The 54,453-nt window shown below is 62.0% G+C and carries 59 protein-coding genes, 2 tRNA genes and 1 pseudogene (1 of these 62 only partly in view); 32 read left to right on the top strand and 30 right to left on the bottom strand.

Translation table 11 applies throughout. The features are described 5' to 3' along the window. The 8 genes from IB263_RS23865 to IB263_RS23830 form a co-directional block, all read right to left on the bottom strand. Window positions 1-387: the 5' portion of an HAD-IA family hydrolase gene (locus tag IB263_RS23865; RefSeq protein WP_034795628.1), read on the bottom strand. It extends 279 nt beyond the left edge of the window; the window shows 387 of its 666 coding nt (coding positions 1-387); its start codon is at window positions 385-387; its stop codon lies beyond the left edge, outside the window. Continuing rightward, on the bottom strand, window positions 387-1,379 hold the full coding sequence (locus tag IB263_RS23860; RefSeq protein ID WP_192439114.1) for an RluA family pseudouridine synthase: 993 nt from the start codon (window positions 1,377-1,379) through the stop codon (window positions 387-389). Before IB263_RS23860 ends, IB263_RS23865 begins: the two co-directional genes overlap by 1 nt. A 213-nt stretch (window positions 1,380-1,592) precedes the next feature. Continuing rightward, the gene (gene crcB / locus IB263_RS23855; RefSeq protein WP_060520939.1) at window positions 1,593-1,970 is read right to left on the bottom strand and encodes a fluoride efflux transporter CrcB; all 378 of its coding nucleotides are present in this window, start codon (window positions 1,968-1,970) and stop codon (window positions 1,593-1,595) included. A gap of 72 nt (window positions 1,971-2,042) precedes the next feature. Next, a complete protein-coding gene (gene fghA, locus IB263_RS23850; RefSeq protein ID WP_089045748.1) occupies window positions 2,043-2,876 on the bottom strand; it encodes an S-formylglutathione hydrolase in 834 nt (277 codons plus the stop codon). 24 nt (window positions 2,877-2,900) lie between these two features. Further along, on the bottom strand, window positions 2,901-3,548 hold the full coding sequence (locus tag IB263_RS23845; RefSeq protein WP_192439113.1) for a DUF1345 domain-containing protein: 648 nt from the start codon (window positions 3,546-3,548) through the stop codon (window positions 2,901-2,903). 44 nt (window positions 3,549-3,592) lie between these two features. Then, window positions 3,593-4,033: a YaiI/YqxD family protein gene (locus IB263_RS23840; protein WP_060585482.1), complete on the bottom strand. Its 441-nt coding sequence runs from the start codon at window positions 4,031-4,033 to the stop codon at window positions 3,593-3,595. A gap of 81 nt (window positions 4,034-4,114) precedes the next feature. Further along, window positions 4,115-5,242, bottom strand: coding sequence for an S-(hydroxymethyl)glutathione dehydrogenase/class III alcohol dehydrogenase (locus IB263_RS23835; RefSeq protein WP_064816987.1), 1,128 nt, complete (start codon window positions 5,240-5,242; stop codon window positions 4,115-4,117). Window positions 5,243-5,311: 69 nt separating this feature from the next. Continuing rightward, entirely contained in the window at window positions 5,312-5,707 is a 396-nt protein-coding gene (locus tag IB263_RS23830) for a helix-turn-helix domain-containing protein (protein ID WP_034804375.1), read from the bottom strand. Between the two features lie 246 nt (window positions 5,708-5,953). Between IB263_RS23830 and IB263_RS23825 the strand changes: the two genes are divergently transcribed. Next, window positions 5,954-6,892, top strand: a complete 939-nt coding sequence (locus IB263_RS23825) for a DMT family transporter (RefSeq protein WP_060516826.1) — start codon at window positions 5,954-5,956, stop codon at window positions 6,890-6,892. Window positions 6,893-6,910: 18 nt separating this feature from the next. Here the strand turns inward: IB263_RS23825 and lipB are convergent, their stop codons facing one another. After that, window positions 6,911-7,630 carry a lipoyl(octanoyl) transferase LipB gene (lipB, locus tag IB263_RS23820; protein ID WP_192439112.1) on the bottom strand — a complete coding sequence of 240 codons (720 nt, stop codon included), beginning with the start codon at window positions 7,628-7,630 and terminating at the stop codon, window positions 6,911-6,913. Between the two features lie 193 nt (window positions 7,631-7,823). Between lipB and IB263_RS23815 the strand changes: the two genes are divergently transcribed. The 3 genes from IB263_RS23815 (at window position 7,824) to IB263_RS23805 (ending at window position 9,827) form a co-directional block, all read left to right on the top strand. After that, window positions 7,824-7,908, top strand: a tRNA-Leu gene (locus IB263_RS23815). Window positions 7,909-8,292: 384 nt separating this feature from the next. Next, window positions 8,293-8,377 (top strand) — tRNA-Leu (locus IB263_RS23810). Between the two features lie 265 nt (window positions 8,378-8,642). Continuing rightward, window positions 8,643-9,827: a serine hydrolase gene (locus IB263_RS23805; RefSeq protein WP_192439111.1), complete on the top strand. Its 1,185-nt coding sequence runs from the start codon at window positions 8,643-8,645 to the stop codon at window positions 9,825-9,827. Window positions 9,828-9,874: 47 nt separating this feature from the next. Here the strand turns inward: IB263_RS23805 and IB263_RS23800 are convergent, their stop codons facing one another. Together IB263_RS23800 and IB263_RS23795 are read right to left on the bottom strand one after the other, a co-directional pair. Then, window positions 9,875-10,144 carry a hypothetical protein gene (locus IB263_RS23800; RefSeq protein WP_060607338.1) on the bottom strand — a complete coding sequence of 90 codons (270 nt, stop codon included), beginning with the start codon at window positions 10,142-10,144 and terminating at the stop codon, window positions 9,875-9,877. A gap of 52 nt (window positions 10,145-10,196) precedes the next feature. Next, a complete protein-coding gene (locus IB263_RS23795) occupies window positions 10,197-10,706 on the bottom strand; it encodes a peptide deformylase (RefSeq protein ID WP_089044565.1) in 510 nt (169 codons plus the stop codon). 322 nt (window positions 10,707-11,028) lie between these two features. Between IB263_RS23795 and mgtE the strand changes: the two genes are divergently transcribed. Further along, entirely contained in the window at window positions 11,029-12,450 is a 1,422-nt protein-coding gene (mgtE, locus tag IB263_RS23790) for a magnesium transporter (RefSeq protein ID WP_192439110.1), read from the top strand. A gap of 71 nt (window positions 12,451-12,521) precedes the next feature. Next, on the top strand, window positions 12,522-12,908 hold the full coding sequence (locus tag IB263_RS23785) for a MerR family DNA-binding transcriptional regulator (protein ID WP_089044566.1): 387 nt from the start codon (window positions 12,522-12,524) through the stop codon (window positions 12,906-12,908). A gap of 80 nt (window positions 12,909-12,988) precedes the next feature. Here IB263_RS23785 and IB263_RS23780 read toward each other — a convergent pair whose 3' ends face one another. The 3 genes from IB263_RS23780 to IB263_RS23770 form a co-directional block, all read right to left on the bottom strand. Continuing rightward, window positions 12,989-13,462 (bottom strand): isoprenylcysteine carboxylmethyltransferase family protein, encoded by a 474-nt coding sequence (locus IB263_RS23780; RefSeq protein WP_192439109.1) that lies wholly within the window; start codon window positions 13,460-13,462, stop codon window positions 12,989-12,991. Window positions 13,463-13,465: 3 nt separating this feature from the next. Further along, complete coding sequence (locus tag IB263_RS23775; RefSeq protein WP_192439124.1) at window positions 13,466-14,473, bottom strand: DUF1624 domain-containing protein; 1,008 nt, start codon at window positions 14,471-14,473, stop codon at window positions 13,466-13,468. Window positions 14,474-14,603: 130 nt separating this feature from the next. Beyond that, on the bottom strand, window positions 14,604-15,296 hold the full coding sequence (locus IB263_RS23770) for a DUF599 domain-containing protein (RefSeq protein WP_034795992.1): 693 nt from the start codon (window positions 15,294-15,296) through the stop codon (window positions 14,604-14,606). Window positions 15,297-16,042: 746 nt separating this feature from the next. Between IB263_RS23770 and IB263_RS23765 the strand changes: the two genes are divergently transcribed. Together IB263_RS23765 and IB263_RS23760 are read left to right on the top strand one after the other, a co-directional pair. Then, window positions 16,043-17,443: an L-serine ammonia-lyase gene (locus tag IB263_RS23765; RefSeq protein WP_192439108.1), complete on the top strand. Its 1,401-nt coding sequence runs from the start codon at window positions 16,043-16,045 to the stop codon at window positions 17,441-17,443. Window positions 17,444-17,563: 120 nt separating this feature from the next. Continuing rightward, complete coding sequence (locus IB263_RS23760) at window positions 17,564-18,001, top strand: DUF1489 family protein (protein WP_034795986.1); 438 nt, start codon at window positions 17,564-17,566, stop codon at window positions 17,999-18,001. A 182-nt stretch (window positions 18,002-18,183) separates the two neighbouring features. On the opposite strand, the gene IB263_RS23755 is transcribed toward IB263_RS23760, so the two are convergent. From IB263_RS23755 to IB263_RS23725, 7 genes are all read right to left on the bottom strand, one after another. Then, window positions 18,184-18,453 (bottom strand): hypothetical protein, encoded by a 270-nt coding sequence (locus IB263_RS23755; protein ID WP_034795983.1) that lies wholly within the window; start codon window positions 18,451-18,453, stop codon window positions 18,184-18,186. A gap of 76 nt (window positions 18,454-18,529) precedes the next feature. Further along, complete coding sequence (locus IB263_RS23750) at window positions 18,530-20,062, bottom strand: SPOR domain-containing protein (protein ID WP_192439107.1); 1,533 nt, start codon at window positions 20,060-20,062, stop codon at window positions 18,530-18,532. 181 nt (window positions 20,063-20,243) lie between these two features. Beyond that, window positions 20,244-20,978, bottom strand: coding sequence for a hypothetical protein (locus IB263_RS23745; RefSeq protein WP_089044569.1), 735 nt, complete (start codon window positions 20,976-20,978; stop codon window positions 20,244-20,246). A gap of 286 nt (window positions 20,979-21,264) precedes the next feature. Beyond that, the gene (locus IB263_RS23740; RefSeq protein WP_034795974.1) at window positions 21,265-21,873 is read right to left on the bottom strand and encodes a transglutaminase-like cysteine peptidase; all 609 of its coding nucleotides are present in this window, start codon (window positions 21,871-21,873) and stop codon (window positions 21,265-21,267) included. A 219-nt stretch (window positions 21,874-22,092) separates the two neighbouring features. Next, window positions 22,093-22,350 carry a hypothetical protein gene (locus IB263_RS23735; RefSeq protein ID WP_156400714.1) on the bottom strand — a complete coding sequence of 86 codons (258 nt, stop codon included), beginning with the start codon at window positions 22,348-22,350 and terminating at the stop codon, window positions 22,093-22,095. A gap of 219 nt (window positions 22,351-22,569) precedes the next feature. Next, on the bottom strand, window positions 22,570-23,178 hold the full coding sequence (locus tag IB263_RS23730) for a PilZ domain-containing protein (protein WP_034795971.1): 609 nt from the start codon (window positions 23,176-23,178) through the stop codon (window positions 22,570-22,572). A gap of 109 nt (window positions 23,179-23,287) precedes the next feature. Continuing rightward, a complete protein-coding gene (locus tag IB263_RS23725) occupies window positions 23,288-23,929 on the bottom strand; it encodes a PAS domain-containing protein (protein ID WP_234798738.1) in 642 nt (213 codons plus the stop codon). Between the two features lie 355 nt (window positions 23,930-24,284). Between IB263_RS23725 and IB263_RS23720 the strand changes: the two genes are divergently transcribed. Continuing rightward, window positions 24,285-25,016: a rhomboid family intramembrane serine protease gene (locus tag IB263_RS23720; protein ID WP_034795968.1), complete on the top strand. Its 732-nt coding sequence runs from the start codon at window positions 24,285-24,287 to the stop codon at window positions 25,014-25,016. Between the two features lie 261 nt (window positions 25,017-25,277). Then, the gene (locus IB263_RS23715; protein WP_034795965.1) at window positions 25,278-25,706 is read left to right on the top strand and encodes a CBS domain-containing protein; all 429 of its coding nucleotides are present in this window, start codon (window positions 25,278-25,280) and stop codon (window positions 25,704-25,706) included. A gap of 133 nt (window positions 25,707-25,839) precedes the next feature. Here IB263_RS23715 and IB263_RS23710 read toward each other — a convergent pair whose 3' ends face one another. The 3 genes from IB263_RS23710 to folE all read right to left on the bottom strand — a co-directional run bounded on the left by IB263_RS23710 (window position 25,840) and on the right by folE (window position 28,292). After that, window positions 25,840-26,799, bottom strand: coding sequence for a patatin-like phospholipase family protein (locus tag IB263_RS23710; protein WP_034795962.1), 960 nt, complete (start codon window positions 26,797-26,799; stop codon window positions 25,840-25,842). A gap of 398 nt (window positions 26,800-27,197) precedes the next feature. Beyond that, a complete protein-coding gene (gene hisI, locus IB263_RS23705) occupies window positions 27,198-27,650 on the bottom strand; it encodes a phosphoribosyl-AMP cyclohydrolase (protein WP_060516845.1) in 453 nt (150 codons plus the stop codon). A 24-nt stretch (window positions 27,651-27,674) separates the two neighbouring features. After that, window positions 27,675-28,292 (bottom strand): GTP cyclohydrolase I FolE, encoded by a 618-nt coding sequence (gene folE / locus IB263_RS23700; protein ID WP_034795957.1) that lies wholly within the window; start codon window positions 28,290-28,292, stop codon window positions 27,675-27,677. A 340-nt stretch (window positions 28,293-28,632) separates the two neighbouring features. Between folE and IB263_RS23695 the strand changes: the two genes are divergently transcribed. The 6 genes from IB263_RS23695 (at window position 28,633) to IB263_RS23670 (ending at window position 33,557) form a co-directional block, all read left to right on the top strand. Continuing rightward, entirely contained in the window at window positions 28,633-29,079 is a 447-nt protein-coding gene (locus IB263_RS23695; RefSeq protein ID WP_034795955.1) for an iron-sulfur cluster assembly scaffold protein, read from the top strand. Window position 29,080: 1 nt separating this feature from the next. Continuing rightward, entirely contained in the window at window positions 29,081-29,455 is a 375-nt protein-coding gene (gene yidD / locus IB263_RS23690; protein ID WP_089044573.1) for a membrane protein insertion efficiency factor YidD, read from the top strand. Continuing rightward, window positions 29,452-29,880 carry a DUF2267 domain-containing protein gene (locus tag IB263_RS23685; protein ID WP_060516848.1) on the top strand — a complete coding sequence of 143 codons (429 nt, stop codon included), beginning with the start codon at window positions 29,452-29,454 and terminating at the stop codon, window positions 29,878-29,880. Before yidD ends, IB263_RS23685 begins: the two co-directional genes overlap by 4 nt. A gap of 11 nt (window positions 29,881-29,891) precedes the next feature. Further along, complete coding sequence (locus tag IB263_RS23680; RefSeq protein WP_192439106.1) at window positions 29,892-30,431, top strand: DUF1697 domain-containing protein; 540 nt, start codon at window positions 29,892-29,894, stop codon at window positions 30,429-30,431. 224 nt (window positions 30,432-30,655) lie between these two features. Continuing rightward, the gene (gene thrS, locus IB263_RS23675) at window positions 30,656-32,638 is read left to right on the top strand and encodes a threonine--tRNA ligase (protein ID WP_060516849.1); all 1,983 of its coding nucleotides are present in this window, start codon (window positions 30,656-30,658) and stop codon (window positions 32,636-32,638) included. Between the two features lie 79 nt (window positions 32,639-32,717). Beyond that, on the top strand, window positions 32,718-33,557 hold the full coding sequence (locus tag IB263_RS23670) for a lysophospholipid acyltransferase family protein (RefSeq protein WP_192439105.1): 840 nt from the start codon (window positions 32,718-32,720) through the stop codon (window positions 33,555-33,557). Window positions 33,558-33,590: 33 nt separating this feature from the next. On the opposite strand, the gene IB263_RS23665 is transcribed toward IB263_RS23670, so the two are convergent. Then, window positions 33,591-34,604 (bottom strand): hypothetical protein, encoded by a 1,014-nt coding sequence (locus IB263_RS23665; RefSeq protein ID WP_060516851.1) that lies wholly within the window; start codon window positions 34,602-34,604, stop codon window positions 33,591-33,593. Between the two features lie 100 nt (window positions 34,605-34,704). Here IB263_RS23665 and IB263_RS23660 point away from each other — a divergent pair, with 100 nt between their 5' ends. Then, window positions 34,705-35,289 carry a nitroreductase gene (locus IB263_RS23660; RefSeq protein ID WP_192439104.1) on the top strand — a complete coding sequence of 195 codons (585 nt, stop codon included), beginning with the start codon at window positions 34,705-34,707 and terminating at the stop codon, window positions 35,287-35,289. Further along, window positions 35,289-35,891, top strand: a complete 603-nt coding sequence (locus IB263_RS23655) for a flavin reductase family protein (protein ID WP_192439103.1) — start codon at window positions 35,289-35,291, stop codon at window positions 35,889-35,891. The genes IB263_RS23660 and IB263_RS23655 overlap by 1 nt, the downstream gene beginning before the upstream one ends. A gap of 22 nt (window positions 35,892-35,913) precedes the next feature. On the opposite strand, the gene IB263_RS23650 is transcribed toward IB263_RS23655, so the two are convergent. Next, entirely contained in the window at window positions 35,914-36,612 is a 699-nt protein-coding gene (locus IB263_RS23650) for an aldolase (RefSeq protein ID WP_192439102.1), read from the bottom strand. A gap of 74 nt (window positions 36,613-36,686) precedes the next feature. Between IB263_RS23650 and IB263_RS23645 the strand changes: the two genes are divergently transcribed. Then, on the top strand, window positions 36,687-37,823 hold the full coding sequence (locus IB263_RS23645; RefSeq protein WP_060516859.1) for a DUF2336 domain-containing protein: 1,137 nt from the start codon (window positions 36,687-36,689) through the stop codon (window positions 37,821-37,823). 30 nt (window positions 37,824-37,853) lie between these two features. Continuing rightward, window positions 37,854-38,873, top strand: a complete 1,020-nt coding sequence (locus IB263_RS23640; RefSeq protein ID WP_192439101.1) for an aldehyde reductase — start codon at window positions 37,854-37,856, stop codon at window positions 38,871-38,873. Window positions 38,874-38,887: 14 nt separating this feature from the next. Here IB263_RS23640 and IB263_RS23635 read toward each other — a convergent pair whose 3' ends face one another. After that, the gene (locus IB263_RS23635; RefSeq protein WP_192439100.1) at window positions 38,888-39,301 is read right to left on the bottom strand and encodes a hypothetical protein; all 414 of its coding nucleotides are present in this window, start codon (window positions 39,299-39,301) and stop codon (window positions 38,888-38,890) included. Between the two features lie 221 nt (window positions 39,302-39,522). On the opposite strand from IB263_RS23635, the pseudogene IB263_RS23630 reads away from it, so the two are divergent. Next, window positions 39,523-39,989 (top strand): annotated as a pseudogene (locus tag IB263_RS23630) (GNAT family N-acetyltransferase). A 99-nt stretch (window positions 39,990-40,088) separates the two neighbouring features. Here the strand turns inward: IB263_RS23630 and parE are convergent. Further along, window positions 40,089-42,152, bottom strand: a complete 2,064-nt coding sequence (gene parE, locus IB263_RS23625) for a DNA topoisomerase IV subunit B (RefSeq protein ID WP_192439099.1) — start codon at window positions 42,150-42,152, stop codon at window positions 40,089-40,091. A 212-nt stretch (window positions 42,153-42,364) separates the two neighbouring features. Here parE and IB263_RS23620 point away from each other — a divergent pair, with 212 nt between their 5' ends. From IB263_RS23620 to IB263_RS23595, 6 genes are all read left to right on the top strand, one after another. Then, window positions 42,365-43,285 carry an alpha/beta hydrolase gene (locus IB263_RS23620; RefSeq protein WP_192439098.1) on the top strand — a complete coding sequence of 307 codons (921 nt, stop codon included), beginning with the start codon at window positions 42,365-42,367 and terminating at the stop codon, window positions 43,283-43,285. Window positions 43,286-43,515: 230 nt separating this feature from the next. Then, entirely contained in the window at window positions 43,516-44,958 is a 1,443-nt protein-coding gene (locus tag IB263_RS23615) for a UbiA family prenyltransferase (RefSeq protein ID WP_113187856.1), read from the top strand. Next, on the top strand, window positions 44,955-46,277 hold the full coding sequence (locus IB263_RS23610; RefSeq protein ID WP_112976209.1) for an FAD-binding oxidoreductase: 1,323 nt from the start codon (window positions 44,955-44,957) through the stop codon (window positions 46,275-46,277). The genes IB263_RS23615 and IB263_RS23610 overlap by 4 nt, the downstream gene beginning before the upstream one ends. 93 nt (window positions 46,278-46,370) lie before the next feature. Further along, window positions 46,371-46,811, top strand: a complete 441-nt coding sequence (locus IB263_RS23605; protein WP_034795905.1) for an EamA family transporter — start codon at window positions 46,371-46,373, stop codon at window positions 46,809-46,811. Continuing rightward, window positions 46,808-47,818 carry an NAD(P)-dependent oxidoreductase gene (locus tag IB263_RS23600; protein ID WP_192439097.1) on the top strand — a complete coding sequence of 337 codons (1,011 nt, stop codon included), beginning with the start codon at window positions 46,808-46,810 and terminating at the stop codon, window positions 47,816-47,818. The genes IB263_RS23605 and IB263_RS23600 overlap by 4 nt, the downstream gene beginning before the upstream one ends. An 11-nt stretch (window positions 47,819-47,829) precedes the next feature. Further along, the gene (locus IB263_RS23595) at window positions 47,830-49,281 is read left to right on the top strand and encodes an aspartate aminotransferase family protein (protein WP_060582487.1); all 1,452 of its coding nucleotides are present in this window, start codon (window positions 47,830-47,832) and stop codon (window positions 49,279-49,281) included. A gap of 36 nt (window positions 49,282-49,317) precedes the next feature. Here IB263_RS23595 and IB263_RS23590 read toward each other — a convergent pair whose 3' ends face one another. Beyond that, window positions 49,318-49,917 carry a YceI family protein gene (locus tag IB263_RS23590; RefSeq protein WP_060516885.1) on the bottom strand — a complete coding sequence of 200 codons (600 nt, stop codon included), beginning with the start codon at window positions 49,915-49,917 and terminating at the stop codon, window positions 49,318-49,320. Continuing rightward, window positions 49,914-50,534 (bottom strand): cytochrome b, encoded by a 621-nt coding sequence (locus tag IB263_RS23585; protein WP_192439123.1) that lies wholly within the window; start codon window positions 50,532-50,534, stop codon window positions 49,914-49,916. The genes IB263_RS23590 and IB263_RS23585 overlap by 4 nt, the downstream gene beginning before the upstream one ends. Window positions 50,535-50,727: 193 nt before the next feature. Here IB263_RS23585 and IB263_RS23580 point away from each other — a divergent pair, with 193 nt between their 5' ends. The 5 genes from IB263_RS23580 (at window position 50,728) to secG (ending at window position 54,362) form a co-directional block, all read left to right on the top strand. Then, on the top strand, window positions 50,728-51,207 hold the full coding sequence (locus IB263_RS23580; protein ID WP_113187839.1) for a hypothetical protein: 480 nt from the start codon (window positions 50,728-50,730) through the stop codon (window positions 51,205-51,207). Window positions 51,208-51,391: 184 nt separating this feature from the next. After that, on the top strand, window positions 51,392-51,877 hold the full coding sequence (locus IB263_RS23575) for an N-acetyltransferase (RefSeq protein ID WP_060582485.1): 486 nt from the start codon (window positions 51,392-51,394) through the stop codon (window positions 51,875-51,877). 61 nt (window positions 51,878-51,938) lie between these two features. Next, window positions 51,939-52,832: a bifunctional 2-polyprenyl-6-hydroxyphenol methylase/3-demethylubiquinol 3-O-methyltransferase UbiG gene (locus tag IB263_RS23570; protein WP_192439096.1), complete on the top strand. Its 894-nt coding sequence runs from the start codon at window positions 51,939-51,941 to the stop codon at window positions 52,830-52,832. Window positions 52,833-52,968: 136 nt separating this feature from the next. After that, window positions 52,969-53,739, top strand: coding sequence for a triose-phosphate isomerase (gene tpiA, locus IB263_RS23565; RefSeq protein WP_192439095.1), 771 nt, complete (start codon window positions 52,969-52,971; stop codon window positions 53,737-53,739). Between the two features lie 131 nt (window positions 53,740-53,870). Continuing rightward, window positions 53,871-54,362: a preprotein translocase subunit SecG gene (gene secG / locus IB263_RS23560; protein WP_034795875.1), complete on the top strand. Its 492-nt coding sequence runs from the start codon at window positions 53,871-53,873 to the stop codon at window positions 54,360-54,362. The last annotated feature ends 91 nt before the right edge of the window (window positions 54,363-54,453 follow it).

Raw genomic sequence — 54,453 nt, 5'->3', positions numbered from 1 at the left:
GTCGAAGCCGTGAGTCTCGGAAATATGCGTCAGGCCGCGACGCGACTTGCCGGTTACGGCCCCGATCAACAGTGCGTCGCGTGACGACAGCGTCTGCATCATGTCGGCGATACCCGGAAATAGAAGCTCCTGGAAGCCTGCCTCTGCGCGAACGCCGGCGAAGATCGACTTGTAGTGCGCCGTCATCGCCAGCGCCTGATCGTCGACATGTTCGCGGCCGAGCAGGCGCGCGATGGCAATGTCGAGGGTCAAGCCGATAATGCTCTTGGTTGCCGAGAGGGGCGGGCGCTCGAGATCGAAGGCCTCGAAGGTGCGCGCCATCACTTCATGGATCAGGCCTCCGCTATCGACCAGCGTACCGTCACAATCAAAAAGCGCCAGTTTCATCAGTCGTCCTCGCCAGGCTCGTTCTCTTCGAAGCCCAGCAGGTTCCAGCTCTGGACCATGTGCGGTGGCAGCGGTGCGGTCACGCGCAGGCGGCCACCGTCCGGGTGAGGAATATCGATATGGCGCGCGTGCAGATGCAGACGGTTCTGCATGCCGCCGGGCAGGCTCCAATTGATGTCGGCGTCGAAATATTTGGGGTCGCCGAGGATCGGGTGTCCAATGTGCAGTGCATGGACGCGAAGCTGATGGGTGCGGCCGGTATAGGGCTCCATCTCCAGCCAGGCGAGGTTCTGTGCGGCCTGTTCGCGAATACGGTAGTAGGAGATGGCGTGGTCGGCACCGTCTTCGCCGTGTTTGGCGATGCGCATACGGTCGCCATCCGGCGTCTGCTCCTTGACGAGCCAGGTGGAGATGCGGTCTTCGCGCTTGCGCGGCACGCCCTTGACCAGCGCCCAGTAGGTCTTTTTGGTGTCGCGCTCGCGGAAGGCGGCGGTCAGCTTCTGCGCTGCACCCCGGGTGCGGGCAATCACCAGGACGCCTGACGTGTCGCGGTCGAGCCGGTGGACGAGACGCGGCTTTTCGCCCTTCTGGTTGGTCCAGGCTTCAAGCATCTTGTCGATATGTCGGTTGACGCCCGAGCCGCCCTGAACGGCAAGGCCGGCAGGCTTGTTGAGCACGATAACCTTGGCGTCCTCGTGCAGCACCATGCGCGACAGCAGTTCGCCGTCGGGTGAGTTCCTGAGGTCGCGTCCGGCGATCGGCCCGGTCTTGGTTTCCTTGGGATCGACTCCGAGCGGCGGAATGCGGATCGTCTGGCCGAGCTGGATCCGCGTGTCGGATTTGGCGCGGGCACCGTCGACGCGGATCTGGCCGGAGCGCAAAAGCTTCTGCAGCGGGCCGAAGCCCAGTCCCGGAAAATGCACCTTGAACCAGCGATCCAGGCGCATGCCCGCCTCGTCACCGTCCACCTGCCTGTGTTCTATGCCTGCCATTTGAGCGAACCTGCCTTCTGTTTGGTCGCAGCGTCGCGCGTCGGTTCGAAGCCCCTGCGTTGGGATGACGCAAAGAGGAAGCTTCAGGCGCGCAAAGGCTGCCGCAATATTTTCGTTGCTGCATGACAATGCCCTCGAAGCGACAACGGTTGAAGGACAATGCAGCAATGCGCCGCGTGTCCCCTGGATACGCAGCGCCTGTAAGACGAGCCTTTAGACTATTGCGCGCATCAGAGCCAGCCCGCTGAAGACCGCGAGGATCGAAAGCGCGACACTGGCGATGACATAGACGGCCGACAGCATGACATCGCCGCGCTCGAAGAGCGTGATTGCGTCCAGCGAGAAGGCGGAAAAGGTGGTGTAACCGCCGAGAATGCCGGTGATGAGGAAGACACGCATGTCCGGCGAGGCGCCGAACTTGCGCATGATCACCTCGGCGAGCACGCCGATCAGGAACGACCCCGTTATGTTGACGCCAAACGTGCCCCAGGGAAAGCCGGACCCGAAGCGATGAACGGCCCAGAGACCGACGAGATAACGCAGCATCGAGCCGATCGCGCCGCCGGCGCCAACAAGGAGAAGGTGGGTCATCAGTCGCTCCGGGTAGATTGACGGCGCAATTCCGCGAAAGCGGCTTTCATACGGAATTGCGCCATTCGGTGGCTAGATCAGCCGCTCGGCATGCCAGCGCAGATGATCGTCCATGAAAGTCGAGATGAAGTAGTAGGAATGGTCGTAGCGTTCATGCATGCGCAGCGTCAAATCGATGCCGGTGCCCTTCACCGCTTCCTCGAACAGCCAGGGACGCAGGCCGTTTTCAAGGAAGCTGTCGGCCTTGCCCTGATCGATCAGGAACTCGGGGAAGCGCGCACCATCCTTGACGAGCGCGCAGGCATCATATTGGCGCCAGGCGGCGCGGTCCGCGCCCAGATATTTCTCGAAGGCGCCGATCGACCAGTCGGCGGTCGAAGGCTCGACGATCGGGGCGAAGGCCGAGCAGCTCTTGAAGCGGCCCGGGTTCTTGAGCGCGATGGTCATGGCGCCGTGACCGCCCATCGAATGGCCGAAGATGCCCTGGCGGCTCATGTCCATGCGGAAGTGCTGGCTGACGAAGGCGGGCAGCTCCTCGGTGATGTAGCTATACATCTGGTAGTGCTCGGCCCAGGGCGTTTCGGTGGCATCGAGATAGAAGCCTGCACCCTTGCCCATCTGCCAGTTCGTCAGTTCGTCGGGAACATCAGTGCCGCGCGGGCTCGTATCCGGGCAGACGACGATCAAGCCGAGCTCGGCGGCCATGCGACGGTACTCGCCTTTCTCCATGACGTTCGCATGTGTGCAGGTGAGGCCGGAGAGATACCAGAGCACCGGCCGCGGCTCGTTGATTGCCTGTGGCGGTACGAAGACGGCGAAGGTCATCTCGCCCTTGCAGGCCCTGGAATCGTGCGAAAAGACGCCCTGCATGCCGCCGAAGGCGGTGTTTTGCGAAAGGACTTTCATGGGATGCTCCTTGGATAAAGATGCTCAGCCGGCAAGCTGCACGGCCGCATTGACGGCGGCGGCGACGAGCACGGTGTTGAAGAAAAACGATACGATGGCGTGTATCAGGTTGATGCGCCGCATGGCCGTCTTGGTCATGGCGACATCGGAGGTTTGCGCCGTCATGCCGATGACGAAGGAGAAATAGAGGAAGTCAAAGCCGCCGGGCTCGGGCGTTTCGGGAAAATCGAGTCCGCGTGCCGGTTCGGTGGTCGGACCATCGGGCGCTGGGACCCAATAGACATGGGCGTAGTGCATGGCCGCCATCATGTGGATCGTTGCCCAGCCGAGCACGACGGAGGCAAAGGCGAGGCCGAGCGCCAGCGCCGAGCCGGACTTCTCGCCGTTGAGCGCGAAAAACAGGGATACGAGCGAACTCGCGGCTGCCCCGAACGTCACGAGCAGGATCACGACCTCGGGCTCGTCGGTGTTCCTGGCATGGGTCTTCAGATGCCGGCCGGTCATCATCCGCAAGCGCCGCCAGGATAGGACGAGATAGACGCAGAAGAAGGTGATCGCTGCCCCTTCAAGGGCGAAACGTTGCGCCACGAACCAGAGGACAGGCACGCTTGCGAGCGCGCACAGAATGGCGGTGTAAAACGGCCAGTGCCTGAGCTTCGTCGTCGCTGCCATGCTAGTGCCCCTGCGATTGCGGGCCCCATGGTCCCGCCCGTTGATCATTTTTTTGACTGGCGCGCGAGTCGGTCAAGGGTCTCGAGGAAGGCGGATCGATCGCGCGGTGTGAAGGCGGCGTTGTAGCCCTTGCTCTCGCCGGTCTCGCGCAGGTGCTGTCCGAGATCGCGCATCGCAGACGCCATGCCGATATTGCCCTTGTCGAAGATCCGGCCGGAGGGGCCGGTGACAAGTGCGCCGGCGGCAACGCAGCGAACGGCAAGCGGCACGTCGGCGGTAACGACGATATCGCCTTCGTGCGCCCGTTCGGCGATCCAGTTGTCGGCCGCGTCGAAGCCTGCCGAGACGATGACATTGTGCACCATCGGGTCGCGCGAAGGGCGCAGGCCCGAATTGGCGACCAAGGTCACCTCGATCCCGTGGCGCTCGGCCACTTTCAGGATTTCGGCTTTCACCGGGCAGGCGTCTGCGTCGACATAGATCATCTTGAATCAACTTCTCAACGGGACTGAAAAAGGCGCCGGAAATCAATCGTCTCCGGCGCCTCCTTGAATCAAAATAGCAGCTTAGTAGAGAACGACCGAGCGAATGCTCTCGCCCGAATGCATCAGTTCGAAACCCTTGTTGATGTCTTCGAGCGGCATCGTGTGGGTGATCATCGGGTCGATCTCGATCTTGCCTTCCATGTACCAGTCGACGATCTTCGGCACGTCGGTGCGGCCGCGCGCGCCGCCAAAGGCGGTGCCCATCCAGGTGCGACCGGTGACGAGCTGGAACGGCCGGGTCGAGATCTCCTGGCCGGCGCCGGCAACGCCGATGACGACCGACTTGCCCCAGCCGCGATGCGAGGCCTCGAGCGCCTGGCGCATGACCTTGGTGTTGCCGGTGCAGTCGAAGGTGTAGTCGGCGCCGCCGATCTGGTCGGCTCCGCGCTTGGTCATGTTGACGAGGTAAGGCACGATGTCGTCGCCGACCTCCTTCGGGTTGACGAAGTGGGTCATGCCGAAGCGTTCGCCCCAGGCCTTCTTGTCGTTGTTGAGGTCGACACCGATGATCATGTCGGCACCGGCAAGGCGCAGGCCCTGAATGACGTTGAGGCCGATGCCGCCGAGACCGAAGACGATCGCAGTCGCACCCATTTCCACCTGTGCCGTGTTGATGACGGCGCCGATGCCGGTCGTCACGCCGCAGCCGATGTAGCAGATCTTGTCGAACGGCGCGTCCGGGTTGACCTTGGCAACCGCGATCTCCGGCAGCACCGTGTAGTTGGCGAAGGTCGAGCAGCCCATGTAGTGGTGGATCGTGTCCTTGCCGATCGAGAAGCGCGAGGTGCCGTCGGGCATCAGGCCTTGGCCTTGTGTCGAGCGGATCGCGGTGCACAGATTGGTCTTGCGCGACAGACACGACGGGCAGGAGCGGCACTCGGGCGTGTAGAGCGGGATGACGTGGTCGCCCTTCTTCACCGAGGTCACGCCCGGGCCGACGTCGACGACGATGCCGGCGCCTTCATGGCCGAGGATCGCCGGGAACAGGCCTTCCGGATCGGCGCCGGACAGGGTGAAATCGTCGGTGTGGCAGATGCCTGTGGCCTTGACCTCGATCAGCACTTCGCCGGCCCGCGGGCCTTCGAGCTGAACCGTCATGACCTCGAGCGGCTTGCCTGCCTGAACGGCAACGGCGGCGCGTACATCCATCTATTTTCTCCTTGGACTGAAATGACGTCGGGCCGCCAGAACGGCGGCCCTAAGTGGAATCGCAATAGGTTATCGAATGTTCTGTTGAACGCGATTGAGTTCCATCTCAAGAGCGGCAATCGCCTTGCCGGTCTGTTCGTGCAGCTTCTTGACGAGGGCGAGCTGCTCGCGCAGGCCGTCCTTCTCGTCGATTGCGTCGGCATCCGGCGCGCGGCCGAGCCCGGCGATCAGCCAGGCCGGGGTGACGCCGAGTACGCCTGCAAGCATGAACAGCCGGTTTGTGCGGGGTTCGGCCCGATCCCGTTCCCAGGCCGCGATCGTCTCCGTGCGCACGCCGAGTTGATCGGCCAGTTCCTTGGCGCTGAGATTTGCGGCGTCGCGCGCCCTCCAGATGCGTCCTCCCAGCGTATCACCGTCGCTGGTGTCGCGCAGGCGGGCAATCATCGTTTCGGTGGACAAGCGCATGGACATCTCCTTTGCCACGGTCACGTTCAAAGGTCCCGAACCATGGGGGCCGACGGCCGACCTTTGGATCCGGGGCGGAAGATTGTCCTGAGCTTATAGGCATTTGGGCGGCGAGGGACCACCCCGAAGCGCCAAAAACACCGTCAATTGCGGCTAGGGCGTGGATAGTTCCTTGCCCGTCGCATCCTCGGCCGTTGAAAACCAACGCGTAGGCTCTAATGTGCGGCGGCCACAGGAGCTTGCCCCATGACAGACGCCCGAACTGCGACCACCGACCACACCGACACGGTGATGCAGGGCGTCGCCATCATGCTCTTTGCCATGGTCATCCTGCCGGGCATGGACGTGATTGCGAAATACATGGCCGTCTATGAGGGCATGTCGCCGGGGCAGGTGACCTTTTACCGCTTCTTCTTCCAACTGGTAGCGACGCTACCGATGCTGCTTGGCGCCGGTGGCCTGCGGGCGCTGAGGCCAAAGCGGCCCTGGGCCAATCTGCTGCGCGGTGTACTGCTGGCGACCGCGGCCTTGTTCTTCTTCATATCGGTGAAGTACATGCCGCTTGCCGACACCTTCGCCATCTATTTCGTCGAGCCCTTCATCCTGACCTGTCTTTCGGCGGTGTTCCTCAAGGAAAGAGTGGGCTGGCGGCGCTGGCTCGCCATTGTCGTCGGTTTCGGTGGAGCGATGATCGTCATCCAGCCGAGCTTTGCCGCTTTCGGCCTGACCGCGCTGTTGCCGGTTGCCTGCGCCTTCGTCTTTGCCTGCTACCTGCTCCTCAACCGTGCTGTCGGTACCGGCGACTCGCCGCTGACGATGCAGACAATAGCCGGCATCGGCGGAACATTGACGATGGCGCTGGTGATCCTGATCGGCAACGGCATGGGCAGCGCCGATTTCGTGCCGTCGCTGCCGAAGTCGCCGCTTGGCTGGATGCTCGTGATCGTGCTTGGCGCGCTGTCCGGCTACGGCCATCTGCTGGTGGTCAAGGCGTTCCGGGCGGCACCCGTCTCGCTGCTCGCGCCGTTTCATTATTTCGAGATCGTCACGGCGACGGCGCTCGGTTATCTCATCTTCGGAGACTTTCCGTCGCTCTCCAAATGGCTTGGTATCGCCATCATCGTTGGCTCGGGCCTCTTCATCATCTGGCGTGAGCGGCAGGCTGGACGTCGAACGGCAAGTTGAACGGCAAGTTGAACGGGCTTACGGCGCGTCGTTCCGCGTCGGACCGAACACGGTCTCGAAGGCCTCGCGCAAGCGGATGTCCACGTCCGGCATCATCACGGGCAGGCCGAGATCGACGAGGCTGGTGACGCCATAACCGCGAATGCCGCAGGGCACGATGCCGCCGAAATGGTCGAGATCCGGGTCGACGTTGAGCGCAAAGCCATGGAAACTCACCCATTTGCGCAGGCGGATGCCGATCGCGGCGATCTTGTCTTCCGACATGGAGCCGTCGGGCAGGGCAGGCTTTTCCGGGCGCCGCACCCAGACACCGACCCGGTCTTCACGCCGCTCGCCCCGAACGTTCATCGAATCGAGCGTGGAGATGACGACGCTTTCGAGTGCCGCGACGAAAGCGCGTACGTCCTGCTTCCTGCGCTTGAGGTCGAGCATGACGTAAACGACGCGCTGGCCCGGGCCGTGATAGGTGTATTCGCCGCCGCGGCCGGTGGCAAAGACCGGAAAACGGTCGGGCATGACGAGATCGGCGGCGTCGGCACTGGTGCCGGCCGTATAGAGCGGCGGATGCTCGACGAGCCAGACCAGTTCATCTGCGGTGCCGGCGGCAATCGCCGCGGCTTCCCGCTCCATCAGCTCGACGGCCTGCGGATAATCGACCAGTTCGGAGGCAATCCGCCAGCGAACCGGGGGTGATTCCGGAGGGGCAAACATGTCCTGGCTCAGATTTTCACGCTGCATTCGCTCGGCATTCCTGTTTTTTAGAGCCTGTACATGGGATGGTGCGAGGCAAGAGTCCAGCGTTTCCGGGGCTCCTTGGGCGGGCTGTTGAAATAGTTTCATTTCCCGTCAAAATTCTGTCGTGATCCCCTTGTGCCCCCCAGGGGCTTTTGCTACATGCAGCCCCGTCGACGCAAGTCGGCCCTACCACGATGCGGTCGTGGCGGAATTGGTAGACGCGCAGCGTTGAGGTCGCTGTGGGGCAACCCGTGGAAGTTCGAGTCTTCTCGACCGCACCAAAAAAACCCGGCTTCGGCCGGGTTTTTTGTTTTTAATCCTGGTGTTAGCCAATTAGGCCTTCTGCCCGGGCGCAACCGGCGCATCCCTTTGTCTTCCAGTCCATATCATGCGTTCGAATAGGGGTGGCGGCCGTCGCTCATCTTGCGCGCGAATGCCGAACGAATTGCCGACGATCCCGTCGTGGCGAGAGCGAGCCTCGAAAGGCGTCGGGGAGGTTCGTTCGCTGGTCTGAAACGCGCGCGCTGAACGCCGTCTTTTCGCGCCGCGCTGTGAATGCCCTCCCGTCCGTCGCCATCGTTTAATTTGTCCACAGCCATCCCTTGTGCACTCAAGGGGCTTTTGCTACATGCAGCCGCGCCGACGCAAGTCGGCCCTACCACGATGCGGTCGTGGCGGAATTGGTAGACGCGCAGCGTTGAGGTCGCTGTGGGGCAACCCGTGGAAGTTCGAGTCTTCTCGACCGCACCAAATACCCGGCTTCGGCCGGGTTTTTTGTTTCAAATCCATGTTTAGCTTCCTCGTTCTGGCGCGCCCTGATCGGCAGCATCGTGATGCCTTCCGGCAATCCAGGTCTCGCTCGTTTCGCGCTGAGTTGGCCGACGGCACTCTTTTTCCACAGCCGTTAGAAAATGGCTTGGGCCGCCCTTTGATGTTAAGATTTGCGCGGCGGTTCAACGTGAAGGGTGGCACGACCGCCACGCGTGTCGAAGCCTTGGCTGTGCGGGAGGTTCCTTTGTCCGGCGATCTCAAGACTGCTGCCGACGCAATCCTAAACGCCGCGGTCGCTTCCGCCGATGGCGTGCCAGGCGTTGTCGCGATCGCCTCGGATCGCCACGGCAATTTTTACGCGGGCGCCACCGGAAAGCGCTCTTTGGCTGACGCGACGGATATGACCATCGACAGCGTCTTTGCGATCTTCTCGATGACGAAGGCGATCACGGCGACGGCCTGCCTGCAATTGGTCGAGGAGGGCAAGCTCGATCTCGACGCTCCCGCCAGGCAGTACGCGCCCGAAATCGGCTCGCTGCAGGTGATCGAAGGTTTTGACCTCGCCGGGAATCCGAAACTCCGCCCGCCCAAACGGGACATCACCACGCGCATGCTGCTCCTGCACACGGCCGGTTTTGGCTACGATTTTTTCAACGAGACCTATGCCCGGTTGGCGCGGCAACATGGACAGCCGAGCGTGATCACCGCCTCCCATGCATCCATCCGGACGCCTTTGCTCTTCGATCCCGGCGACGACTGGGAATATGGGAGCAGCCTGGACTGGGCCGGGCAGGTCGTGGAGGGCATCACCGGCAAGCGGCTTGGCGCTGTGATGGCGGAACGCATCCTCCAGCCGCTTGGTATGGAGGACACCGGCTTTGCAATGACCGCATCCATGACATCCCGCGTGGTTACCTTGCACCAAAGGGACGATGCCGGACGTTTGTCGCCGTTGCCTGATTTCAGGCTCCCGCAGGCCCCGGAGGTCCAGATGGGCGGGCACGGTCTCTATTCGACGGCCGTCGACTACGCCAAATTTATCCGCATGTGGCTCAACGACGGGATGTCACCCGGCGGTCGGGTGCTGAAGGCCGAAACCGTCGAAATGGCGGCAAGGAACGGCCTCGGAGAAAGGAAGATCAAGAAGCTCCCGGGGGTAATAAGAAGCCTGTCGCACGACGCCGAATTTTTCCCCGGCATGCCGAAGTCCTGGGGGATAAGCTTCATGATCAACGATGAAGCAGCACCGACGGGGCGGCCAGCCGGTGCGTTAGCCTGGGCGGGGCTTGCGAACCTCTACTACTGGATAGACCGCCAAAACGGTCTCGGTGGCCTGTGGGCGACACAAATACTGCCCTTTGCCGATCCCGCTTCGTTCGGGAGCTATCTCGATTTCGAAACGGCGGTATACGCGGCTCGAAATACATAGCGGCGACGGGCGACAGAGGTCGCTGCGCCCGTACGCCCTGATCCGTGTCAGTTGTTGCCGGCAGGTCCGCTCTGGTCCATGCGGCGGCGGACGAGCTTGTAGGTGCGGTCGGGCTGAACCTCGTAGGTCTCGTAGACCATCTGGCCTTCATACATGAAGCGGTTCTGGATCATGGCGCCCGGTGCGGCCTGTGTCTTCCTGTTGGCCGCGTTCTCGCCATAGGTCAGGCTCTGGGGCAGGGGCTCGAGATCTTGCTGGGCGCTGTTGCAGCCGGCGAGCGCGAGGAGGCCGATGAGGGCGAGATAGGTCGGTTTCATGGTTCGGTCCTTGGTGACTATGACGTGATGTTGCGAGCAGGGAATCGGTGCGCTAGCCGCGCGCCTGCTCCCTGGTCAGCTTTTCGAACTTCTTGATGGCGCGGTCGCGCTTCAGGCGCGAGAGCCGTTGTGTCCAGAAGATGCCGTCGAGCTGGTCGATTTCGTGCTGCAGGCAGGTGGCCATGAAGCCGTCGGCTTCCTCGTCGATCGTCTCGCCGCCAAGCGTCTGGTAGCGGACGCGAACGGCGCGGGGGCGCTCGACCTCTTCCAGGATGCCCGGCATCGAGACGCTGCCTTCCGTATGGGTCGCCTTCTCGTCGCTATACCAGATGACCTCCGGATTGACGAAGGTCCTGGCGCCGCTTTCGCGGTCGAGCTCGATCACCGTCACGCGCTCCAGGATGCCGATATGCGGCGCGGTGATACCGACGCCGGGGGCGCCCCGCATCGTGACGAGAAGGTCCGCGGCCAGCGCCTCTAATGCCGCGTCGAAGCGGGTGATCGTCTCCGCCTTCCGCGTCAGCAGCGGGTTGGGAAAGCGGACAATGGGGCGAATGGCCATCAGATCTTCCTTGGCGGCGCCAAATGGGTGTTGCGCCTCCGATATCTCGACTGAAGTGCTAGCCGATCGCGCGGTCGATGTCGACTGTGTCGAGAAGCAGCCGGTTTTTCATGTATTTGCAACAGCTTGAATAAATCTGTTGTTGCGGCGCGCCCGGTGGTATCTGTGCTGTGGACCTCGGCAGGGCTTTGCGCTAGCAGGCTCTAAGGCCAGAATTCCCGCCCATGGCGGCGGATGAGGGTGAGGCAAACGTCAGTGGACGCATTCTTTCCGGCTCGCGAGGCGGACGGCCGGGAAGCAGCAAATCGTTTCGAGGGCGCGCATGAGCAATACTGGCGACGAAGACCGCGGCTCAGAAGACGTCAAGGCCTTTGACGGCTCGGACATTTATGCCGACGACGGTTCTATCCGCTCTGATTTTCTCGTGCATGTCGGCGCGGCAATCGCCGACCGCGATACGATCTATCTGCGCCAGCACGTTGCCGGCCTGCACTCGTCGGAAATGGGTGACCTGCTCGAGGCGATCCAGCCCGATCAGCGCCTGGCGCTGGTTTCGCTGCTCGGCAAGGAATTCGACCTTTCGGCACTGACGGAGGTCGACGAAGCGATCCGTCTCGATATCGTCGAGCACATGCCGAACGAACAGATCGCCGAGGCCATCGGCGAGATGGATTCGGACGATGCGGTCTACATTCTGGAAGACCTGGACCAGGAAGACCAGGACGAGATCCTGGCGAAGCTGCCGTTTACCGAACGGGTTCGCCTGCGCCGCTCGCTGGATTACCCCGAAAGCACGGCCGGCCGGCGCATGCAGACCGAGTTCGTGGCGGTGCCGCCATTCTGGACTGTCGGCCAGACGATCGACTATATGCGCGAAGACGAGGACCTGCCGGAGAGTTTCACGCAGATCTTCGTGATCGACCCGACCTTCAAGCTGCTCGGCGCCATGGACCTCGACCGCATCCTCCGAACCAAGCGTTCGGTCAAGGTCGATGCGATCATGCACGACACCAGCCATGCCATTCCGGCCGAGATGGACCAGGAAGAGGCGGCCCAGCTATTCGAGCAATACGACCTTCTTTCTGCGGCCGTCGTCGATGACAATGGCAGGCTTGTGGGCGTGCTCACCATCGATGACGTCGTCGACGTCATTCAGGAAGAAGCCGAGGAAGACTTGCTGCGCCTGAGCGGCGTCGGCGACGAAGAGCTTTCGGACTCCGTCGGGGAGGCATCGCGCTCGCGCGTGCCCTGGCTGTTCATCAATTCGATGACCGCCTGCATCTCCGCTTCGGTCATCGGCCTCTTCGACGCGACGATCCAGCAGATCGTGGCTCTCGCCATCCTGATGCCGATCGTTGCGGGCATGGGCGGCAATGCCGGTTCGCAGACGATGACCGTTACCGTGCGCGCGCTCGCAACACGGGGTCTCGACATTCACAACGCGCCGCGCATCATCCGGCGTGAAGCCGGCGTTGGACTGCTCAACGGCATGATCTTCGGCACGCTGATCGGGCTTCTTGCCGGTCTCTGGTTTCAGGACCCGAACATCGGCGGCATCATCGCAACTGCGATGCTGATCAACATGATGGCTGCGGCCCTTGGCGGCATCCTCGTGCCGCTCTGCCTCGATCGCTTCGGCGCCGACCCGGCGGTCTCTTCCGCCGTCTTCGTGACGGCCATTACCGATATCACCGGCTTCTTCAGCTTTCTCGGCATCGCCACCTGGTGGTTCCACGTCACGTAACGTGGCGCGTTGTTTGACTTTTACGTCAAGGTCAACGATAGTGCATGCCCAGGAACACATGGAATGGCAGCGTGGATAAATACTATAGCATCACCGAATTGACGCGGGAATTCGGCATTTCCACGCGAACGCTGCGTTTCTATGAGGACGAGGGCCTCATCCATCCGGAGCGCCGTGGTCGCACGCGCCTGTTCCGACCGGCCGACCGGCGGCTCATTCAGGAGATTCTGCGAGGGCGCCGCATCGGCTTCACCATCGCCGAGATCCGTGAAATCATTCAGGTCTACAAGGACCCTCCCGGCGAGCTCGGCCAGCTTCAGCTGCTGATGTCGCGCGTCGAGGAAAAGCGCGAAGAGCTGCGCCAGAAGCGCAAGGACATCGACGATACGCTGACGGAACTCGACAATGTCGAGGAAGCGTGCCTGACGCGTTTGGCCGAAATCGGCGTCGGCACCTGAAGGGTCGCTGGTTTATGTCTGGAAATTTCGAAGGGTAGCGTTCGCGCTGCCCTTTTTGCTGCGTGTATCCCTACCGGCGCTCAGATCCAACGGCTCGTATGCCGGCAGTAGCGCTCGAATTCGAAACCGAAGCGCGACAGCAGGTGCCGCTCTTCACTGCGGATGGCAAAGAGCGTGGTCAGCATCACGGCTGCGATCGCCATGATGAAGAACCACGGATTGAGCGTCGCCAACCCAAAGCCGATCATCATCAAGGTGTAACCGAGATAGATCGGATTGCGCGTGAAGCGGAACGGACCGTAGGTGACCAGGCATGTGGCCGATCGGTAGGGCATGACCGCCGTATGCCGATCGAGCAGCGTTTTGACGGCCCAGAGGGCCAGCCAGATCGCGACGATAATCAGGGCGCCGCCGCTGATCCAGGGAAACCAGCCGTGGCCATGTGCCAGCGGAATGGGAAAATGTCGCGCCAGTAGAAGCGCCGCAAGAGTGGCGACCCCGTAGAGAACGGCCGGCCATGGGAAGTTCAGCGGCTTGGCACGATAGGCATTCATGTCCTAGTCCCCTGATTGCACGTTCATTGTGCATTGCTGCGCGATTCGCGCAATGCGTTCATCGCTGCTGACGTTGATCTCTCCCCTGTTCAGGCTGTCGAACAGGTTCTGTTCCACCAGACGGTCGAGGGTACAGCCGCAGAAGCTGTCGCACGGCACGGCAGGATTTCCCTGGTTGCAGGCCGCAACGCAATTGCTGCGGTAGGCTTCCTTGGGGTCCGGCAGTGTCGGCGGAGAGATCAGCGAGAAGAGATAGACCAGTCCGATGAGCACGGGCTGGTGAATGAGGTATATGGCCAGACTGTGACGGCTGCCGAAGACGAGGGGCGTCATCCACAGCCACCCCTTGCCATCTGTGGAGGGCCGGCTTGCAAGCGCGGATACCAGCCGCGCGTGGAAGAGCTTGGCGGCACCAAGGCCGAGCAGAAACGGCCCGAGCCACGGCAAAAGCGGCACGTAGTCGTTGGACCGTGGCAGCGTCTCGGACAGACCGACCCACCAGAGCCAGGGCGCATCGAAGATCGGCGAGCGCAGATAGAAGGGTGCCGCGATGGCCGCGGCGGCTGCGGCGAAGGAAACGACGGCAGGAAGCCTGAGGAATATCAGGCCGATCAGGCTTGCCGCGGCGATCGCGTGCAGGATGCCGAAGAAGATGAAGGTGTCCGGGAAGGCAAAATAGGTGGCAATCGTGATCAGCGCTGCGGCGCCGGCGATCTTGGCGAAACGGCGCAGGAACGCGTTGATGCGGATCGTCGGCCATTGTCCGAGCACGAGGCTGTAGCCGGCAAGAAACAGGAAGCTGCTGGCAATCAGCCGCGCAAAAATCTTCCAGCCGCCGGTGCCGGCCGTGCCTGCTGCGACATAGCCGAAGAACTCGAGGTCCCAGACGAAGTGATAGGTCGCCATGGCAAGCAGCGCCACGCCGCGCGCGACATCGATGAAGGCGAGCCGCCTGCCTGTCGGTTTCGCTGGGGTCTCTGCTGCCGGTGCGGTCACATGGATATCGGACATGGGCATTCGCCATCCTGTTGGCGTGAAGAAGAGTGGCAGGCCTGGCTTGCGCCAGGCACGCGTCCTTGATTGCTGAGGGAACGCCGCGGCTGCGATCCGCAGCCGTCCGGCGCGCCGGTTGCGCGGATTGTCAGGGTGTTGCGTCCTTGAGGAGCGCGGAACGCGCCTCCGAGAAGAACTGTCTGCGGGTCAAAACGAAGATGACGAAGACGGTGAGCGCCACGAACACATAGGGGCTGATGAACCAGCCGAGATAGCCGATCGAAAGAAAGATCGCCCGGAGACCGGCGTTGAAGTGCTTGGCGGCAAGCACGTTCATGCGGATCGCCCGTTCGGCCGCCTTCTCCGCCGCATGTCGATCCCGCTGCATGTCGGCGGTCATCGGGATGCCACCCATCAGGATCGAGCAATAGTTGAACAGCCGGTAGGACCAGCCGAACTTGAAGAAGGAGTAGCCGAAGAGGCAGGTGAGGCCGCCGACCTTCAGCTCGAACGCCGTGCGCCCGCCATGGAAGACATAGGGCATGTCGGCAAAGATCATCTGCGCCTGTTCGGTCGCGCCGAGCAGTGCGAAGCAGCCGCCGAGCGCGAATATGGTCGTTGAAGCGAAGAAAGCGGTGCCGGCCTGGAGCCCCGCGATGATCTGCGTATCGATCATCTTCAGGTCGCGGTTGAGCGAATTGCGGATCCAGCGGCCGCGATGCTCGTTCATGAGGCGCGTAAGACTCACGCGTTTGAAGCCGCGCGTGCCATCGGTCGCCCAGCTGAAACCCGCCCAAAGCAGGATAAACACGACAAGCGCTATGTAATCTTCGAAGGTCATACACGTGTTTTTGGCATGGCTTTTGGAAATTGCAAGGTGGCCGGGGTGGCGTCGGAATCCGCGACGCGTCAACTACTGTGATGAAATTGCGGCGGAATTTCTTCCCGGCCGTACCGACCATTTGTGCGGTTTTCACCAGGATCCTGTGTTCGGTCGCACGGGCTTGACACCTTTCCGCCACATTCCCCCATTGCGCATTTACGCTTTCTTCAATATGCATGGCCCCAGACGCGGGCGCCCACTGTGCTGCCCGCGGCCGTTGAGAGTGTTTTCGGAGACATCATGGACAATACAATTCAGAAGTCTTGCTGGGGCGTAACTGCACGCGCCGTGGCTGGTTTCGCTGGCGTTCTTGTTCTTGCTTATCTTTTCGGCGGCCTTTGATATCTAGTATCTAGAAAAGTCCACTGATTGACGGCGCGGCTTCCCAAAAGCCGCGCCGTTCTTGATTCCAGGCAACCAGTGGCGCTACCCGGAGCCCTTGCGGGAGGTCAATGTCGCACGGACGGGATCGAATGTCGGTTGACCGCCTGACGGCCTGCTATGGGATCGCTTAGGCTTCGTTCCTATATCTGCTTGCGGATCTCCTTAAATCGGCACCGATCAAGGCGTAAAATCCACCAGCAAATAAGAGGGTATCACGCCGGTTCGCATAGACTTCGAAGCGTGGTATCGAGGCAATCGTGAATGCGGTGCCGGGTGATCATGCCCGTGCGTCGCGGGTCAGTCTCCGGGGCAGGCAGCTTATGTTTCTTTCCGTCTTCGACGTGTTCAAGATTGGTATCGGGCCTTCGAGCTCGCATACGATGGGGCCGATGTCGGCCGCCAATCGCTTTCTCGATCTCATCCTTTCCGACGACTGGCCCCGTCCGTCCCATGCCTCCGTTGCGGCGATCAAGGTGAGCCTGCACGGTTCACTCGCCCACACTGGCATCGGCCACGGAACGGGCAGGGCGGTGATCCTCGGACTCGTTGGCGAACGCCCGGATCTCGTCGATCCGGATCGTATGGATGCCCTCATCGATGAGGTCGAACGCACGGGCCGCATTACACCGCCGGGCCATCCGTCCTACGAATTCCAGCCGAAGACAGATCTGGTCTTCGACAAGAAGGTGCCGTTGCCAGGCCATGCCAACGGCATGTCGTTTTCTGCCTTCGACCGCGACGGCCGGCTGCTGTTGAAGCGGATCTACTATTCTATCGGCGGCGGCTTCGTCGTGACCGACACGGAACTTGAGGCCATGCGCGCCTCGAAGAACAAAGCGACGGGCGTCAAGGTGCCGTTCCCGTTCTCCTCGGCCCAGGAAATGCTGGACATGTCTGCGCGCTCCGGCTTGACGATTGCGCAGATGAAGCGGGCGAACGAAGAGGCGACGATGTCGCCGGACGAACTGAACGCCGGGCTCGACCGCATCTGGGGCGCCATGAGCAATTGCATCGACCGGGGCTTGAGCCAGGACGGCATCATGCCCGGCGGCTTGAAGGTTCGCCGCCGCGCCCGCTCGATCCACGACAAGCTGCAGGAGGAGTGGCGTTCCAACAAGGCCAATCCTCTGCTCGCCAACGATTGGCTGAGCGTCTACGCAATGGCTGTCAACGAGGAAAATGCCTCTGGCGGCCGCGTCGTCACTTCGCCCACCAACGGTGCCGCAGGCGTGGTGCCGGCGACGATCCGCTATTACATGCATTTCCATGACGACGCCGACCAGGAAGGCATTCGCGACTATCTGCTGACGGCTGCCGCGATCGGCGGCATCATCAAGCACAACGCCTCGATTTCCGGCGCTGAGGTCGGCTGTCAGGGCGAGGTCGGCTCGGCGTCCGCGATGGCGGCGGCGGGCCTTGCTGCCGTTATGGGCGGTACCCCCGAGCAGATCGAAAATGCGGCCGAGATTGCACTCGAACATCACCTCGGTATGACCTGCGATCCTGTGGCCGGCCTCGTGCAGGTGCCCTGCATCGAGCGCAATGCGCTTGGAGCGGTCAAGGCGGTGACGGCCGCTTCTCTGGCGCTCAAAGGTGACGGCAAGCATTTCGTGCCGCTCGACGCCTGCATCGAGACGATGCGGCAGACGGGCGTCGACATGAACGAGAAGTACAAGGAAACATCGACCGGCGGTCTTGCGGTCAACGTTGTCGAATGTTGAGGCTTGCAAGCCTCTCGAAGCCCAGACGCCGGTGTATCGACCGGACGTATTGCGGTGATTGTGGATGAACGACGTCTGGCCGCTTGACCGCAACGGCCGGACGGGTGTTCAAAAAAAGCCATGTCTCTACATCTCATAAAGCTTTGCGTCGGAGCGGAATCGATCGAGGACCTGCGCGAATGGGTCTCGCGCAAGGCGATGGCGGCCATGGCCGCCGGCCTCGAGCCGCACTCGTTCCACACGACGCGCATGGTGCCCAAGCGCGTGGAGGAGTTGCTGGAAGGCGGCTCGCTCTACTGGGTGATCAAGGGCAGCGTGCAGGCGCGCCAGCCGCTCATCGGCATCGAGACCTTTACCGACGGCGAAGGTATCGGCCGTTGTAATCTGCTGCTGGGCCCGGAAGTGATCGAAACCGAACTGCAGCCGCGTCGCGCGTTTCAGGGATGGCGTTACCTGACCGACAAGGACGCCCCGCGCGACCTGGCGTCGCTATCGGGCGGCGGCTCCGAGATGCCGCTCGAACTGCGGCGCGAACTGGCCGAACTCGGGCTTCTCTAGAAGTCCTATGCCGCGGGCATTTTGCAGAGCTCTTGGCAATCGAGCGGCAACCAACGCGTCCTTGAAGGTGTCGCCTGCTTTCGCACTCTTCTGCGCGCGCGAAACGGCCCTACCGAGGCCGCACCATCATCCAGCCAGAAAGCAAAAAAGGCGGCCGTGGCCGCCTTTCGGACTGTGAATGTTCAGGTGATCCGCATCTTCAGCGGATGGCGCCGGTTTGGCGCCGTCACGTGAAGGTGGATACCGGCGCGCGGCTGGGTCGAGCGCCAGGCTCGAGCTCCGTGCGTCAAAAGCATGCCGACGAGATCGCGTGTCTTGGCCTTCGATCGATTGAGGCCGAGATCGGCGATGCGCATGGCCGCCTCGTGCAGGGGGTGCAGATTGATGCGCGACGGTTTAGCCCGTCGCCCCGGCAGCGGGGTGACACCCGGAACGTTCTCGTTCATTGCCATGTTTAACCTCGTTACGCTGTACAAATCCGAGGAAGGCGGCCGGAAAACAAACACATCCGGCCGCCAAATTTCGTCGTTACTGCTGGCTGGCCCAGCAGGAGATGCCTTTCTTCTTCAAGGCCTTGCAGGCGTTGACTGCCGAATTCTGGTCATCGAAGCCGCCGAAGCGGGCGCGGTAGACCTGGCCGAAGGCGACGGTGAACGGCTGCGCGTTGCGCAGTGCCTTGCCGCCCTTGTCCTTGGCGTTGCCGAGCAGCGTCATGGCCTGATCCTTGTCCGGAGTGGCACCGATCTGAATCACCCAGCCCTGCGGCTGCGCCGGCATCGGCTCGGCCTTTGCGACTTCAGCAGGCTCTGCCTTGGCAACAGCCTCTGCCTTCTTCGGCACGGAATTGGTGATCTGGGTGTCGACCATCGCTGCGGTCGCAGGCTGGCGAAGCTTCAGGCTCTGCGCGTCGAGCGTGTTGGGAACGATTTTCGGAGAAAGGACAGGGTTGTCCGATGCACGCTTGTTGCCGGCATAGGCCATCTGCACGCTGCTGGCGCTTTCGCCGTTGTAGCGGAAATCCGGAACGGGACCGGTGTTGGGCAGGTCATGGCCAGTGGCGACGGCTGCGACGACCGGCGTCTCGGCAACGGGCGCTGCGGCTGCAACCTGGGTCTCTTCGGCCGGAACGGGGGTCGGCTTCGTCTCGGCAATCAGGTTGCCATTGCCGCGACGCGATGCGTCCGGCATGTACTTCGCGACCAGGCGGCGCATCTGTGCATCGCGGCTGGCGCCCGAGGTGCCGCCCATGACGACGGCGACGATGCTACGGCCGTCGAACTGGGCCGAGGTCACGAGGTTGAAGCCGGAAGCGCGCGTGTAGCCGGTCTTGATGCCGTCGACGCCGCGCACATTGCCGAGCAGGCGGTTGTGGTTGCCGATGGTCTGCTTGCCGAAGCGGAAGCTGCGCGTGGAGAAGTAGTCGTAATACTGCGGGAAATGCTGGCGAAGCGCGAGCCCGAGGCGGGCCTGGTCGCGCGCGGTCGTGCGCTGTTCCGGATTGGGCAGGCCGTTGGCGTTGCGGTACGTCGTGCGCGTCATGCCGAGCGCGCGCGCCTTGTTCGTCATCATGCGGGCGAAGCGTTGCTCGGAGCCGCCGAGATACTCGCCAAGTGCCGTGGAGGCATCGTTGGCCGACCGTGTAACGAGCGAAAGGATCGCCTGTTCGACGGTGATCGACTGGCCGGCGCGCACGCCGAGCTTCGACGGGGGTTCCGCGGACGCATTCTTCGAGAAGGGAATCTGCGTGGACTTGCTGATCCGACCGGCTTCGAGCGCCTCGAAGGTGAGGTAGAGCGTCATCATCTTGGTGAGAGACGCCGGATAGCGCAGTTCGTCGGCATCCTCGCCATAGAGGATCTTGCCGGTCTTGGCATCGACGACGATGCCCGAATATTTGGGATTGGCGTAGGTCGACGCCGCAAAGCCGGGCAACACAAAGGCGACCGAGGCAATGGTGCCTGCCAGGACGACCCGCTTTACCATCTTTGAAAGAGCGCCGAACGGGCGCTTCGCGAGATCAAAAAAACCGGTTTGGGACACTACGCTGCTCTTTATTCTCATGTCATGGGGTTGTCCGGACGCCGCCTCCGGGAACGACCGTTCTCGAGACAGTATCGGCATAGCGTTACCAATCGGTTTATGATGAATGATTGGTTTCCGGAATCGGACGCATTCGTACAAAGACAATTCCGGTGTAGCGCAATGATGCGGTGCCTGCCTGCACCACATCAGTTGGACGAAATCAGGGCACGATTCGGCTTTTGATGAAAGCTGTAATCGCGTTGTCGATTTCCTTCCATTGCGGCAACAGTTTATTGGCGAAGCGGTAGAGCACGACGAGGTCCTTGCCGGCATGAATGTCGCGCTGGCAGTCGGCGCTGGTCGATATGGTTTGCGCATCGGATTTCAGGCAGCGGACCACGTAGGGCGCCTGGCCTGTCCGCTCCGCAGTATAAAAGACTTCGCCTGCGTAGCTGGAGGCAGCTTTGGTCGCATGTAAAAGCAGTCCGTTCGGCCCGGGGGATGGAGTGCCGTCGAAGACCTGCTTGTAGATCGGCTCCACCCGACCCGACATGTCGCGGGACATCGTGCTTTGCGAAATCTGCAGGAAGATCAGATTTTCAGGCGCGTCGACGTCGTTGAAGAGGTCGCGATTTTCGTCGCTGTAACCTTCAAGGCCGGGCCATGTCAGGTAGACATCGACACGCCCGACGATCGAGGTGGCACGTTGGGCCTCGAAGCGGATCATGTTCGCCGGCAGCCGCAGATGATCCTGTCCGATGAAGATATCGTAGGGCTCCCTGCTGGCGGTGTGACCGGCCAGCGCCAGGTTTTCGCCGAACCATCTTCCCGCGAACGCGATTGCCGCCGTCAGGGCTGCGAGCACAACAACGACCGCCGTCACCCGGTAGATGAAGCGGGCCGACAGCAGCGGCCGGAGTTCCGGTTCGTCTATCCCGTTTGGAGCGTTGCTCATGGTGGCCGTCCCGTCGCGTTGGCCGCGCCCAAGTCGAGTGTCGAGCCCTTGGTTGGCGGCGGACCGAAGTGTGGCGGACGCCGCTTGCCCGACGCTGGTCGAAGACGGTTAACTTTCGATGAATGCCCTATGCCTGCGTGCGTCCGGGGAGACAAGGCCGCATAAAAAAACGGCCGGTTCCGAGGGACACGGAACCGGCCGAGGCTCGGTCTGGACGGGGAAAATGGACTGACCGAGGCCCGTTGGGAGACGTCCGCCGGGTGGCGGCTCGCCTGTGTTTCAGATCTTACTGTGTGCGAACGCTACCGACGGCAACGGTGCGGCCGTCCTGAAGCTTGACCCAGCGGCCGGAATGCTCGGTCGATTGGCGCTTGAGGTAGGTGTATTCGGTATCCGACCACAGCAGCACCTTGTTGCGCATGTTGTCGAGGATGAAGTCGCCGCGGTCGGTGCGAACGGTGAGGACGGCATGGCCGTCGCCATTCGGCTGCAGCACGACGGTGATCAGCAGGTCGGATGCGGAGAAGCCGTTTTCGATCAGCTTGCGGCGCTTCAGGAGGACGTAGTCTTCACAATCGCCGACGGTTTCCGGATAGGACCACTTCTCTTCGACGCCATGGATTTCCATGTCGGTCATCGGAGTGATCGCCTGGTTGACGTCGTAGTTGATCTCGAGAATTTTCTGCCAGCCTTCGCGGGTCAGCACCATCGGGCCGCCATCCTTGCCGTTGGAGGTGCACTCCGACGCATAGATCTTGCAGAACTCGTAGTGGCCGATCGGCGGGTTGGTGGAGCCGGTCACGACCATGTTGGCCGGAAGCGCCTGAGCCGTGCCGAAAAGGCCGCCGGTGAAAAGGACCGCAACCGCGATCAGCTTGGTGATTGTCTTGAGCATGATTGTCTCCCCGTTATGGTTCGACAATGGCACAGACGTTTTTATCGCTCGCGAACTTGCGAGCTAAAAACAAGTACAAATGAAAGTCGTATAAGAATAAAACAAGAATAGAATTTTATTTGTATTTGAATCGAATTTGAATCAAATTTTATCGATTTTAGCTCCGCCCGCTGGTGGAGACGTAATTTGTTAAGCATTTAACCCGCTGTATTTGCTTGGTTATGCGGGAAACGAGCGACTGGGCGGTGCAAAAACTGCGGCGCGGCCACGGCAGGAGATGCGTCTTTGCAGCGTCTGTACTTGCCACTTCAGGAGAGTTTTGACTTGAAATATGCGTTTTCGCTTGAATTCCACCGGAAAAATATTTGCGGACGACGAGAGCATTTTGATCGCGGCGCCGGACTTGTCTCGAAATGATCCAGGCGCGGATGCGGCGCGCTTCTGCTCGCGAATACCGCTCCGGTTGCCACCGATCATCGTGTGTCTTCGGGCTCGGGGACGTAGGGCCTAAGCGAGCACGCCTTTAGCGCGTTCCCTCGGGCGTAGCCGAGCGGAGCGATGTGGGAGCGGGGGTTCTTTGCCGCACAAAAGAAGCACGAAGACGGTTTTATGTCTGAAGGACAGTTCGGGAGATGGTCGGGCTAGGAGCGTTGCTCAATGCAAGGCGGGTAGCCGAAGGACGGCGCAGGCGCGCCGTTAGAGGAATTCGGTCAGTGCCTCACGGGACTGGATGCCCAAGAACTCGATGGCGCAGCCTTCCTGGAAGTGACGGACGATCCGGCCCTTCATATTTCCCAGGAGGATGGCGGTTCCGATCGGCGGGCGGTTCTCGATGTCGACGGCAGCACCGGACAGCGAAAGGTCGATGATGCGGCACGGGAACTTCTCGCCGGTGTCGAGCGTCAATTCGGTTACCGTTTTGCGCGGCGCAAGGCGATCGTGGCGGCGGTCTTCGGGCAGGCCGAGCTCATGCTTGTTGGCGATCCAGGTGAGCTGGGCCGCGAGCTTCTCGCGCTTGCGCTCGGTCGCGTTGAGCTGGATGACGAAAGCGCCATCGGCGATGCGAGACACCGTGCCTTCGAGGCGACCGACGTGATCGACATAGGCGATGATGCGTTCGCCCGCGCGCGGCTGGGCCGGCGAGGAAAGCAGGACGTCGCCGGGCGACATGTCGATGGCGGTGCACTCGAACTCGTCACGATTGGCAAGCATCAGCCGCCCCGCCAGATTCACGGAAACGCGCTGGAACGCACCTTCGTGGTGCGGTTTCGGAGCGGTATTCTGTGCGTGCTGAAACGAGAACATGATGACTCTGTGGCGACATAGCTTGGCTGGCGGAGCTTAGCCTTTTCAAGTTAATAGAAGGTTCGTCCTCCGGTTGGTCCCTGACATCATCTCGGGACAGTCGGCGCGATCAATCGCGGCGCCCGCCCTCGAGGATGCGGAGATGCCCGAACTGGCGGAATTCGCGCGAAAATGCGCCGGCAGCAGGCGATTTCGCAAAGGCATCGCTCTGTCGCTCCGTTTCCTCGTCGCGAAACACAGCAGTCCGATCAGGGTCGAGAACCTTCATGCCCGTCGCATCGAGACATTCGATTGAGGTTGCATGCAACCAATACGGGCGGGAAAGAGGTGAGAGGGCGCCAAGGACCCGGTCACTTTCGCCTTCGCTGGAGGCAAGCGGCAAAAGCAGGGTTTCGATATCGACTTCCCGCGCGTCGGCGGTACGGCCCTTGGCCGAAAGCACGAGCGGCACACGGTGCGTCATGACCTGGCCGGTGATGCGCTGCGTTTTCGCCGCCTGGCTGCCGAGCCAGAGCATGCCGAATTGCCGCCCGCGCAGCTCCTGCCCGAAGAGGGCGCACACCTGGGTTCCCGCTAGGCGAAACGAGATGCCGGCATTGCGGTCGCGCTCGAGAATGAACAGGTTCGGCAGCAGCGTTCTGATGTCGGAAGGTTCAAGCTCGTCGCGGCGCGGAAGCTCGCGCTTCCCGCGAATGGTGTTCCAGTATCGGAAAAGCTCCGTCGTCGTATTGCTGCGCATCGCTTCTTTCATTCCATTCCTGCGGCCCGTTGTGTCCCGGTTCGAGACATCTTCGGCCATGCATTTCGGTTCTGAGGATTAAGGAGCGAAAACCGTGCCAGCCGGAAATTAAGGTTAACAAACGGTTTCCGTTGCAGTGCGCCGCCGCAACTGGCAGGGGAGGACATCACTTTACGAAGCGTTGTCTTCGGCACTTGAACTGGAGCTCGGATCTGAGCTTGGCGACCGTTCAGTTTTTGCTGGACGGTCTTTTTTTGTTTGCTTATGGCTGGTCGCCCCAACTCCAGTCCTAATTCCGGTGATGCCATGCCATTGCCGCGATCGCACAGGAATGTGTGGGCCGCATTGAGAGGAGAACACAGCAACCATGGAACGAGATCAGACGGCGACGCCACCGGAAGCAGAGCGCGACAGCGCCGCGAACCCGGCGCGCGAGCCGGCCTTCAATCTGCCGGCGGGGCTGACCTTCATCCTGCTGTTTCTGATCGCAATCCATGTTCTGCGAACCTACGTGCTGCCGCCGGCGATCGATCAGGAGATCATCTTCAACTTCGCCTTTCTCCCGGCCCGCTACGATCACCCATTGGCCGAGCAGGGGCTTGCCTGGCTGTGGAGCCCCGTCACCTATTCCTTCCTGCATGGAAGCTGGGAGCATCTGATCTTCAACATCTTCTGGATGGTGGCCTTCGGTGCGCCGGTCGTGCGGCGGATCGGCATGGGGCGTCTCGCCGTGTTCTGGTGCCTGTCGGCGGCGGCCGCAGTCGCGCTGCATACGGCGTTTCACTGGGGGGAAATGATCGTCGTCGTCGGCGCTTCCGGCGTGGTGTCCGGATTCATGGGGGCTGCCGCGCGCTTCGTCTTCTCGCCGAGCGGACGCATCAGCCGGCAGTTTGCCCATCTCAATCGCCGGCTCGACGTCGGTGAGGCTCTGGCCAACCGCTCGGTCGTGGTCTTTGCCGGTATCTGGTTCCTGACCAATTTCCTGATCGGCCTTGGCATGTTTACCCCCGGCGGAGCGGGCAGCGTGGCCTGGGAAGCGCATATCGGCGGCTTCCTCTTCGGCTTTCTGCTCTTCAGCCTTTTCGATCCGCGTGACTGACGGAGCGAAAGATCGGCGGACGGCGCTTGTGAGCGCTTGATTTCCCCAGGGCGCTGGCGCACCATTTGTTACGGTCGCCCGTGATCGAAAGACTGGGCGACCCGTGTAGGCCGGGAATCGAATGCCATCCGCGTCTGAGGAGCACGCGAGACGGCTTTCGCAAGCGGCCAGGGTACAGGTTCCATCGCCCGACCGTACCGCACGTGAGATGGCTGGACCTATCCCTGCCGACCCGGTGTTGTCGCAACGGGAGATGTGCGCATGTCAGTAAAAGCCATACTCGATGAAAAGGGCCGGAATGTCGTAACGGTCGGCCCTCAGATGACAGTCCAACAGGCTGCCATCCTCTTGCGTGACAATCATATCGGTGCGGTCGTCATCCTCGACGCGGACGATCAGATCGCAGGCATCCTCACCGAGCGCGACATCGTCGCAGCGATTGCCAAGCAGGGTTCGACCTGTCTCGAAAGGCCGGTGGCAGCGGTCATGTGGCAGAATGTCTATTGCTGCACCGAGGACATGTCGGTTCAGACCCTGATGGAAATGATGAGCAAGCTCAGGGCCCGTCACCTGCCGGTCGAAAGGAACGGCCAGCTTGCCGGCATCGTCTCGATCGGTGACGTGATCAAGCATCACATCCGCGCCATCGAGCACGAGACCGAACAGATCAAGGCCTATATCGCCGGCTGACAGGAAAGGGCGGCATTGCGCCGCCCTCTTAATCCCCCTGGGAGCCGCGAAGCACCCGTGTGTTCAGGATGCACCCTGGGCGACCGGTAAGTGCGCCGCCGCGTATCGCGGCTTTCATGCCGCGCACGCTCCGTCAGCGAACGAGCACTTCCTGCATGCGGCGAATTTCAACCAGCCTCGCTTTTGCCTCGTGGTAGCCGCGATCGATTGCTTCGCCCGCGCGATGGAATTCCGAAAGACCAATGTCGTTGAGTTTCGGGTGCAGCGCCAGGTCCGGCGGGTCGCCGGCAAGCCGGGCGCGGGAAATCCGGTCCTGGATGATGTTGAAGGCCTGGACCATGACGCTGGTCATGCCGAGGCGCGACTGGTGCGGCGCTTCCTTGGCGGGCGCATCCAGGGATTCAGCGCCGGCGCTGTGTTTGACGACGGCCGAGCGGCCATAGAGATCGTAGTTGAGGTTCACCGCGACGACGAGTTGCTGCTCATGGGCGCGGCACACCGAAACCGGAACCGGATTGACGAGCGCGCCGTCGATCAGCAAGCGTCCATTCGCCTTGATCGGCTCGAAGATGCCGGGCAGGGCGTAGGAGGCCCGGATCGCGGTGATCAGCGATCCCTTTTCAAGCCACACCTCGTGGCCGCTGTGAACTTCCGTTGCAACAGCAATGAACGGCCTGTCGAGGCCTTCGATGCTGAGGCCTTCCAAATGCTCCTGCATGCGCTTGGTGAGCCGCAGGCCGCCGAAAAGGCCGCCGCCGCCGATGGCGAAATCGAGCAGGCCGGCGATCCGGCGTACGGTGAGGGAGCGGGCGAAGGCTTCGAGTTCGTCGAGCTTGCCGGCAAGATAGCAGCCACCGACGAGCGCGCCGATCGAGGTGCCGGCGATCATGCCGACTTCGATGCCTTCTTCGTCGAGCGCGCGCAGCACGCCGATATGGGCCCAGCCGCGCGCGGCACCGCCGCCAAGCGCGATTGCGATCTTCGGTTTTTGCGGAGGTGGCGCCGGTTCAGGTGGCGTTGTCGAAATCGATGTTCCGTCCGGTCCGGACAGATCCGTAATCTGATTGTTACGCGTAAACGTCCAATTCAACATCCGGCACCTCCAACACCGCCGAATACTCCGCAGCGCGACACGTCGATGAGAATGCGCGAAGGTCGCTGTGGCAATTCATCGCTGACTAAACTTCCAGGGGTCGGGATTGATCCTGGAGAGAGGCAATTTCATGCGCGCGTCCTGGGGAGGCTCCGCCAAGCCGGCGCCGGTGCTGGCCTTGTCCGCTTCATTGCTGAAAGACTGGCACCTTTGTCTAAGGTATATCACCGATCCCACCGACGATTGCGGCACGACCGATAAACATTGGATACAGTTTGCAATACAGTTTGGAACGAGATCGTTCCGATTGCGCCGCATCCCTGCTTAAGGATTAGGCGCCCGGTTGGTTTCCAAAATATAAATATAGCATGCACCCGCGCCAAAAAGATGCGCGATGCTTAATTTTTATCATAGATCTCGGCGGGGTCGAAATGCCTGTGGTCGTCGGTGATTTTGACCGAGGCCTTGCCGTCTTCGGTGCCGACGGTGCGGTAGAAACAGGAGCGGCGGCCGGTATGGCAGGTCGCGTCGTGGCCGGCGACGGAAACCTTCAGCCAGATCGCATCCTGGTCGCAATCGGTGCGGATTTCCTTGACTGTCTGCAGGTTCCCGGAGCTTTCGCCCTTCTTCCAGAGGCTCTTGCGCGAGCGGCTGTAGTAGTGGGCCACGCCGGTCTCGATCGTCAGGGCCAGGGCCTCCGCGTTCATGTGGGCGACCATCAGCAACTCGCCGTCCCTGACGTCGGTGACGACGGCGGTGATCAGCCCCTTTTCATCAAAACGGGGAGTGAAGGCCGGACCGGTTTCCAGTTCGGCCTTGTCTGAGGAGGGAGCGTCGAAGGTGAGCGTCATGGAAAGGCTCCGTCTGTCGGAGCCTTACTTGAAGCCCCTGATCATCGTCATGAACCGCGCCTGCTCGGCCGGTTCCGTCTGGAAGGTACCCGTAAATGTGGTCGTCAGCGTTGTCGAGCCTTGCTTCTGCACGCCGCGCATCGCCATGCACATATGCTCGGCTTCGATCATCACGGCAACGCCGCGCGGGGCGAGCGATTCGTCGATCGCCCTGGCGATCTGCGCCGTCATCGATTCCTGCGTCTGCAGTCGGCGGCCGTAGATATCGACCACGCGGGCGATCTTCGACAGGCCGAGCACGCGCCCGTTCGGCAGGTAGGCGACATGCGCCTTGCCGATGATAGGCACCATGTGGTGCTCGCAATGCGAATAGAACGGGATGTCCTTGACGAGCACCATATCGTCGTAGCCGGCAACCTCCTCGAAGGTGCGGCCAAGCACGTCTTCGGCAGCCAGATCATAACCGCTGAAAAGCTCGCGGTAGGACTTGGCCACGCGCGCGGGCGTATCCAAAAGCCCCTCGCGCTGCGGGTCTTCGCCAGCCCAGCGCAAAAGAACGCGCACCGCTTCCTCGGCCTCCTTCTGGGTGGGGCGGCCGCTCGCATCGTCGAGCACAGGAAAATTCTTCACTATGGCATCCATAATGGCCTCTTTTAGCAATACGGGATTGCTTGACGTTTTATCTTTCGGACAACTCGCCACTGGCCATTCGCCTAACCCTGCAGGCTTGGGTTCCGTTGGCGGGCTCCGGGGCTTTCCGGTCCTGGCTTAGCAGTGCACTGGACCTTCCGGCACGGTTTCCCAAACAACAGGCGACATTGTTCCTCTTGCGGAACTGTCGCCCCAACACGACATAGCATATAGTATGGTGCCACAGAGATGAAAGAGGCGGAGCGTGTCGCGTCGTGCTTTTTTCCCGTCTACCGGAGAAAATCATGCGTCGATCACTCAAAACCGCGAAAAATCAGTCGGATCGCGTCAAATGATGGATGACATCTACAACAGCCGAATTCTCGAATTCGCCGGCAACATTCCCCGTATCGGGACGCTCGGCGATGCCGATGCGGACGCCACGGCGCATTCCAAGCTGTGCGGCTCCAAGGTGCATATCTGGTTGAAGATGGATGGCGACGTCGTCACCGATTTTGCCCATGACGTCAAAGCCTGCGCGCTCGGCCAAGCGTCGTCCTCGATCATGGCGCGCCATGTCGTCGGCGCCGGTGCTGAGGAGATCCGCCAGGCGCGCGAAGACATGCTGGCTATGTTGAAGGCGGACGGTGAGGGGCCTTCGGGCCGTTTCGAGGACATGCGCTTCCTGCGTCCGGTGAAGGACTACAAGGCGCGCCACGCATCGACCATGCTAACCTTCGATGCGGTCGTCGATGCCATCGAGCAGATCGAGGCCAGGCGACTGCTCGCGGCCGTCTGAGATGTGCGGCGAACCGAATTGCCGGCACGCTGCACATGAAAAGGCAGCGCCAGCGGTCCGTGGCCGAAACTGGTCGGGTCCCTTTCGCAAGACCCCCGGGCGGCTCTTAGGCATGGCGCTCATCCGCGCCTATCAGCTCACGCTTTCGAGCTTTATCGGCAATTCGTGCCGACACCTGCCGACCTGTTCGGAATATGGCTATGAGGCGATTGCCCGCCATGGCTTCTGGGCCGGAGGCTGGATGACGCTGTTTCGCGTGGCGCGCTGCGGGCCGGGCGGAACGCATGGTTTCGATCCTGTGCCGGAGCGGCTTGAACCGCGCCTCGTATGGTACGCGCCGTGGCGCTTTTGGCGGCCGCGGCCGAAGATTGGATGACCGCCATGCCCATGCCGATGGAGTATCGTCAGGCTTCCTTAGACTTCGAGCGCTTCCTTCTCGATGCCCGCGACTTGGCCGGGCTGCAGACGACGAACCAGGCCTATACGATGGTCCAGGCGGTACTGCAGACGTTTCGGCGCCGGCTCGATATCGAGGATGCCATTCTGTTTGCCGACATCCTGCCGCCTGTCATTCGGGCGATCTTCGTTGCCGAGTGGGACCTTGAAGAGCCGCGGCTCCCGTTTTCGGGTCGCATCGCCATGACCCGCGAGGTACAGGCGCTGCGCCCGGATCACAATATTTCCCCGGACAGCGCCATTGCAGACGTCGCTGGCGCCTTGCGTCGCAACATCGACGAGGCGAAGCTCGACCGGGTGCTCGCGCGGCTGCCGGCGGGCGCTGCGGATTTCTGGCGCGCCTGACAAGGGGAATGATGAACAGCTACGTCGCCTTGCTTTACAGCATCGTTCTCGGGCCCGGCCGCCGGGTCGTCATGGCTGACCTCAAGAAGATGGCGGAAGGGCTCGGCTATCAAGCGCCGCGGACGTTGGTCGCAACAGGCAATCTGGTGTTTCAGACCGGACAAACGTCCACTCGGAACCTCGAAATGCCGCTTGAGAAGGCCTTTACCGAGACGTTTGGCCGGCACGTCGACATTCTTGTCCGGTCGGGCGCCGATTGGCAGACGCTTGCCGCAGCCAATCCCTTCCATGAGGAGGGCGAGGCGGACGCGACGCAGGTTCATGTCCGGGTGATGCGCGAACCTTTGACGGAAGCGGCGCTCGAAGGGCTTCGGCGCTACTGCACCGCCGGCGAGCGACTGGCGATCGTCGATGGCGATCTCTGGGTGCATTTCCCGGGCAAGGCGAGCGAATCGAAGCTGCTCGGCGCCATGACCACCAAGCGGCTGGGCATCGGGACGTTCCGCAACTGGAACACCGTGAAGGGGCTTTGCGAGATGCTGCGCAGCTAGCGTCCGCCGCAGCCTTTGCCTTTACTCACTTTCGAAAACCCTTTATCAGGCTACGGCGTGTTTCCGCGGGTCGTCCTCCGGCTCGGGGAAAAACACGCAGCAATCCAAAGCACTACAGCGATCTCTGCGCGTCTGACGGATGCGACGCTGTATCGTCAATTCACCGGCCTTGCCGGTCAACCATACCACCCGCATTCGTTGGCGGGACTGGATAGGAGATCACTATGTCGAATCCTGTTTCCCTTACATTTCCTGATGGCTCGGTGCGCGAATATCCCTTCGGCACGACCGGCCGCGACGTGGCAGAATCGATTTCGAAGTCGCTCGCCAAGAAGGCGGTTGCGATCACGCTCGACGACGAGCTGCGCGATCTGTCCGATCCGGTGACCAATGGTCGCCTCGAAATCGTCGTTCGTGACGACAAGCGCTCGCTCGAACTGATCCGCCACGATGCCGCGCACGTGATGGCGGAGGCCGTTCAGGAACTGTGGCCGGGAACGCAGGTGACCATCGGCCCGGTCATCGACAACGGCTTCTATTACGACTTTGCCCGCAACGAGCCCTTCACGCCCGACGACCTGCCGCTCATTGAAAAGCGGATGAAGGAGATCATCGCCCGCAACAAGCCTTTCACCAAGGAAGTCTGGTCGCGCGATAAGGCCCGCCAGGTTTTTGCCGACAAGGGCGAGGCCTACAAGGTCGAACTCGTCGACGCGATCCCCGAAGGGCAGGATCTCAAGATCTACTATCAGGGCGACTGGTTCGATCTTTGCCGCGGCCCGCACATGGCCTCGACCGGCCAGATCGGCACCGCCTTCAAGCTGATGAAGGTGGCCGGCGCCTATTGGCGCGGCGACAGCAACAACGCGATGCTGACCCGCATTTACGGCACCGCCTGGCACACCCAGGAAGAGCTCGACCAGTACCTGCACGTGCTCGCTGAAGCCGAAAAGCGCGACCACCGTCGCCTCGGCCGCGAAATGGACCTGTTCCATTTCCAGGAAGAAGGCCCGGGCGTCGTCTTCTGGCACGGCAAGGGCTGGCGCATGTTCCAGACGCTGGTTGCCTATATGCGCCGTCGGCTCGCCAACACCTATCAGGAAGTCAACGCGCCGCAGGTGCTCGACAAGTCGCTCTGGGAAACCTCGGGTCACTGGGGTTGGTACCGCGACAACATGTTCAAGGTGACGGTTGCTGGTGACGAGACCGACGACGAGCGCATCTTTGCGCTGAAGCCGATGAACTGCCCGGGCCATATCCAGATCTTCAAGCATGGCCTGAAGTCCTATCGCGAACTGCCGGTGCGCCTCGCCGAGTTCGGCAACGTTCATCGCTACGAGCCGTCGGGCGCCCTGCACGGGCTGATGCGCGTGCGCGGCTTCACCCAGGACGACGCGCATGTCTTCTGCACTGACGAGCAGATGGCGGAAGAATGCCTGCGCATCAACGACCTCATCCTCTCGGTCTACGAGGACTTCGGCTTCAAGGAAGTCGTGGTCAAGCTCTCCACCCGTCCGGACAAGCGCGTCGGTTCCGACGAGCTCTGGGATCGCGCCGAAAGCGTGATGACGGACGTCTTGAAGACGATCGAGGCGCAGTCGGAAGGCCGAATCAAGACCGGCATTCTGCCGGGCGAGGGCGCCTTCTACGGTCCGAAGTTCGAGTACACCCTGAAGGACGCGATCGGTCGCGAATGGCAGTGCGGCACGACCCAGGTCGACTTCAACCTGCCGGAGCGTTTCGGTGCCTTCTACATCGACAAGGAATCCGAAAAGCGCCAGCCGGTGATGATCCACCGCGCGATCTGCGGCTCGATGGAACGCTTTCTCGGCATCCTGATCGAGAACTTCGCCGGCCACATGCCGCTCTGGGTTTCGCCGCTGCAGGTCGTCGTCGCGACGATCACTTCGGAAGCCGACGACTACGGTCGCGAGGTTGCCGAACTCCTGCGTGATGCAGGGCTGACTGTAGAGACCGACTTCCGCAACGAGAAGATCAACTACAAGGTCCGCGAACATTCGGTCACGAAGGTTCCGGTCATAGTGGTCTGCGGCAAGCGCGAAGCCGAAGAGCGCTCGGTCAACATCCGCCGTCTGGGCTCGCAGGCCCAGACCGCCATGTCGCTCGACGAGGCAATCGCATCGCTTGCGCTCGAAGCCATGGCGCCGGATCTCAAGCGCAAGGCAGAAAAGAAAGCTCGGGGTTGAGACCCCGAGCACTTGCTTTGTCAGCAAACTGTCATATTAGCGGAATATCCGGATAAGATCGTATCCATCGGAGATTTCCGTGCAGTTCAAAGAGCTGTCCTACGCCAATGAGAACGACCGGCGCCTGAAGCGCTGGTTCATTCGCTCCATGGAAGGCCTGTCGGGCCGCAACCGCTATGCCAAGCTTTATAAGCGCTGGCGGTCCGACATCGTCGGCAAGAGCGAGCGCGTCTTCGGGGAGATGTTGCAGCTCATCGATGTGACGCTGCAGACAAAAGGCGAGTGGCCGCCGCGGAACCTGCCCGATACGCCGATCGTCATCATCGCCAATCATCCTTTCGGCATCGGCGACGGCATCGCCGTGCTGGCGCTTGCCGAACAGCTCGGCCGTCCCTTCCGCGTCCTCATCAACAACGAACTGCTGAAGGTGCCGGAAATGGCGCCTTACTCGCTGCCGGTATCGTTCGAAGAGACGAAGGAGGCGCTAGCGGTCAACATGGCGACGCGCCATGAGGCGCTGCGACTGCTCAAGGAAGGCGTGACCATCGTCATCTTCCCGGCCGGCGGCGTGGCGACCGCGCCGAAGGGTTTCGGCCGGGCCGAGGACCTGCCGTGGAAGATCTTTCCGGCAAAGCTCATTCAGGCGGCGCGGGCGAGCGTGATCCCGATCTACTTCGAAGGACAGAACGGGCCGTTCTTCCATCTGGCGAGCAAGATTTCACTGACGCTGAGACTGTCGCTCTTGATCCGCGAATTCCGGCGTCTGTCGGGAACGACGATCGCGGCGCGCATCGGCGGCGTTCTCACGCCCGAGGATCTCGGTGCCTGTGGTGATCGCAAGGACCTTTTGGCGCGCATCTATGAAGCGGTCTTTTCCATGGCGCCGCCGCGTCGGCGGTTCATGCGACGGGCAGGCTGACGTCAGGTCAACTGCGTTCCGTCACGTCGAAGCTCAGTCCTGTGCTTCCGACACGACGCTCGCATTGGTGTTCGCATTGTTGCCGCCGCTGCTGAGCAGTACTTCCACGTCCATGTTGACGCCGGCCTTCACGGTGAAGTCGCGCTCGTAGATCTTGTCCTTGTAGCGCGCCACGGCGGAATAGCTGCCTTCGAGCAGAACCTGCGTCGGGAAGGCGCCGTTGGCTTCGCTCACCGTATCGCCGGCGGAGGTGAGGATCGTCCAGGCGGTGTTGGCGATCGCTTCGCCGCCCGGTTCCGAAACCAGCTTGAGCGTGAGCTTGGCGGCGCGGTGCTGCATGGTTGCTTCGGTCAGCTTGCCGGCTTCGACCTGGATGTCTGCCGCGGTCGAGGCGTTGGTCGTGCCGCCATAGCTGGAGGTCACGTGATAGGTCCCGGCGCCCAGCCGGACCACAGTGTTCGGCTTGACGTCCTCGACGATGAGCGCCCGTTCGCCGTCGCTCTTGGTGTCGGCGGAATAGACGTCGAAGCTGAGTTCGGCCGGTGGGATGCGCACGTCGCTGCCGGAGACGGCATTGAGCTTCATGCCGCCGGCATCGAGCACCAGCACCTGCTTGTCGAGCGCGCCTTGCTCCGGCACGCGGACCTTGCGCGTGGCCGAGGCGCGTCCAAAGGAGACATTGACGAAATACTCGCCCGGTACCAGATTGAACGCTGTCGAGCCGCCTTCCGACGTTGCGAGAAGCGGCAGCTTGCCGTCGCTTCCGGGGATCGGGCTGAACACACGCCAGGTGAGCCCGGCCTCGACCGGTCCGCCTTTTTCGGTCAGCAGCGCCTCGAGCTTGATATCCTTCAGGGTGCCGTCCGCCAGCGGATCCGATGTCATCGGGCTGAAGCCCGTCAGCTTCGGCATCTTGCGCGGGCCGGCGATCGAGGGGAAACTTTCAAACGCCTGGGTCGCATCCTCTGCGAACACATTTCCCGTAGCGGTGCCGGCGACAAGGATCGCAAGACCGGTCTGAAGGAAAATACGAGAGAGTGCACGCATGAGAACAGTTGACTTCCTGACTGAGTGACTCCACTTGGGACGCCGGTATGGCATTTTCGTGGCTGCCTGTGGGGCGGCAAATTAGTGGAATTCATCTGACATGAAAACCGAAATTAAGCTCGTCGACTACCTGACGTCCCGTCGCTCCATCCCCGCTTTCCAGATGGGAGGTCCCGGTCCCGGCAAGGCCGAGGTCGAGGAAATGCTGAAGCTTGCTTCGCGCGTGCCGGACCACGGCAAACTCGCGCCCTGGCGCTTCATCGTCTATCGCGGCGAGGAGAGGGTACGCATCAGCGCCAAGCTGAAGGTAATGGCGCTTGAGCTGAAGCCGGATCTATCGGAAGAGATGATCAAGGTGGAGGAAACCCGCCTGTCGCGTGCGCCTGTGGTCGTCGCCGTCGTCAGCACCGCCGCGCCGCATTTCAAGATCCCGGAATGGGAACAGGTCATGTCCGCTGGTGCCGTCTGCCTCAACCTGCTGATGGCCGCCAACGCCCTCGGTTACGCATCCAACTGGCTGACCGAGTGGTATGCTTTCGACGAGCGCGCCTATCCGCTGCTGGGCGTGAAGCCGGGCGAGAAAATTGCCGGCTTCATCCATATCGGTACCGCCATGGTGCCACCGACGGAGCGGCCGCGGCCGGAGCTGGCCGAGATCGTCACCTGGGTTGGCGAGGAAGCCTGATGTTTTACGATACGACCTCGAACAGTCACGGTCTGCCGCATGATCCTTTCAAGGCGATTGTTTCGCCGCGGCCGATCGGTTGGATTGGCACGCGGTCGGCCGAGGGCGCGCTGAACCTCGCGCCCTATTCCTTCTTCAATGCCATCAGCGACCGGCCGAAGCTCGTGATGTTTTCATCGAGCGGCTATAAGGATTCGGTTCGCAACATCGAGGCAACCGGCGATTTCACGGCGAGCTTCGCCAGCCGTGACCTGGCGGCCGCCATCAACAAGACGTCGATCCCGGCGCCGCATGGCGAGAGCGAATTCGATATCGCCGGATTGACGCCGGTCGACGGCGCGCTGGTTGGGGCGCCGTTCGTCGGTGAAGCCTATGCCGCGCTCGAATGCCGGATGACCGAGATGTTCCAGCCCAAGGATCTGGATGGTGCATTGTCCGACAACTACGTCGTCATCGGCCAGGTCGTCGGCATCCACATTCGCGAAGACGCGATCCGCGATGGCCGTTTCGACATGGCGACGGTCAAGCCGCTCGCCCGCCTCGGCTACATGGACTATTGCGACGGCGGCGACGTCTTCCAGATGACCCGCCCGACGCGCTGACGGTTACCGCGCCGGCTGGGCGTCATACGCTGCCGGCGATGACTGCTTGCTCGGGCGAGCGGCAGACGACCGAAGCGAATCCGTCGTTCCTGCTTTGTGAAAGCGCCCAGCGTGTGGCTGCCGCATCGGCGGTGGGCGGCAGCACCTCATAGGCGCGGATGCCGGCCTCATGGGCCCTTAGCACCACATTGGCGCGACCCGCGAGCACGGGCGCGGCCACGCCCTGATGCGCGGCACTCGCCGGCTCCTTGCAGCCGACTGCCTTTGCCAGCGCCGAGCCGTTGAAGATCAATCCTTCCAGTCGCTGCGAGCACCCCGCCAGTGTGTGCGGCGACAGCAGGCCTTCGGGTGCTGCGCCGTATTCGGCGTAAATCCGGGTGCGATTGGCTGGAAGGCCAATCCTTGCTTCGGCAACCCGCAGCATCACGTCGAGCTTCTGTATGTCCGCGCGGCCGCGGCATCCGGTAAGCACGACACCATCGATGCCGCCATCAAGCAGCCGGTGTACGTCGTCTTCATGGAGCAACCCGACCGGTTCCACGCAGGCGAGCAGCGCGAAATCGCGTCCTTCCATCAGGGCGAGGCCAAGACACGTTTCGTGGCCGCAGCCGGCAGTCAGGATGAGCCCAGCCGATGTGTTGAGAACGCTCACGTCCAGGCTAAGCGCGTCGTCGTCCGCAAACAGCAGCGGCCTTATGGTTTGGAGGCGGTTAACAGACATGGTGAACCAATCTTAAACCTTTGCTCGCTAGGCTCAGAACATCGGTGGCATTGGCGTGGTCTAGTGGGGCGTAGGTGATCATACAAGCATTTCTTCGCTGGGTGGAAACGGCGAGAACAGGCGAACGCATTCGCGCCGCCAGCGCGCTCGGCCGCGCCTATGTCGACGCGCAACTGAATGGTCTCGATCGTCGCGCCGCCGAGATGGCGATGACCTTTCTGCTGGACGATCCGTCGCCCAAAGTTCGCCTTGCCTTGGCCGAAGTCCTTTGCGGTTGCTCTTCCGTGCCGCGCGCCATCATTCTTGGTCTTGCAGGGGACCAGCCTGAAATTGCCTATCTCGTCGTTTCGCATTCTCCCGTCCTGACCGACGACGACCTGGTCGACCTCGCGGCTCGGGGAACGCTGGAGACCCGCGCGCTGATCGCGGCGCGCAGTTTCGTTTCGCGCGGGGTCGCCGCTGCGATCGCCGAAATCGGCGACGAAGACGAAATGCTGATCCTGCTCGAAAACCCCGGCGCTCTTCTGTCGCGCCGTTCGCTGAAGCGCATTGCCGAGCGTCTTGGCCATTCGGCTTCGGTTCGTGACCTGCTTCTTGCGCGCGACGACCTGCCGAGTGCCGCCCGCCACGCGCTTGTCGAAGAAGTCGGTGCAGCACTTGCCGCCTTCGGCCTCGTACAGGTGACGATTGGAGAAGGTCGCGTGCAGCGGGTCACCCGTGAAGCCTGCGATATCGCTGCCGTCGGCATGGTTGGAACGACAGCCGTCGAGGAGCTGCCGGACCTCGTCACGCATCTGCGCGAGACCGGCCGCCTGACGCCCGCCTTCCTGCTGCATGCGCTCGTGACCGGCCGTGCAGAGTTTTTCTCGGCCGCAATCGTCGACCTCTCCGGCGTCAGCGAAAAACGCGTGCGTTCCATCCTGTCCGGTGGGCGCGTCCACTCGATCCGTGCCCTGTTCGAAAGCGCCGGGCTCGGCCGCGACGTCAGCGAGACGTTTGCGACAGCGGTCCTCCTGTGGCGTCAGGACGGGCCGGGTTCAATCGGCGGCCACGCGACGGTCTCGGCAGAACTGCTCGTGCGCCTGCGACGTGGACGGGCAACATCGCCGACCGACGCAGCGATGATCGATCTGCTCGAGCGCCTGGCATTCGCCGAGGAGCGCCAGTCGGCCCGTGACTACGCGGAACTTGCCGCACGCCAGGCCGCCTGATCGCGACCCGTTCTAGCGAGGAATGGACCCATGAACGCGAGGACCGCGACCGTTGCCGTGACCGGAATCGGCGGTTTTGTCGGACGGCACGTCGCGCTCGCCTTGCTGCGCGAAGGTTATCCTGTGCACGGCACGGTTCGCGCGCTCGGGCGCGCCGAGGAGATCGAGCGATCCATTCGCGCGGCCGGTGGTACGGATGCCGCGCGCCTGACGTTTGGAGAGGCGGATCTCCTGGAGGAGCGGGGCTGGGCTGAGGCCTTTGCCGAGGTTTCCTACGTCGTCCACACCGCCTCGCCATTTCCGGCTCGCTTGCCCGCCAATGAAGATGACCTGATCGGGCCGGCCCGTGACGGTACGCTGCGTGTGCTCAGGGCAGCCCATGCGGCCGGTGCCAAACGCGTCGTGCTCACGTCGTCGGTCGCCGCGGTCATCTACGGGGCAGGGCGCGCGCCGTTTACGGAGGACGATTGGACCGATCCGCAGTCATCGCTTGCGACACCCTACTACCGCTCCAAGACCTTCGCCGAACGCGCGGCCTGGGACTATGCGGCTGACAGCGGCCTGGAGCTTATGGTCATCAATCCCGGAATGGTCCTCGGGCCGGTTCTTGGCCATGAGATCGGCACATCCGTCGCCGTGGTGCGCAACCTGCTCAAGGGGAACTATCCCGCCTTGCCGAAGTTCGCCGTGCCGGTTGTCGACGTCCGCGACGTGGCGGATGCGCATGTGCAGGCCTTAAGCGTCGCCGCAGCGGCAGGCGAGCGTTTCCTGATTGCGGGAGAGGCGCTTTCCCTTGCGGATATCACGGCCATCCTCCGGCGCAGGTTCCCTGAACATGCGGGCAGGCTTCGGAGGTTCGTGCTGCCCAATTGGCTGGCAGGGCTTGCCGCCCCCTTCGATGCGGGCCTGCGCCTCATCGTGCGCGAACTCGGGCATGACCCCCGCATTTCCAACGAAAAGGCGCGCCGTGTTCTCGGGTGGCAGCCGCGCTCTGCCGAAGAGGCCGTCGTGGCCTCGGCGAACAGCCTGATTTCGGCCGGCCTCGTCTGAGGCGTGCTGGCGCGTCAGTCGGTAAAGCGGCGCGCGACCCAGGAATAGCCATCTGCGACATAGCGCACCGGCTTCGTGACGATGGTCTTCAGCTTCTCCCGATCGGGGATGGCGCCCGACAGGAAAGCCAGCGTGCGTTTCTGCAATCCTTGCTCGGGTTCCGGCTCCGCTGCCGGAACGGGCAGCGCCTGGTTCTGCTGGGCGCCGGGTGGCGGCGCGGGGATTTCGGCGACGCTTGGCGCCGAGCTCTCGCATACCGCAACGACGACTGGATAGTTCGCATTGGAAAACCTCGGCAGTTGCGCGTTCGAAGCCGTGTCGCACTGCGCGATCGATGGCCAGCTGCCGTTGACCGTCGAGATGTACTGGCATTGGCTGACGTCGTGGTCGCAGCCGAGAATGGTCATGACTATCAGCGCCGCTTGCATCGCATTCCCATCGTCTTTGCAGGTTGTGGTGGATCAACCTATGCCTGCATGATTCTCCTCGAAATAGGGCGATGTTGCCGGCAGCGCGGAACAAATTGTTTCAGCCTGTTAGGCGGATTGATGGGGAGGCATGCGAGCCTGCGCCATTTGACGTATTGGTCCGGGCGTAGGCCGGCGGTAGTTTGGCGCAAAACCACGCCTGAATGAAAAGGACGACCCGATTGCCTGCCGTAATCATAGCCCAGGAGACGCCGCGCCAAACTGAAGTTCTGCGTCTCCTGGAACTCTCCGACGCCTACGCCGCCTCGCTCTACCCCGCCGAGAGCAATCACATGGTCGATCTGTCGAGCCTGGAAAAGCCGGAGACATCGTTCTTCGTCGCACGGCGTGACGGCGATATCGTCGGCTGCTGCGCCCTGGTTGATGCCGGTGACGGGACGGCGGAAATCAAGCGCATGTTCGTCGATCCGGGGCGAGGGGGCTGAGGGTCGGCAAGTTGTTGCTGCAGGCGCTGGAGTCGCGCGCGGCGCAACTCGGACTGGTGGCAATCCGCCTCGAAACAGGCATCTATCAGCCCGAAGCGATCGGCCTTTACAAGGCGGCCGGCTACGTCGAGCGCCCGCCGTTCGGGGAGTATCAGCCGGATCCGCTGAGCCTCTTCATGGAGAAGCCCGTTCACGTTGCGTAAGCTCGAGCAGCCTTCAAACCCTGAATACAGAAACGGCGGCCTGTGAGCCGCCGTTTCTGTATGGATTATTGTGATCCTGCTTGCCGGCAGAAAGCCGGCTCAGATGTCCAGGTTGTCCGCAAAGACAGCGCGCTCCTGGATGAAGCGGAAGCGGGCATCCGCCTTCGTGCCCATCAGGTTGTCGACCGCTTCGCGGGTGCCCTCGAAATCGACATCGTCGATCTCGACCTTGAGCAGCGTGCGGAACTTCGGATCCATCGTCGTTTCCTTGAGCTGCGCCGGCAGCATCTCGCCGAGACCTTTGAAGCGGCCGATCTCGACCTTGCCGCGACCGGCAAACTCGGTGCGCATCAGCTCCTCGCGGTGCGCGTCATCCCGTGCATAGAGCGTCCTTGCGCCCTGGCTGATGCGATAGAGCGGCGGCACGGCGAGATAGAGGTGACCGCCGCGGATCAGTTCGGGCATCTCCTGGTAGAAGAAGGTGATCAGCAGCGAGGCGATATGTGCGCCGTCGACGTCGGCGTCGGTCATGACGACGATGCGCTCGTAGCGCAGATCCTCTTCCCGGTACTTGCTGCGGGTGCCGCAGCCAAGCGCCTGGATGAGGTCGGCAATCTGCTGGTTGGCGCCGAGCTTTTCGCGACCGGCGCTCGCCACGTTGAGGATCTTGCCGCGCAAGGGCAGGATCGCCTGGTTGGCGCGGTTGCGCGCCTGCTTCGCCGAGCCGCCTGCTGAGTCCCCTTCGACGATGAAGAGTTCGGCGCCTTCAGCGGTGTTCTGCGAGCAGTCGGCAAGCTTGCCTGGCAGGCGCAGCTTGCGCACGGCCGTCTTGCGGTTGACTTCCTTTTCCTTGCGCCGGCGCACGCGCTCCTCGGCGCGCTCGACCACCCAGTCGAGCAGCTTGTCGGCCTCGGCCGGATTGTCGGTAAGGTAGTGGTCGAAGGGGTCACGCAGCGCATTTTCGACGATGCGTTGTGCTTCGACTGTCGCTAGCTTGTCCTTGGTCTGGCCGACGAATTCCGGTTCGCGGATGAACACGGACAGCATTCCGGCGGCTGAAATCATCACGTCATCGGTGGTGATGAGCGCTGCACGCTTGTTCTGCTTCAGCTCGGCATAGTTCTTCAGTCCCTTGGTCAGCGCGATGCGGAAGCCCGCCTCGTGCGTACCGCCCTCAGGCGTCGGAATGGTGTTGCAGTAGGAATGAACCTGCTGGTCGCCGCCATACCAGGTGACCGCCCATTCGAGCGAACCGTGACCGTTGGCCTTCTCCGATTTGCCGGCAAAGATCTCGCGGGTAACGGTGAATTCCTTGCCGAGCGTCGCCGCCAGATAGTCCTTCAGGCCGCCAGGGAAGTGAAAGACGGCCTTGTCCGGGATCTCCGAACCTTCCTGCAGCAATGACGGATCGCAGGACCAGCGGATCTCGACGCCACCGAAGAGATAGGCTTTCGAGCGCGCCATGCGGAAAAGCCGGCCGGGCTCGAAATGCGCGTGCGGTCCGAAAATATCCGGGTCCGGATGGAAGCGAACGCGCGTGCCGCGGCGATTGTGCACGTCGCCGAGTTCCTCGAGCCCGCCCTGCGGAATGCCGCGGGAGAAGCGCTGGCGATAGAGCTTGCGATTGCGGGCAACCTCGACTTCGAGCGCGTCGGAGAGCGCGTTGACGACGGAAACGCCGACGCCGTGCAGACCGCCCGAGGTCTCGTAGGCCTTGCCATCGAACTTGCCGCCGGCATGGAGCACCGTCATGACGACTTCGAGCGTCGACTTGCCGGGGAATTTCGGATGGTTTTCGACCGGGATGCCGCGGCCGTTGTCGGTGACTGTCAGGAAGCCGTCCGCATCGAGATGGACCTCGATGAAGTTCGCATGGCCAGCGACCGCTTCGTCCATCGAGTTGTCGATGACTTCGGCAAAGAGATGGTGCAGCGCCTTTTCGTCGGTGCCGCCGATATACATGCCCGGACGACGACGGACCGGCTCAAGGCCCTCGAGCACCTCGATCGCCGACGCATCGTAATCGCTGCCATCGCTGCCTTTCGGGGCAGGGCGCGGCTCTTCGCGCGCGCTGGGGGCTGCAGCCACGGCCGGCTTGGCGCTCGGCTGTACGGCCTTCGGTTGCTCGGGCATTGAGAAGAGGTCGCTGTTGTTGTCGTCCATGGGGCCGTTCGGATCGTTCCTGTCGTTCGGGAATGCCAGAGGCCATAGCAAGCCCCAGGCTCTGCCGCCATCCCCCGGCGGTCGAATCACCTGAATTCTGCCAGACTCTCACAGGATACGCGAACAAAAGGAGAATTTCTGGCGCCGGCCGCCGATGATTTTTCGCACGAACGGCCGTGTTTCGGGCCAAGTGTTGCTTTGCGGTGCGGCCAATGGCAAGGCTTGCGGCGAAAGAGGGAGCCCGTCATTTGGCCGTGTCCACAGTTGTTTTTCCGTTTCGTGCCTGCCTGTTCGCCCTGGCCTTGGCAATTGCCGCCTCGCCGGCAGAGGCGCAGACGCTCAAGCCCTACAAGGACGATCTGTTCTCCTATGCCAAGGTGCTCGACCAGAAGGATGGCGGTGACGACCTGACGGTCGACTACCAGGAACTGCGGGATATCAACGAACGCGACGAAATCCCCGAACGCCGGGTGAAGCGCGCCTACGTCTCGCTTGGCGTGAAGAACGAGCAGGTCAATGAAGCGCTCGATATTGGTGGCCGCGCGCTCGACGTGACCCGTGTCGGCCCCGATCGTGGCGCCAGCTTCTCGGTCATCTTCATCCATGGCCGCGGCGGCGACCGTCGGCTCGGTGCCAACGACTTTTCCTTCGGTGGAAACTTCAACCGGCTGAAGAACCTCGCCGTCGCCAATGGCGGCGTCTATTACGCCCCGAGCGTCCGGTCCTTCGATACGGCAGGTGCCGCCGATATCGCCGGTCTGGTTCGATACGCGTCCGAACGTTCCGGAGGCCGTCCGGTCGTGCTCGCCTGCGCCTCGATGGGAAGCTTCATCTGCTGGGGTGTCTCGCGCGACGCCTCCGCCGTCGCAGCACTCTCCGGCATGATGGTGATGGGCGGCGTCAGTGATCCGGACTTCACGAAAAGTGCCGCCTACAAGGCGAAGCTGCCGATGTTCTTTAGCCATGGCAGCCGTGACAGCGTCTATCCCGCCGAAGGCCAGAAGGCGCTCTATCGCTCTCTCAAGGCCAAGGGCTATCCGACGCGCTTCGTGCTTTTCGAAACCGGCTCGCACGGAACGCCGGTGCGCATGACCGACTGGCGCGATGCGCTGAACTGGATCGGCAGCCGCTAATGCATGTCGCGCAAAAGTGTGCAGCGGTTTTGCGGCAGCGACATGCATCAAAACAAGAGCCTAAGGCCTGGCGTGTGAATCTTCGTTCACGCGACAGGCGATAGGCGTCGCCCTGCTGCTGCGGATTTGTTAACCAGCCCGCCAATTTGCGAGCGAAACAAAGGCCTGCGTTTCCACTCTGGAAAGTTGAAGTCGTGATGATACCGGCAACTATGGCTGGGATGGACTTCATGGACGCGCGCACCGAGACACGGCACATTCCGCTGTGTGTGGATCTTGACGGCACTTTGCTGGCCGCCGACACCCTGTGGGAAGGGGCGGCGATCATCCTGCTGCGCAATCCGCTGATGCTGTTTCCGATGCTGGTCTGGCTGGCAAAAGGTAAGGCACGGCTGAAGCACGAAGTGGCCCTTAGATCCGGCCGCCGTGCGGAAGACTGGCCTTATCGGCAGGCCGTCATCGACCGGCTCATGGAGGAAAAGAAGAGCGGGCGCGAACTCGTGCTCGTGACCGGCGCAGCACCGTCCGTTGCAAACGACATTGCCGCCCATGTCGGCATGTTCTCCTCGGTCATGCATTCGACCGACGCGCTCAACCTGACGAGCAGCAACAAGCGCCGGGCGCTGGTCGAGCGGTACGGCGACGGCGCCTTCGACTACATGGGCAACAGCCGTGACGATATCGCCGTCTTTGAGGTGGCACGCCGCGCGATCGTGGTCTCGCCCGATGCGGCCGCGGAAAGATGGCGTCGCAACCATGATGCCGAACGGCTCGATACCGGCAAGGTCAGCGCGCTTGCGCCGCTGAAGTCGATCCGCGTGCATCAATGGGCGAAGAACGTGCTCATCGGCGTGCCGATGATCCTCAACCACGAGGTGCTGCATTTCGATGCGATCGTCAGCGTCATCATCGCCTTCTTTGCCTTCAGCTTCCTCGCATCCGCCGTCTACGTCATCAACGATCTTTCGGACCTTGCCAACGATCGCCGCCATGCGAAGAAACGTTACCGGCCGCTCGCGAGCGGCCAGATGTCCGTGCCGACAGCGCTGGTGCTTGCAGGCTGCCTCATCATCGCGTCCGTGGCGCTGACCCTTCTGTTGCCCTGGAAGTTTGCCGGGGTGCTCGCCTTCTACGCCTGCGCGACGACGGCCTATACCTTCGTGCTGAAGCGCAAGCTGCTCGTCGACGTGTTCACGCTCGCCGGCCTCTACACCACACGCATCGTCGCTGGCGCGGCCGCGACCGGCACGGAACTGTCCTTCTGGCTGGTGTCCTTTGCGATCTTCTTCTTCCTGAGCCTCGCGCTGGTGAAGCGTTACGTCGAGCTGCACGAATTCGAGGACAAGGACGGCGGCAACGTGCCGGGGCGTGGCTATCTCGCTGTCGACTTCGAGATGGTCGGCCAGGCCGGCGTTGCCTCCGCCTTCACCTCGGCCCTGGTTCTGGCGCTCTACGTGCACAGCAAGGAACTGCAGGAGATGTACACCACGCCCTGGGCGTTGTGGCCGCTCTGCCCGCTGGTGCTCTATATGTTGCTGCGCATTTGGATGCTTGCGCGCCGCGGCATGCTGCATGAGGATCCGGTCGTCTTCATCATGCGCGACTGGCGCAGCCAACTGACCATGCTGATCGGCGCGCTGCTGATCCTATTCGGAGCCATCGGGCCGCAATGACCCTGCAAGACCATGAAAGCTGGGGCCGCATCGACAATCGCGTGCGGCCTGGAATTTCGCCTGACGACTATGAAGACCGGCTCGGCAGCCTTGAGGCCGAAGGCTATCTCCCTTTCGGCAACGGACGCAGCTACGGCGACAGCTGCCACAACGATCGCGGTACGCTGATCGAAAGCAACCTTCACGGCCGGATACTCGCCTTCGATCCCGGCACCGGCATGATGACCTGCGAGGCGGGGGTGACGCTGCGCCAGGTGCTGGAACGGGCGATCGAGCATCGCTTCTTCCTGCCGGTGACGCCTGGCACGGCCTTTGTCACCGTTGGCGGCGCGGTCGCCAACGACGTGCACGGCAAGAACCATCACGCGCGCGGCACCTTCGGCAATCACGTGACGCGTTTCACGCTGCTGCGCTCGACCGGCGAACGGCTGACCTGCTCGCCGGTCGAAAACCCGGAACTCTACGCCGCGACCATCGGCGGTATGGGGCTGACCGGACTGATCCTCACCGTCGATATCCGGTTGATGAAGGTGCCGTCGCCGCATGTGCAGCAGCACGCGATCCGTTTCGAGAACCTGGACCAATATTTTGCCCTCGTCGACGGCGTCGATGCCGAGCATGAATACTCCGTCGCCTGGATCGACCAGCTCGCAAAGGGATCTCGAATGGGCAGGGGCGTGCTGCTCGCCGGCGATCATGCCGACGGTTCCTGCGAACTGCCCGACATCCCCAAGGGATTGAAGCTGTCCGTGCCGTTTTCGCCGCCGTTCAACCTCCTCAACCAGGCAACGCTCAAAGGCTTCAACGAGTATTACTTCCGCAAGGTGAAGCCGGGCGAGACGGTGACGACCGTTCCCTGGACGTCCTATTTCTATCCGCTGGATGCGATCGGCGCCTGGAACCGGCTCTATGGCCCGCGCGGGCTCTACCAGCATCAGAGCGTCTATCCCGCGGAAAACGCACCGGAGATCACGGCCAAGCTCATGGAAACCGCCCGCCAGGCCGGCCATGCGTCGTTTCTGACGATCCTGAAGCGTTTCGGCGACATCGGCTCCCGGGGCATCCTGTCCTTCCCGCGTCCCGGTTTTACTTTGACGCTGGACTTCGCCAATCAAGGTGAACGGACAGTAAAGCTGCTCGATGATCTCGATCGCATCGTAATCGAGGCCGGCGGTGCGATCAATCCGTACAAGGATGCTCGCATGAGCCCGCAAGTCTTTGAAAAATCTTTTCCTTTCTGGAGGAAGATCGAAACGTTGCGCGACCCTGCGCTGGTTTCGAACTTCTGGAAACGCACGGCTCTGGCTTTGCCAGAATGAGAATGCAGACAATTTTATTCAATTAAATGCGCAAACTTCACGGAATATCCGTCTCTTGCCCGTAAGTAGATTTTCGGGACTGGGAGTAAAACTATGAAATATATTCCATTCATTCTCTTTACCGTGCTCACCAACGCCGCCGCTCAGCTGATGCTGAAGCAGGGCATGATGACGCTCGGACCGATTTCGATGACTGCCGAAACCGCGATCGTCCGGCTGTTTCAGATCGTCTTCAACCCATGGGTCTTTGCCGGTCTTGCGACCTTCGTCATCTCGATGGCGTCGCATCTTTATGTGCTGTCGAAGGTCGAGCTTTCCTTTGCCTATCCGTTCCTGAGCCTCGCTTACGTTCTCGTTGCGGTCTTCGCCTATTTCGTCTTTCGCGAAGACCTCAATGCCTGGCGTATCGCCGGCATCGCGCTGATATGCGCCGGAACCGTTCTTATCGCCCAGTCGGGCATCTCATCCAGCGCCGACGAGAAATCGGCTGATGCCGCCGGGGTGAGCACCGCAGAATTCGGGAGCAAGTCATGAAACACATCATCTTTGGTGGCGACGGCTTTGTTGGCCGTCATTTGGCGGAACGCCTCGTCAAGGAAGGCGAGGACGTCGTTGTCGCCGATATCGTCAAGTCCGACCTGCCGCACTACGGCCGCGTCCGCTTCGTCCATTGCGACGTCACCGATCTGGAAGCCGTCCAAAAGGTCGGCATCGGCGCCGACGACATGATCTACAACATGGCGGCCAAGATGCTGTCACCGTTGCAGGTCCGCGCCACGCGCTGGGAGTTCTTCTGGCCCGTCAATTATTACGGTGCCGAAAACATCATGAAGGCGATGGATGCCGCCGGCGCATCACGCCTGGTGCAGTTCACCACCGACATGATCTATGGCCACACCGTTCAGTCGCCGCAAACCGAGACCCATCCGGCAAAGCCGCTCGGCGAATATGGCAAGTCGAAATGGGCAACCGAGCAGCTGGCCATGCAGTGGCGCAAGCAGGGCATGAACATTTCGATCTTCCGCCCGCGCCTGATCATCGGTCCCGGCCGTCTCGGCATCCTCGAGAAATTGTTCAAGCTGATCGACCTGAACCTGCCGGTGCCGATGATCGGCTCGGGCAAGGTGCCCTACCAGTTCATTTCGGTCTTCGATTGCGCCGAAGCTGCGCGCCTTGCCTGGAAGGGCGGCGTGCCGAACGAAGCCTACAATCTCGGCTCCGACAATCCGCCGTCCGTGCGCGACCTGCTCGGCAACCTGATCAAGCACGCCGGTTCGAAGTCGTTCCTGCTGCCGACACCGGCCTTTGCGGTGAAGCAGACGCTGGCGCTGTTCGACCTGATCAACAAGCCGATCATGGACCCGGAACAGTATCTGATCGCTGATGAAATGTGCGTGCGCGAGACCGGCAAGCTGAAGCGCGAGCTCGGCTGGCGCGCGGAGTTCAACGATGGCGACATGTTGATCGCCGCCTATGACGAATATCGGGCCAAGAAGATGGGCGCCGCAGTTCCTGCAGCTGTCGCCGTGCCGGCCGAATGAGGGGAAAGATCATGCTGGACAGACCGAACCGTATCGCCGTTGCCGCGCCGTCGCTCGACGGCGGCGTTGCCAGGCCCGATCTCATCACCGTCGAACAGGCCAAGGCCATGTCGATCGGCGACATCACCTCCGCGTTCAAGGAACACCTGAACCCGGGCCAGCTCCACTTCATGAAGCTGCTCGGCTTCCACAAGGTGAAGATCGAGAGCGCCGAGGGCATGTTCTACACCGACCAGAACGGCCGCCAGATCCTCGATTTCTTCGGCGGATTCGGCTCGCTCGCCTTCGGCCACAACCATCCGCGCATTCTGGAAGCCCGACAGAAATTCCAGGACGAAAAGCGCCACGAGATCGCGATCGCCTTCATGTCGCAATATGCAGCGGCGCTGGCGAAGAACATCGCGGCCTGCTCGCCGGGTGATCTCGACATGGTGTTCCTCGGCTCTTCCGGTTCGGAGGCCATGGAGGCTGCCGTCAAGCTTGCCGAACGTGCCGCCGGCCCGAAGCGGCCGAAGGTCGTCTATGCGGAGAATTCCTTCCACGGCAAGACCAAGGGCGTGCTCGCCATCACCGATGGCCAGCTTTACCGCGCCGACTTCAAGATCACGGACAACACAGTGCGCGTGCCCTTTGCCGATATCGACGCGGTGGAGAATGCCTTCAAGTCCGACCCGGAAATCGGCGTCATCGTGCTCGAAACCATCCAGGGCGGCGGCGGCATCATCCAGGCACCGGCGGAGTACTGGCAGAAGCTGCGTGCGCTCTGCGACAAATACGGCGTGCTCTGGGTCGCCGACGAAGTGCAGTGCGGCTATGGCCGCTCCGGCCGCTTCTATGCCTTCGAGCATTACGGCGTCGTGCCTGACGTGACGGCGCTGGCCAAGTCGCTCGGCGCCGGCAAGGCCGCCGTCGGCGCGATGATTGCCCGCCGTGAGGTCTACATGAAGGCTTACGGCACGCCGAAGACCGCCATGATCCATGCGATGGCCACGTTCGGCGGCATGGGCGAGGCCTGCGTCACGGCGATTGAAGGCATCAATGTGCTTTACGACGAGCACCTGATCGACCGCGCCGCCGACAGCGGCGACTATCTGCTCGAGCGTCTGCAGGCGCTGAAAGAGAAGTATCCGAAGATCATCAAGGACGTCCGCGGCAAGGGCTTGATGGTCGGCCTGGAATTCCAGGACTTCAGCCAGACGCTGCCGATGGTGCTGCGTCCTGTTGTCTCGATGCTCGACGACAAGCTCAAAGGCTCGCTCTCCGGCTTCATCGGCGCGCTGCTCTTGCGTGACTACGACGTGCTGGTGGCCTTCACCGAATACAATCGCAACGTCATCCGGCTCGAACCGCCGTTGATCTGCGAGCGCGCCCATGTCGACCAGTTCATCGCCGCCCTCGACGACCTGCTCGGCCGCGGCATCGTGCGGATCGTCAAGGATTTCGTCGGCAGCCAGATCGGTTGATCGAGAAGCCTATCGACTTGCAAAGGGCAGGGGCGTTCAGCGCCTCTGCCCTTTGATGTTCATGTCGAACTCGACGACGTTGGAATAGATCGGCGTGCCGACATCCATGCCGTAGGGTGATCGGTGGATATTGCCGCGGATGTTGAAGGCGATCGAGCCGCGGTTCCAGTCAAGCAGCGTTACCGAGAAGCGCTCCTTTCGCGACGTGCCGCGCGCCGTCAGCGTTCCCTCGACCGCGGCCGTGTCCGGTCCGGTCTGTTTCACGGTCGTCGAATGGAATGTGACGGTGCTGAAGTTTGCGGTATCGAAGACGGCGCTCGACTTCAGGAAGTCCTCGATCCGCTTTTCTCCGGTTTTCACGCTCTCCGGGTAAAGCGTGAATTCGACCGTCGAATGGCCGACATCATTTCGGTCGATGCGGAAATTGCCGGAAAACTTGGCGAAATCGCCGACAATGCCGCCGCCGCCCGCTTGCGCAACGGTGAAATGGATACGCGAAGCCGGCGTGATCCCGTAGTTGCCGGCAGCATCGGCAAGGTCCGGCGCGGCTGCCGTGGCGGGCGACGGAATGCTCCCGAGCGCCAGCAGCAGCGTGAAGGCAATGGCCTTTGTTGGTGATTGCGAGTGCAGTGTCATGGTTTCTTCCTTCCGGCGATAACCGGATCCGAACCAGCCGCTTGGGAGGAAGCGCGTTGGCGTGATCCGGTCTGAAGCATGCGGACGAGGACGTCGTCGCGGCGTGCGAAGTGATGGTAGAGGGCGGCCAGGACGTGAAGCGCGACGAAGCAGAGCAGGAGGTAGGCGAGCGTCATATGGACGAGCATCCAGAGGTCTTCGGCCGCTTCCGATTTCGCCATCGGCAGGTGGGGGATGACGATCCAGTTGAAATAGAAGCTCGGTATGTTCAGCGTCGATGTCGAGGCCACCGCCCAGCCGGCAAGCGGAACGGCGAGCGCGAGGAGGATGAGCACCACATGGGTGGCGCTGGCTGCACGGCGCTCAAGCGCGTTGAGGCCGGCGGGCGGGCGCGGACGAACCTCGACCAGGTGCCAGAGCGCGCGGATTGTCGCCAGACCGAGCGCGGTGAAACCGAGCGACTTGTGCCATTGGTAAAGCGAAAACTGCAGCGCCGGATCGACGGGCGTTCGCCGCATGATGAAGCCGAGGCCGAGTAGGGTGAGGATCAATGCCGCAATCGCCCAGTGAAGGACGATGGTGATCCACCCAAATCCGGCTTTGTCGTTGCGCAGCATGTTCGACCCCATGGTCGCTCGCCCGGCCGCTATTGGCTCGGCGACTGCGGTAAGACTCATGAGTTCGTGCTTTTATTCGCCTAGAATACCATAAAATTGCACTGAGATCTTGTTGATCTCGGCAAGCTATGGTCCATTTGCTGGTGGAGGGGACACGGAGGGGTTGTTCCTGGGAGCATGTGGACTGGCGTACATGACAAAGAAGAAAACGACACCAATGAACCCGCACGAGCGGGAAGCCTACGAACACGGCCGCGCGGGCATCCGGCTTGGAACCGAAGGCAACTATGGCGAAGCGGTCGACGCCTGGCGTCTGGCATCCAACGTAGCCGATGTCCACCTCGCTTTCACGGACATGTATTATTGGGTCAAGAGCGGCTACGGCGCCGCCCTTTGCGATGCCGGGCACCATCGGGAGAGCATTGCAGTCTCCCTGCTTGCCCGTGAGTGGACGCTCGCGCGGCGCCAGCCGCTCTCGTCGCTTTCGATCGCGCGCGCTTATCTGGCGCTCGGCGAAGGCGAGGCGGCAGCACCCTATCTCCGCGAGGTTCACGCCCTGATCGGCGACGCGATCTTCGAGCAGTTCGACGAGGATGCCGAAGCCGACGTTCACGCGGCGATCGCCGGCTTGGAGAACGGGGGCAATCAACCGACGGCCGGCCGCCCGAAGTGAAGGCAGGCGTATAGCCTAGTAACAGCGGTGCCGGAATCTGGCGAGATACCGGCAGTTCTGACTTTGGCGTTTTCTCGCCATGATTTCATTTTATCCGCCGATTGCCCCTTTAACGGGTGATTCGAGGTCCGCCGTTCTGGTTCGGGCCCTTTTTTAACATTTTGATTTTTCTAAGGAGTTTCCCATGAGTGAAACCGTATTGCCGTCCGATGCCGAAATCACCCTTCGGCGCATATCAGCCTTGACCGTCTGCGACGTCTGCGAACTCAGCGAGACGCTGAGCGACGAACAACGCAACATGGTGGCGGACAACGGCACCTCGATCGCCGAGGCGCATTTTTCCGAGAATGCCTGGTTCCGTGCAGTCTACGCCGATGAGACGCTCATTGGCTTCATCATGCTACACGAAGGATCCGACTGGGATGACGGCATCGATTGCCCGGGTGTCTATCTCTGGCGCTTCATGATCGCCCGGCCTTTCCAGGGCAAAGGGTATGGCAAGCAGGCGATTGCCCTTGTCGTGCGCGATCTGAAGGCGCGGGGCCTGCATGAGCTCTACACGAGTTACGGGCAGGGCCCTGGCAGCCCCGAGGGCTTTTACCAAGGCCTCGGCTTCAAGCCGACGGGCGAGTACTATGATGACGAGCTTGAGGCTGTGCTGAAATTCTAAGGGCGCCGGGATACGGGGAAAAAACCTCCCGTGTCTCTCCCAGATATTCAAGAGTTGGAACATGAGCATTGATCTTCACGAGGCCAATCGCCTCTCGTGGAATGCCGCGACCGTCGCGCACAACAGTCACAAGGGCGACCAGGCCGCTTTCTTCCGCGCCGGCGGCTCCACGCTCTATCCGGAAGAGATCGAGTTGCTCGGCGATATCGCTGGGCTCGACGTCCTCCACCTGCAATGCAATTCCGGCCAGGATAGCCTGAGCCTGGCGCGGCGCGGCGCGAACGTGACCGGCGTCGATATCTCGGATGAGGCGATCGCCTTTGCCACACGGCTTTCGGCGGAAAGCGGCATCGCAGCCGCCTTCGAGCGGTCCGACCTGTTCGGCTGGTTCGACGAAGCCCGCAAGGCCGGCCGCCGGTTCGATCGCGTCTTTGCTTCCTATGGTACCATTTGCTGGCTATCGGACCTCGGTGTCTGGGCGCGTGGCATTGCCGAAGTGCTGAAGCCCGGCGGGCGTTTCGCCTTCGTTGAATTCCATCCCTTTGCGATGGTTTTCGATCAGGGCTGGAAGCCACACTACGACTACGCGCCCAAAGACCCGGTCGCGGAAGCGGGCGTCGGTGACTATGTCGCCGACTCGGGCGCAGGCCTTGCCCATGGCGGCTATCAGGAGGGCGTGGTGGGATTCACCAATCCGCACCCGTCCTTCGAGTTCAACTGGGGTATCGCCGATGTTGTGCAGGCGCTGATCGACGCCGGGCTCCGGATGGAAGTCCTGAAGGAATACCCCTATGCCAACGGCTGGGTGGCGTTTGAAGGCATGCGCGACCTTGGCGGCGGGCGCATGGCGCCGCCGGCGGCCATGCCGAGCCTGCCGCTGATGTATGCGATTGTGGCCGCAAAGGTCGGGTCGACGGCGGAATATCGCGAGAAGGCAGGGCGTCCTTCGTCATGATGCTGGCGACGCGCAACGCCTGAGGGCGGGGCAGGGCAACCGGCCCCGCGGCCCATGAATAATCGACGGCGGTGCTTTTATTTGCCGGCTGCATTTGCTAGGCCGCTTCCGGAGAAAAGTACCCGGAGGAAATAGCATGACGCCCGATATCCGCCCGCTCGTCGCCGGCAACTGGAAGATGAACGGAACCCGCGCTTCGCTCGATCAGATCAAGGCGATGGCCGAAGGGGTCAAGGGCGAACTCTCCGCCAAGGTCGAAACGTTGATCTGCCCGCCGGCAACGTTGCTCTACGTGGCGACGGCGCTTTGCGACGACAGCCCGCTGCTGATCGGCGCGCAGGACTGCCACCAGAAGCAGTCGGGCGCCCACACTGGCGACCTTTCCGCCGAAATGATCGCCGATTGCTTCGGCACCCACGTCATTGTCGGCCATTCCGAGCGCCGCACCGATCATGCCGAAAGCGATGCGCTGGTACGCGCAAAGACGGAAGCGGCCCATTCGGCCGAACTCGTCGCGATCGTGTGCATCGGCGAGACCGGTGATGAGCGCAAGGCCGGAAAGACGCTCGATGTTTTGAAGCGCCAGCTCGCCGAAAGCCTGCCGGATGCAACAACCGCGGAAAACACCGTGATTGCCTATGAGCCCGTCTGGGCGATTGGCACCGGCCTGACGCCGACGGCCACGGATGTCGAGGAAGCCCACGCCTTCATGCGCAAGGAGCTGATCGCACGCTTTGCCGACGCCGGTGCCAAGATGCGCATCCTCTATGGCGGCTCGGTCAAGCCGTCCAATGCGAAGGAATTGATGGGCGTTGCCAATGTCGACGGCGCACTGATCGGTGGCGCAAGCTTGAAAGCCGAAGACTTCCTCGCCATCTACCGGGCTTATGAAGAATTGACGGCCTGATCGCCCGGGTTACCGGACAGGGGCTTGGAATGGCGCACGGCATGGTATAAAGAGGCGCGAAAATTGCGCCCGGCCATGCCGAGTTTGCGCAGGGTTTGATTCGTGTGCCCCAAGGGCAGGACTGGAAGCTGATGCAGACCGTACTACTCGTCATCTATCTCATGGTCGTCGTCGCCCTGATCGGCGTCGTACTCATTCAGCGTTCCGAAGGCGGTGGCCTGGGCATCGGCGGCGGCTCGGGCTTCATGTCCGCGCGCGGCACGGCCAATGCGCTGACCCGCACGACGGCGATCCTTGCCGCGCTCTTCTTCGTCCTGGCGCTCGGCATGGGCATTCTCGCGCGTTACCAGCCGCAGGCGACCGACATCCTCGACCGTATCCCGGGCACCAGCTCGAACGGCGGTGGCGTTCTCAATTCGCTCGGTGGCGGCGCTCCGGCTCCGGCTGGCGGTGCGACTGGACAGCAGCCGGCCACCGGTAACGCCGCTCCGGCCGACAATGGCGTTCCCTCGACGACCGCACCGGCAACGACGGGCGAAGCCCCGGCCGGCGGCGCAACGACCCCGGCGCCCGCCGCTGGCGCCAACAGCAATACGGGATCGCAAGTTCCCAGCGGCCAATAAGGTCGCAATTCTGAAGAACCCGCCGGCGGATGTTTCATCCGCCGGTTTTGTTTTGTGTGAAATCTGCCTCCATCCCAAGACGAAAAGTTCT

The sequence above is a fragment of the Ensifer sp. ENS03 genome, from assembly GCF_014852035.1.
GTDB classification, from domain to species: Bacteria; Pseudomonadota; Alphaproteobacteria; order Rhizobiales; family Rhizobiaceae; genus Ensifer; species Ensifer adhaerens.
Note: the sequence above shows the minus strand (reverse complement) of the source record. Positions and strands in the feature narration are given on the sequence as shown.

Bases quoted from the DNA above. Each gene is read 5' to 3' on its own strand.
- IB263_RS23610 (WP_112976209.1), top strand. From the start codon at position 44,955: ATGACCCTGCAAGACCATGAAAGCTGGGGCCGCATCGACAATCGCGTG.
- IB263_RS23775 (WP_192439124.1), bottom strand. From the start codon at position 14,473: ATGTCCGATATCCATGTGACCGCACCGGCAGCAGAGACCCCAGCGAAA.
- IB263_RS23800 (WP_060607338.1), bottom strand. From the start codon at position 10,144: ATGAAACCGACCTATCTCGCCCTCATCGGCCTCCTCGCGCTCGCCGGC.
- hisI (WP_060516845.1), bottom strand. From the start codon at position 27,650: ATGACGCTCACCTTCGACGCTCCCTCCTCAGACAAGGCCGAACTGGAA.
- IB263_RS23590 (WP_060516885.1), bottom strand. From the start codon at position 49,917: ATGACACTGCACTCGCAATCACCAACAAAGGCCATTGCCTTCACGCTG.
- tpiA (WP_192439095.1), top strand. From the start codon at position 52,969: ATGACGCCCGATATCCGCCCGCTCGTCGCCGGCAACTGGAAGATGAAC.
- IB263_RS23600 (WP_192439097.1), top strand. From the start codon at position 46,808: ATGAAACACATCATCTTTGGTGGCGACGGCTTTGTTGGCCGTCATTTG.
- IB263_RS23845 (WP_192439113.1), bottom strand. From the start codon at position 3,548: ATGGCAGCGACGACGAAGCTCAGGCACTGGCCGTTTTACACCGCCATT.
- fghA (WP_089045748.1), bottom strand. From the start codon at position 2,876: ATGAAAGTCCTTTCGCAAAACACCGCCTTCGGCGGCATGCAGGGCGTC.
- IB263_RS23570 (WP_192439096.1), top strand. From the start codon at position 51,939: ATGAGCATTGATCTTCACGAGGCCAATCGCCTCTCGTGGAATGCCGCG.
- IB263_RS23685 (WP_060516848.1), top strand. From the start codon at position 29,452: ATGACCGCCATGCCCATGCCGATGGAGTATCGTCAGGCTTCCTTAGAC.
- IB263_RS23660 (WP_192439104.1), top strand. From the start codon at position 34,705: ATGAAAACCGAAATTAAGCTCGTCGACTACCTGACGTCCCGTCGCTCC.
- IB263_RS23695 (WP_034795955.1), top strand. From the start codon at position 28,633: ATGATGGATGACATCTACAACAGCCGAATTCTCGAATTCGCCGGCAAC.
- IB263_RS23585 (WP_192439123.1), bottom strand. From the start codon at position 50,534: ATGCTGCGCAACGACAAAGCCGGATTTGGGTGGATCACCATCGTCCTT.
- IB263_RS23635 (WP_192439100.1), bottom strand. From the start codon at position 39,301: ATGCAAGCGGCGCTGATAGTCATGACCATTCTCGGCTGCGACCACGAC.
- IB263_RS23825 (WP_060516826.1), top strand. From the start codon at position 5,954: ATGACAGACGCCCGAACTGCGACCACCGACCACACCGACACGGTGATG.
- IB263_RS23725 (WP_234798738.1), bottom strand. From the start codon at position 23,929: ATGAAAGAAGCGATGCGCAGCAATACGACGACGGAGCTTTTCCGATAC.
- IB263_RS23730 (WP_034795971.1), bottom strand. From the start codon at position 23,178: ATGTTCTCGTTTCAGCACGCACAGAATACCGCTCCGAAACCGCACCAC.
- IB263_RS23740 (WP_034795974.1), bottom strand. From the start codon at position 21,873: ATGCTCAAGACAATCACCAAGCTGATCGCGGTTGCGGTCCTTTTCACC.
- lipB (WP_192439112.1), bottom strand. From the start codon at position 7,630: ATGCAGCGTGAAAATCTGAGCCAGGACATGTTTGCCCCTCCGGAATCA.
- IB263_RS23780 (WP_192439109.1), bottom strand. From the start codon at position 13,462: ATGAATGCCTATCGTGCCAAGCCGCTGAACTTCCCATGGCCGGCCGTT.
- IB263_RS23580 (WP_113187839.1), top strand. From the start codon at position 50,728: ATGACAAAGAAGAAAACGACACCAATGAACCCGCACGAGCGGGAAGCC.
- IB263_RS23640 (WP_192439101.1), top strand. From the start codon at position 37,854: ATGAACGCGAGGACCGCGACCGTTGCCGTGACCGGAATCGGCGGTTTT.
- IB263_RS23655 (WP_192439103.1), top strand. From the start codon at position 35,289: ATGTTTTACGATACGACCTCGAACAGTCACGGTCTGCCGCATGATCCT.
- IB263_RS23680 (WP_192439106.1), top strand. From the start codon at position 29,892: ATGAACAGCTACGTCGCCTTGCTTTACAGCATCGTTCTCGGGCCCGGC.
- IB263_RS23755 (WP_034795983.1), bottom strand. From the start codon at position 18,453: ATGGCAATGAACGAGAACGTTCCGGGTGTCACCCCGCTGCCGGGGCGA.
- folE (WP_034795957.1), bottom strand. From the start codon at position 28,292: ATGGATGCCATAGTGAAGAATTTTCCTGTGCTCGACGATGCGAGCGGC.
- IB263_RS23840 (WP_060585482.1), bottom strand. From the start codon at position 4,033: ATGATCTATGTCGACGCAGACGCCTGCCCGGTGAAAGCCGAAATCCTG.
- IB263_RS23830 (WP_034804375.1), bottom strand. From the start codon at position 5,707: ATGCGCTTGTCCACCGAAACGATGATTGCCCGCCTGCGCGACACCAGC.
- IB263_RS23735 (WP_156400714.1), bottom strand. From the start codon at position 22,350: ATGATCGGTGGCAACCGGAGCGGTATTCGCGAGCAGAAGCGCGCCGCA.
- IB263_RS23835 (WP_064816987.1), bottom strand. From the start codon at position 5,242: ATGGATGTACGCGCCGCCGTTGCCGTTCAGGCAGGCAAGCCGCTCGAG.
- IB263_RS23770 (WP_034795992.1), bottom strand. From the start codon at position 15,296: ATGACCTTCGAAGATTACATAGCGCTTGTCGTGTTTATCCTGCTTTGG.
- IB263_RS23715 (WP_034795965.1), top strand. From the start codon at position 25,278: ATGTCAGTAAAAGCCATACTCGATGAAAAGGGCCGGAATGTCGTAACG.
- IB263_RS23650 (WP_192439102.1), bottom strand. From the start codon at position 36,612: ATGTCTGTTAACCGCCTCCAAACCATAAGGCCGCTGCTGTTTGCGGAC.
- IB263_RS23720 (WP_034795968.1), top strand. From the start codon at position 24,285: ATGGAACGAGATCAGACGGCGACGCCACCGGAAGCAGAGCGCGACAGC.
- thrS (WP_060516849.1), top strand. From the start codon at position 30,656: ATGTCGAATCCTGTTTCCCTTACATTTCCTGATGGCTCGGTGCGCGAA.
- IB263_RS23615 (WP_113187856.1), top strand. From the start codon at position 43,516: ATGGACGCGCGCACCGAGACACGGCACATTCCGCTGTGTGTGGATCTT.
- IB263_RS23760 (WP_034795986.1), top strand. From the start codon at position 17,564: ATGTCTCTACATCTCATAAAGCTTTGCGTCGGAGCGGAATCGATCGAG.
- parE (WP_192439099.1), bottom strand. From the start codon at position 42,152: ATGGACGACAACAACAGCGACCTCTTCTCAATGCCCGAGCAACCGAAG.
- yidD (WP_089044573.1), top strand. From the start codon at position 29,081: ATGTGCGGCGAACCGAATTGCCGGCACGCTGCACATGAAAAGGCAGCG.
- crcB (WP_060520939.1), bottom strand. From the start codon at position 1,970: ATGACCCACCTTCTCCTTGTTGGCGCCGGCGGCGCGATCGGCTCGATG.
- secG (WP_034795875.1), top strand. From the start codon at position 53,871: ATGCAGACCGTACTACTCGTCATCTATCTCATGGTCGTCGTCGCCCTG.
- IB263_RS23860 (WP_192439114.1), bottom strand. From the start codon at position 1,379: ATGGCAGGCATAGAACACAGGCAGGTGGACGGTGACGAGGCGGGCATG.
- mgtE (WP_192439110.1), top strand. From the start codon at position 11,029: ATGAGCAATACTGGCGACGAAGACCGCGGCTCAGAAGACGTCAAGGCC.
- IB263_RS23710 (WP_034795962.1), bottom strand. From the start codon at position 26,799: ATGTTGAATTGGACGTTTACGCGTAACAATCAGATTACGGATCTGTCC.
- IB263_RS23795 (WP_089044565.1), bottom strand. From the start codon at position 10,706: ATGGCCATTCGCCCCATTGTCCGCTTTCCCAACCCGCTGCTGACGCGG.
- IB263_RS23750 (WP_192439107.1), bottom strand. From the start codon at position 20,062: ATGAGAATAAAGAGCAGCGTAGTGTCCCAAACCGGTTTTTTTGATCTC.
- IB263_RS23575 (WP_060582485.1), top strand. From the start codon at position 51,392: ATGAGTGAAACCGTATTGCCGTCCGATGCCGAAATCACCCTTCGGCGC.
- IB263_RS23665 (WP_060516851.1), bottom strand. From the start codon at position 34,604: ATGCGTGCACTCTCTCGTATTTTCCTTCAGACCGGTCTTGCGATCCTT.
- IB263_RS23605 (WP_034795905.1), top strand. From the start codon at position 46,371: ATGAAATATATTCCATTCATTCTCTTTACCGTGCTCACCAACGCCGCC.
- IB263_RS23765 (WP_192439108.1), top strand. From the start codon at position 16,043: ATGTTTCTTTCCGTCTTCGACGTGTTCAAGATTGGTATCGGGCCTTCG.
- IB263_RS23745 (WP_089044569.1), bottom strand. From the start codon at position 20,978: ATGAGCAACGCTCCAAACGGGATAGACGAACCGGAACTCCGGCCGCTG.
- IB263_RS23595 (WP_060582487.1), top strand. From the start codon at position 47,830: ATGCTGGACAGACCGAACCGTATCGCCGTTGCCGCGCCGTCGCTCGAC.
- IB263_RS23620 (WP_192439098.1), top strand. From the start codon at position 42,365: ATGGCAAGGCTTGCGGCGAAAGAGGGAGCCCGTCATTTGGCCGTGTCC.